Source organism: Variovorax sp. YR750 (genome assembly GCF_900109805.1).
GTDB lineage: Bacteria > Pseudomonadota > Gammaproteobacteria > Burkholderiales > Burkholderiaceae_C > Variovorax > Variovorax gossypii.
Genome location: NZ_FOBJ01000014.1, coordinates 1 through 56796, shown reverse-complemented (window position 1 = coordinate 56796; position 56796 = coordinate 1). Strand labels below are relative to the sequence as shown.

Genomic DNA, 56796 nt, shown 5'->3' with positions numbered 1-56796 from the left:
GCCGCCGTTGGCCTCGGCCACGCGCAGGCCCAGTGCCTGCGCCGGCTGCGACGGGTCTTCGAGCGTGGCGACGCCGTGCACGCGCAGCAGCTGCGACAGCGGAAGCTCCTCGGTCGAATGCACCCAGCGCGCCAGCTCCAGCGCGTACGAGCGGCCGCCCACGGCTTCGAGCGCGGCGGCGATGTCGTCCTCGGAGATCGGCCCGCCCTCGCTCTTCGTCCACAGCAGGCGCATCACGTCGTCGAGCGAGCCCTTGCCTTCGTGGCGCAGCGTGAGGTCGAGGCACAGCGCCACCAGCGCGCCCTTGGTGTAGTAGCTCACCGTGCTGTTGGGCGTCTGTTCGTCCTGCCGGTAGTACTTGACCCAGGCGTCGAAGCTCGCGTCGGCCACCGGCTGCACAAGCCGGCCCGGCGTCTGCATGACCTGGTTGATGGTCTTGTTCAGCAGGCGCAGGTAGGCCGTGTCGTCGATGCGCCCGGCGCGCCGCAGCAGCAGGTCGTCGTAGTAGCTCGTGAAGCCCTCGAAGAACCACAGCAGCTGCGTGTAGTTCTCCTGGCTGTAGTCGTAGCGCGCGAACTCGGCCGGCCGCATGCGCTTGACGTTCCAGGTGTGGAAGTACTCGTGGCTGATGAGTCCCATCAGCGTGGTGTAGCCGTCGGGCTGCTTCTTCTTGTCGCCGCGCTGAGGCAGGTCGCGGCGGTTGCAGATCAGCGCGGTGGAGTGGCGGTGCTCGAGCCCGCCGTAGCCGTCGTCGACCGCGTTGAGCATGAACACGTAGCGGTCGATCGGCGGCTTCGGGCCGCCGCGCTTGCCGACCTTGTCGCCGTGCCAGAAGCGCATCTCGGCTTCGCAGATGGCCTTGGTGTCGGCGATGAGCCTCTCGCCGTCGAACGATGCCGCGGCGCCCGCGACCACGAAGCGGTGCGGCACGCCGCAGGCTTCGAACTCGGCGCTCCAGAAGGCGCCCATCTCGACGGGGCTGTCGGCCAGTTCGTCGTAGCCCGAGGCCTTGTAGCTGCCGAAGCCGTGCTTGTCGGCCTTCAGCGGCACGAGGGCGGTGGCGCACGACCAGCGCGCGGCGTCGTCGGCCAGCGCGGGTGCGACGATCTCCAGCGCATGCGGCGCCTCGGTCTGGCCCTCGACGCGCAGGCACACGCTGGTGCCGTTGAAGAAGCCGCGCTCGGCATCGAGCCAGGCGGTGCGCACCGAGTTGTCGTAGGCGCAGACCTGGTAGTTCAGCACCAGCGGCTGGCCGGGCGTGCATTCGACCAGCCAGCTGCACTTGTCGAGCTGCGTCAGCACCGGCTTGCGGCGGCCCTGCGCGGCGCGCAGGCCCTGCAGGTTCTTGGCGAATTCGCGCACCAGGTAGCTGCCGGGAATCCACACCGGCAGCGACACGCGCTGCTGCGCGGCCGGCGCGTCGATGGTGAGCGTGACTGCGAACAGGTGCGCGTGCGGATCGGCGCATTCGACGCGATAGCGCACGCCCGCCGCGTGCTGCGCTTGAGCCTTAGTCGCCATCAGCTGGACGAAGCCGCGAGTTGCTTCTCGACCTGCTCCGCGGGAATGGCACCCGGCGTGCGCGTGCCGTCGCTGAAGATCAGCGTGGGCGTGCCGGTGATGTTGTACTTGCGGCCGAACTCGACGTTGCGCTGCAGCGCGGTCACGTCGCAGCTCGCGGGCGCGGAAGCCGGGCGGGTGCTCGACTCCATCCAGTCGCTCCAGGCCTTGCCCTTGTCCTTGCTGCACCAGATGTCGCGCGACTTGACGTTCGAATCGGGTCCGAGCACCGGGTACAGGAACAGGTACACGGTGACGTTGTCGACCGTCTTCATGTCCTTCTCGAAGCGCTTGCAGTAGCCGCAGTTCGGGTCCTCGAACACCGCGAGCTTGCGTTTGCCGTTGCCGCGCACGATCTTGATCGAGTCCTTCAGCGGCAGCTGGTCGAAGGCGACGGCGCTGAGCTTCTCGACGCGCTCCTCGGTCAGGTTCTTGCGCGCCTTCACGTCGATCAGGTTGCCCTGGATGAGGTAGTTGCCCTGCTCGTCGGTATAGAAGATCTGCGAGCCGTTCACGCGCACTTCGTACACGCCCGGGATCGGCGACTTCGACACCTCGTCGATGGCCGGGAACTGCGGAATGCGCGCAGGCAGGTTCTTGCGGATCTCGGCTTCGCCTGCGGTGGCGGCCACGACCGCGCCGAGGGTGCAGGCGGCGAGAAGAAGGTTGCGTACGAATGTCATCGGGAGTCCGTTTGTTCGGTCGGTATTCGGTCGAAGGGTGGGGCGTCAGGCCTTCAGGCCCATCGCCTGCGCGGTGATCCAGTGCTTGACGAGGCGCGTGCGGTCGAAGCCGCGCATGCCCCAGTTGCGCAGTGCCTGCAGCGGGCCCAGGTCGTGCGCGAAGAGCTGCTGCAGCCCGTCGGTCGCGAGGCTCATCTGCAGCACGTCGGCGCGGCGGGCGCGTTCGTAGCGGCGCAGCAGGCGAGCGTCGCCCACGCTGCGCCAGTAGTCGCGGTTCTTGATCACGTCGGCCAGCTCGGCCGCGTCGGCCAGGCCCAGGTTCAGGCCCTGGCCGGCGAGCGGGTGCACCGTGTGGGCAGCATCGCCCGCCAGCGCCCAGGAGCGGCCCGGCTGCCCGGGCATGGCGCCGGTCCAGCGGTCGGCGATGGCGCGGGCCAGCGGCCAGGCGGCGCGCTCGCTCGTGAGCCTGAGCGCGCCGAGCGAGTTGTGGCTGGCCTCGGTGACGGCGGCGGCGAATTCGTCATTGCCCTGCGCGAGCAGTTCGGGCGCGCGCAGCTGGTCGGCCGACCACACCAGCGCGACGGTCTTGCCGTGCGTGCCGTCCAGCGGCAGCAGCGCGAGCACCTCGCCCTTGTCGTTGAACCACTGGCGCGCGATGCCGTCGTGCGACTGCGCCGCTTCCAGCCGTGCCGCGATCGCGTGCTGCGGATAGCGCGTGACCTCGTAGCTCACGCCGAGCGCCTCGCGCGTGGCGCTGGTCTTGCCTTCGCACACCACGGTGAGCGGCGCGGCCACGGGCTCGTTCACCACTTCGATCAGCGGCTGGAAGCGCACCGCGTCGGCCAGCTGCCGCTCGAGCGCGGGAACGTCGACGATCCAGGCCAGCGCATCGACCTTCTGGCGCGCGGCGCTGAACTGCACCCGGCCGCCTTCGTCGCCGTGCACCAGCATTTCGCGCACGGCCGTGGCGTGCGCCGCGTCGGGCCAGGCGCGCAGTGATTCGAGGAGCGCGCGGGAGGCGGTGTTGAGCGCGTAGGCGCGGATGTCTTCCTTGCCCTGCGCGGCCGGCGGCACGACCAGCGCGACGCGCACGCGCTCGCGTGCGAGCAGCAGGGCCAGCGTACGGCCGACGATGCCGGCGCCGCGAATGCAAACTTCGGGGGGGAGAGCCATCGAGGGATTGTATGGACTGCGGCCGCCCCCAGGCTGCGCGCACTTCGTGTCGCTTCGCCAACCCCCTCACGGGGGCGATACCAGCGGCCCGGCGAAGCCGGTTCCGCGGTATCCCTGGGAGGAACCAGGAATTTTCGAAAGCTGCAGGACAATCTCGGCCGAATTCCAAGGAAACCCCCACCGTGTCCCAGCCCGCCTTCGATCTCCAGGCAACCATCTCGCGCCTGTTCGTCTACCCCGTCAAGTCCTGCGCCGGCGTGGAGCTCCCCGAAATGCTGCTGACCGAGGCGGGGCTCGAGTTCGACCGCGCCTGGATGGTGGTCGACGAGCAGGGCGAGTTCGTCACCCAGCGGCAGCTGCCGCGCATGGCGCTCATCAAGCCGCAGATGAAGCACACGGAAGTGGTGCTGCGCGCGCCCGGCATGCTGGCGCTGCACCTGGCCTTCGACCGGGTCGAGAAGCCGGTGCGGGTGCGCGTGTGGAAGGACGAAGTCGCCGCCTACGACATGGGCGACATCGCCGCGCAGTGGTTCAGCGATTTCCTCTCCGAGCCCGGCAAGCCGCAGACCCTGCGCCTCGTGCGCTTCGACCCCGAGCACAGGCGCCTGTCGAGCATGAAGTGGACCGACGGCGTGGAGGCCCAGACCCAGTTCGCCGACGGCTACGCGCTGCTGGTGGCCAGCGAAGGCTCGCTGGCCGAGCTCAACGACCGCCTCGCGGCCCAGGGCCACGGCGCCGTGGGCATCGAGCGCTTCCGCCCGAACATCGTGCTGGCCGGCATCGAGTCGCACGACGAGGACCGCGTCGACGCGCTGCACATCACGACCGGCGAAGGCGAGGCCGAGCTGCGCCCCGTCAAGCCCTGCACGCGCTGCCCGATCCCCGACATCGACCCGGCCACGGCCCTGAGCAGCCCCGAGGTCGGCAACACGCTGCGCACCTACCGCGCCGACGCGCGGGTGGACGGCGGCATCACCTTCGGCATGAACTGCATCGTGATCCAGGGCGTGGAGCACACGCTCAAGGTTGGGCAGCCGGTGGGCGCGAACTACAGGTTCGAATAGCCGGGCAGGTTCCGTCTGTTCCAGGAATACCGCGGAACCGGCTTTGCCGGGCCGCTGGTATTGCCCCCTGCAAGGGGGTTGGCGGCCACACGAAGTGGGCAAGCCTGGGGGTTAGTCAGAATGCGACCCCGGCTATCAGGATGATGTTCGCGTAGGGCGTGCATTCGCCTGTGCGCACCATGGCGCGCGCTTTCGCGGTGCGGCGCTTGAATTCCTCGTGCGACACCGTCTGCGGCTCGATGCCCAGCGATTGCGGATACCAGCCCGGCAGCTTCTTCGCATCGCCCAGCGCCTCGTCGGCCACGACGATGCCTTCCACCTGCATTTCCGAAAGCACCGCCTGCAGCACGTCATCGAGCAGCGGCACGCCGCGCGCCACGGCGAGGTCGATGCGCCGCGGCCCGTCGGGAATCGGCAGGCCGGCATCGCCGAGCACGAGCATGTCGCCGTGGCCCAGCGAGGCGATCACGTGGGACAGTTCGGCGTGCAGCAGGGGAGAGCGTTTCAAAGCTTGATCCAGTCGGGAGGCATGGGGCTGCGCAGCACGGCGTCGCGCTGCGGAATGGAAGGCTGGGCGCCGGGCTGCTGGATGCACAGCGCCGCGGCGCGGATGCCCAGGCGCACGGCCTCGTCGAAGGACTGGCCCTCGCCCAGTGCAACCGCGAGCGCGCCCAGGAAGGTGTCGCCGGCGGCCGTGGTGTCGACCGCCTGCACCTTCGGCGCGGGATGATGGCGCGCGCCGTCGGCATCGACCGCCACCGCGCCGCGCGCGCCCAGCGTGACCACCACGCGCGCGATGCCCCTGGCACGCAGCGCCTGGCCTGCCTGCGCAGCCTCCTGCGGGCTGTCGGCGGATTGGCCGCACAGCGTCTGCGCCTCGATCTCGTTGACGACCAGCGTGTCGATCAGCGGCCAAAGCGGCTCGGCGATCGCCTGCACCGGCGACGGATTCAGCAGCACCTTGCAGCCCGCGCCGTGCGCCACGGCGATGCCACGCGCGACCTGTTCCATCGGCGTCTCGAACTGCGCCACGAGAAAGGCGGCGCCCTGCACCTGCTGCTTCAGCGCGGCTTCGTCGACTTCCACCCGCGCGTTGGCGCCGGGAATCATCACGATGCGGTTCTGCCCGCCGTCTTCCACGAGGATCAGCGCCGTGCCGGTGGGCTCGCCCGACACAGTGCGCAGCGCGGCGGTGTCGATGCCGTCGCGCTGGAGCGAATCGCGCAGGGCGGCGCCGTGCGCGTCGTCGCCGACGCAGCCGATCATCTGCACATGGCCGCCTTCGCGCGCGCAGCTCACGGCCTGGTTGGCGCCCTTGCCGCCGGGAATGGTGGCGATCGAGTGGCCCAGCAGGGTTTCGCCCGCGGCTGGCGCATGCGGCACGCGCAGCACCAGGTCCATGTTGAGGCTGCCGAGCACCACGATGCGCGGCGCCAGGGCTGGGCTGCTGGATGAAGGCTTCAGGCTCACGGGGTGCGGGACTTTCGGGTTGGCGTGGAAGGCGTTTCGGCTGCGGTGGGTGCGGCGGCCCCGGCGGAGGCCGCAGGCGCGGCGGGCTCGCGGAAGCTCGCGTGCCGCGCGGTCGACGCACGCACGCGCAGCTCGGGCTGCAGCACCACCTTGCGCGCATCGCGGCGCTTGCCGCCGACGCGCTCCAGCAGCATGTCGACCGCCATCGCGCCGATGCGCTCCTTGGGCTGCGCCACGGTGGTGAGCGGAGGGCTGGTGTAGGCAGAGAGCTCGATGTCGTCGAAGCCGACGATCGAGAGCTCGTCGGGCACGCGCACACCGCTTTCGTGCGCCGCGCGCAATGCGCCGATGGCCATCAGGTCGTTGCAGACGAAGACGGCCGAGGGCTTCTGCTCGGTGCGCAGGATGGCGTGCATCGCCTCGTAGCCGCCCTGGCTGGTGAAGCCGCCGCGCCACAGCAGCGGATCGCCGTTGGCGATGCCGGGCGTGGCGCCGGCCTCGGCCAGTGCAATGCGCCAGCCTTCGATGCGCTGCTCGCTCGGCATCACGCCCACCGGACCGCCGATGCAGGCGATGCGCCTGTGGCCCAGCGACAGCAGGTGCCGCACCGCGAGCAGTCCGCCCTGCATGTGGGCGGTTTCCACCAGGTCGCAGGCGGGGTCGGCGATCTCGCGGTCGACCAGCACGGTCGGCATGCGCAGGCCGTGCAGCTGCTTGGCCAGCGCGTCGTGGTCGCCCTCGCCGGTCGACACCACGATCAGGCCGTCGATGCGGCGCTCGGCCAGCACCTGCAGGTACACGCTCTGGCGGTGGGGCTCGTCGTCGGTGTTGCACAGCACCAGCGTGTAGCCGGCGCCGAAGCAGCGGTCTTCCACGGTGCGCACGATCTCGGCGAAGTAGGGGTTCGAGCTGTTGGGAATCAGCATTCCCAGCGTCGAGGTGGTGTTGCTCTTCAGGCTGCGCGCCATCGCGTTGGGCACGTAGCCCAGCTCGCGGATGGCGAGCTCCACGCGCTCGCGCACCTTGGCGCTCACGTGGCGGGTGTCGTTGACCACGTGCGAGACGGTGGTGACCGACACCTCCGCCTTCAGCGCGACGTCCTTGATGGTGGCCATGTCTTTTCTTCCTGTTCCTGGATGGGCTGCGTCGTCAGGCCAGGCGGCGTTCCGCGCGGCGCTGGCGCAGCGTGTCGATGATGACCGCCACGACGATCACCGCGCCGGTGATGATCCGCTTGCTCGGCTCGCTGGCGCCCACCTGCGCGAGGCCGGCTTCCAGCACCGCGATGATCAGCACGCCGAAGAAGGTGTTGATGACCGAGCCGCGCCCGCCCATCAGGCTGGTGCCGCCGATGACCACTGCCGCGATCACCTGCAGCTCGATGCCGACGCCGGCGTTCGGGTCGGCCGCCTCGAGGCGCGCCGACTGCATGAGGCCCGCGAGCCCGGCCAGCAGACCGGTGACCGCGAACACGATGATGCGGGTCGGGCGCGGATCGACGCCCGCCAGGCGCATCGCTTCTTCGTTGGTGCCGATGCCCACCACGTGGCGGCCGAACACGGTGCGCGTGAGCACCATCTGGCCGACGACCACCAGCACCACCGCCAGCACGAAGGCGGCCGAGATGCCGCCGATCCACGGCGCCGCGAGGCCCGAGATGGCGTCGCCCACGTACTGCGTGCGCGAATCGGTCACGAGGTAGGCGCCGCCGCGCACCGCCTCGAGCATGCCCAGCGACACGATGAAGCTCGGCAGCCGCCAGGCCACCGACACCGCGCCGGTGACCGTGCCGCAGACCAGCCCGGTAGCCAGGCCGAGCGCGGCGGCCAGCGGCACCGAGAGCTTCCATTCGAGGATGGCGGCCGCCGTGACGGCCGCGCTCAGCGCCAGCACCGAGCCCACCGAGAGATCGATGCCCGCGATGATCAGCACGAAGGTCATGCCGACCGCCATCACGGCCAGCGCGGGGATCTCGTTCGCGATGGAGACGAAGGTCTCGCGCGTCAGGAAGTATTCGCTGAGCGATCCGAAGAGCGCGATCATGCCCACGAGCACGACCGTCAGGCCCAGGTAGGTGCCGAGCTGGCCCTTGAGCGCGGAAGGCGCGGGCTTCGGGGTGGAGGTCGGGGAGGCGGCAGCGTTCATGGTGTGTCGGCGGTGACCGGGGTCGGAACGGAAACGGGAGATACCGTCGGCGGGTTGGCGGCGCGTCCTGTCGCGTCGCTGAATGCTGCGGCCAGCAGCGATTGTTCGGTCCACTCGCCGCGCTCGAACACGGCGACGAGGCGCCCGGCGCTCATCACGCCGATGCGGTCGCACATGGCCATCAGCTCGCGCAGGTCGCTCGACACCATCAGCAGGGCCTTGCCGGCGTCGGTCATGCGGTCGAGTTCGGCATACAGGTCGGCGCGCGCGCCCACGTCCACGCCGCGCGTGGGCTCGTCGAGCAGCAGCACCTTGCATTCGCGGTGCAGCCAGCGCGCGAAGACCACCTTCTGCTGGTTGCCGCCGCTGAGCGTGGAAACCGGCTGCTCGATGCTGCGCGAGCGGATGCGCAGCAGCTCCACCAGCTTCTGCGCGATGCCGCGTTCCCTGGCGCGCTGCAGCCAGCCGGCGTGCGAGATCGCGCCCAGGTCGCTCAGCGTGGCGTTGACGCGGATCGACTGCGGCAGCAACAGGCCCTGCGACTTGCGGTCTTCGGTGACCAGGCCGATGCCGGCGCGGATGGCCTGCATCGGCGAGCGCCAGCCCTTGCGCGCGTGCTGCACGGGCTGGTTGTTTTCATGGAGCGTGATCTCGCCGCGGTCGGCGCGGTCGGCGCCGAACAGCAGCCGCACCAGTTCGGTCCGGCCCGAGCCGACCAGGCCGGCCAGGCCCATGACTTCGCCCGCGCGCAGGTCGATGTCGACGTCGCGCACGACCTGCGCCCGGCCGATGCCGCGCGCGCTCAGCAGCACGGGGCCGGCCACCCGGCGGTCGCGGCCTTCGTGCTCGTGCACCGCGCGGCCGACCATGCGCTGCACGAGTTCGGATTCGCGCACGCCGGCCATGGCGCGCACGTCCACCAGCCGGCCGTCGCGCAGCACCGCCACGCGGTCGGCGATGCGCTGCAGTTCTTCCAGGCGGTGCGACACGTAGACGACGGCCACGCCGCGCGCCTTCAGCAGGTCGATCTGCTCGAACAGGTGCGAGGTTTCGCGCGGGGTGAGCATGGCGGTGGGCTCGTCGAGCACCAGCACGCGCGTGTCGTCCTGCAGGTTGCGCGCGATCTCCACCATCTGCTGCTGGCCGATGCCCAGCCGCGCCACGGGCGTGGCCGGGTCGATGTTTTCCATGCCGATCTTGGCGAGCTGGCGCGCGGCCAGCTCGTGCAGCTTGGCGCGGCGGATCCAGCCGGTCTTGTTGGGCAGGCGGTCGAGCAGCAGGTTCTCGGCCACCGACAGCGTGGTGACGAGGCCGAGTTCCTGCATGACCATGCGCACGCCCAGGCGCTCCGCGTCGCGGCGCGAGGCGGGCGCGAAGGGCTTGCCGTCGAGCAGCATCTGGCCGCGCGTGGGCTGCACCAGGCCGCAGACGATCTTCGACAGCGTGCTCTTGCCGGCGCCGTTCTCGCCCGTGAGGGCCAGCACTTCGCCGGGGTTGAGCACGAGCGAGACGTCGTCCAGCACCGGTGCCGCGTAGTCCTTGCCCATGGCGCCCAGGGAGAGCACGGGCAGGGCCGTTGATGGGGTCATGGCGGCGGATGCTGTCAACGTCTGCGCTTTCTCTCTTGTGTATTGCTTATTTCGAGTCCTTGGTGACCAGCACCACGTCGGTCTTCACCTCGGCAGGCATGTCCGCCTGCTTCTTCTTGTCGGCGATGGCCTTCAGCGCGGTCTCGATGCCGAACACGGCCTGCTTGGCGGCGAACTGGTCGGCCGTGGCGAGCACGCGGCCGTCCTTCAGCATCGGCTTGATGGCGCCGATGTTGTCGTAGCCCACCACCAGCACCTTGCCGGTCTTGCCCGCGGCCTTGACGGCAGCCACCGCGCCCAGCGCCATGCTGTCGTTGCCGGCGAGCAGCGCCTTCAGGTCGGGATGCTCGCGCATCATGCCGGCGGCCACGGTGTTGCCCTTGTCGATTTCCCACTGGCCGGACTGCACGCCCACCACCGTCACGCCGGCGGCCTTCATCGCGTCTTGATAACCCAGCGTGCGCTGCTGCGCATTGAAGGTGGTCGACACGCCTTCGATGATGCCGACCTTGTCGCCCGACTTCAGCTCCTTGGCGAGAGCGTCGCCCACCAGCTTGGCGCCGGCGCGGTTGTCGGGGCCCACGAACGGAACCTGGATGCCCTTTTCCTTCAGCGCGGCGGCGTCGAACTGGTTGTCGATGTTGACCACCAGGATGCCCTTGTCGATGGCGGCCTTGATGGCGGGCACCAGCGCCTTCGAATCGGCCGGCGCGATGACCAGCGCATTGATCTTCTGCGCCACCATCTGCTCGACCATCTTGATCTGGGCGGCGGTGTCGGTCTCGTCCTTGATGCCGTTGGCCACCAGCGTGTACTTCGAGGCGTTGGCCTTCTGGTGCGCCTTGGCGCCGTCTTCCATGGTGCGGAAGAATTCGTTGGCCAGCGACTTCATGACCAGCGCGACCTTGGGTTTTTCCTGCGCGAAGGCGGGCGTTCCGGCCAAGGCGCCCAGCAGCGTCAGTGCGGCAGCGCTTTGCAGGGTACGGCGGGTGAACTTCATGTTGGATGTCTCCTGGGATTGGTTGATCGGAACAACGGTGCGCCGGTCTTGGCCGGGGCGCCGATGTTAACTGAGGGAAACGTTTGCGCAAACGTTTGCGAATCGGTGCTAACCCTGATCGCAAAAGACGGCGCGCGGCGGCTCGAAGACCTGTCGGATGGGCATCCGGACATGCTCGCCTAAAATTGCGGGTTACCCAAGAGGACCTCCCATGAGTTTGCAATGCGGCATCGTCGGCCTGCCCAACGTCGGTAAATCCACCCTTTTCAATGCGCTGACCAAGGCCGGCATCGCGGCGGAAAACTATCCCTTCTGCACCATCGAGCCCAACGTGGGCGTGGTGGAAGTGCCCGACCCCCGCCTCGACCAGCTCGCCGAGATCGTCAAGCCCGAGCGCGTGGTGCCCGCCATCGTCGAGTTCGTCGACATCGCGGGCCTGGTGGCCGGCGCGAGCACCGGCGAAGGCCTGGGCAACAAGTTCCTGGCCCACATCCGCGAGACCGACGCCACCGTCAACGTGGTGCGCTGCTTCGACGACGAGAACGTGGTGCACGTGGCCGGCAAGGTCGACCCGATCTCCGACATCGAGGTGATCCAGACCGAACTCTGCCTGGCCGACCTCGCCACGGTCGAGAAGGCGCTGCACCGCCACACCAAGGTGGCGCGCTCCGGCGACAAGGACGCGCAGAAGCTCGTCGGCCTGCTCGAACGCTGCCAAGCCGCGCTGAACGAGAACACGCCGGTGCGCGCGCTCGAGTTCACCAAGGAAGAGCAGCCGCTGGTCAAGAGCTTCACGCTGATCACCGCCAAGCCCGCGATGTTCGTCGGCAACGTGGCGGAAGACGGCTTCGAGAACAACCCCTACCTCGACCGCCTGCGCGAATACGCCGCCAAGCAGAACGCGCCCGTGGTCGCCATCTGCGCCAAGATCGAAGCCGACCTGGCCGAGATGGACGACGAGGACAAGAAGATGTTCCTCGCCGAAATCGGCCAGGAAGAGCCGGGCCTGAACCGCCTGATCCGCGCGGCCTTCAAGCTGCTGGGCCTGCAGACCTACTTCACCGCCGGCGTGAAGGAAGTGCGCGCCTGGACCATCCACATCGGCGACACCGGCCCGCAGGCGGCAGGCGTGATCCACGGCGACTTCGAGAAGGGCTACATCCGCGCCCAGACCATCGCGTTCGAGGACTACATCGCCTTCAAGGGCGAGCAGGGCGCGAAAGACGCGGGGAAGATGCGTTCGGAAGGCAAGGAATACGTCGTCAAGGATGGCGACGTGATGAACTTCCTGTTCAGCTCATGACCTGACTCGCCCCCAGGCTTCGCGACACTGCGTGTCGCTGCGCCAACCCCCTACCGGGGGCAACACCTGCGGCCCGGCAAAGCCGGTTCCGCGGTGTTTTGCGAAAAGAGCTTCGTGGGTTTTCGAGGGGCTTGTTGGATAGACTCCGCGCGCCTCGACTTTCCTTCCCAGGCCCACACCCATGCTCACCGTCCATCACCTCAACAACTCGCGCTCGCAGCGTGTTCTCTGGCTGCTCGAGGAGCTCGAGCTGCCCTACGAGATCGTCCACTATCAGCGCGATCCGCAGACCATGTTGGCGCCCGCTTCGCTGCGGGCCATTCATCCGCTGGGAAAGTCACCGGTTGTCACGACGGATGACGGACTGACGCTCGCGGAGTCGGGCGCGATCATCGAGGCCATCATCGAGCGCTACGGCAGTGGCCGCCTCGCGCCGGCGGCGGGTTCGCCGGAGGCCTTGCGCTATCGCTACTGGCTGCACTTCGCCGAAGGCACCGCGATGTCGCCGCTGCTGCTGAAGCTGGTGTTCGACCGCATCGAGACGGCGAAGATGCCTTTCTTCGCGAAGCCGATCGCCAAGGCCATCGCGGCGAAGACGAAGTCGGCGTTCATCAATCCGAACATCGCGAGCCATTTGAACTACATGGAAGCCGAGCTCGGCAAGAGCGAGTGGTTCGCTGGTGACGCGTTCACCGGCGCGGACATCCAGATGAGCTTCGTGGTCGAGGCCGCGCAGGCGCGCGGCGGGCTCGATGCGAAGAGGCCGAAGCTGATGGCGTACCTGGATCGGATCCATTCGCGTCCCGCGTACAAGCGCGCACTCGAGCGCGGCGGGCCCTACGAACTGCTGAACTGAGGAGTCGGAGCCCGGGCCTCAGGAAGGGAACACGTAGAGCAGCGCGACCGTCATCGTGACGTAGCGCAGGAATTTCCCGATCGCCATGTAGGCCACGCACGGCCAGAAGGGCAGCTTGAGCCAGCCCGCCACCGCGCACAGCGGATCGCCCACCAGCGGCAGCCAGCTCAGCAGGCAGGCCTTCGGGCCGAGCTTCTCGAGCCAGCCCAGAACGCGCACATGGTGTTTCGAGTGCGAGTATTTGTCGGCCACCTTGTGCGCGCCGTAGCCCATCCACCAGTCGACCGCGCCCCCCAGCGTGTTGCCCAGGGTAGCCACAGCGATGGCGGGCCAGAACATCTCGGGGTTGAGCTTGAGCAGCCCGAAGAGGAATGGCTCGGAGCCCACCGGCAGAAGCGTCGCGGAGACGAACGCCGCGACGAACAGGGTCGAGAGGCCGTACTGCGGCAGCGCCAGCAGCGCCAGGAGGGAATCGAGCCAGGCTTGCATAAGGTCGGCGCAGTATAGGCAGCGACGGTGCCGCAACTGCGTGGGAGAAAGCCCCGGCGCGCACCGGTATTTGTACGGGTGCCGGAGGCGCAAATCGTTTCAGTCGCTGAAATGCGGCGTGGCTACAATCGTGCCTCATTTTTCAGCAGCCGAACGCGCACGCTCCCCCTTCAAAATGACCTTGCAGATCGGCAACCACACGCTGGAAAACCGCCTGTTCGTCGCGCCCATGGCAGGCGTGACGGACCGGCCCTTCCGCATGCTGTGCCGCCAGCTCGGCGCCGGCTACGCGGTCAGCGAGATGGTCACCTCGCGCAAGGAGCTCTGGGGTTCGCTCAAGACCTCGCGCCGCGCGAACCATGACGGCGAACCGGGCCCCATTGCGGTGCAGATCGCCGGCACCGATGCGGCCATGATGGCCGAGGCCACGGTCTACAACATCGAGCGCGGCGCGCAGATCATCGACATCAACATGGGCTGCCCGGCCAAGAAGGTCTGCAACAAGTGGGCGGGTTCGGCGCTCATGCGCGACGAGCCGCTGGCGCTCGAGATCGCGCGGGCGGTGGTCGATGCCGCGCAGCCCTTCGGCGTGCCGGTCACGCTCAAGATGCGCACCGGCTGGAGCCAGGAACACCGCAACGCGGTGAAGCTCGCGCGCGACTTCGAATCGGCCGGCGTGCGGATGCTCACCGTGCACGGACGCACGCGCGAGCAGGGCTACAAGGGCTTCGCCGAGTACGACACCATCGCCGCCGTGAAGGCCGCGGTGCGCATTCCGGTGGTGGCCAACGGCGACATCCGCTCGCCCGAGAAGGCGCGCGACGTGCTCGCGGCCACCGGCGCCGACGCCGTGATGATCGGCCGCGCCGCGCAGGGCCGGCCGTGGATCTTCCGCGAGATCGCGCACTTCCTGGAAACCGGCACGCACCGCGCGCCGCCGCTGGTGGCGGAAGTGCGCCGCTTGCTGCTCGACCATCTCGTGGAGCACTATGCGCTCTACGGCGACTACAGCGGTGTGCGCACGGCGCGCAAGCACATCGGCTGGTACGTGCGCACGCTGCCGGACGGCGAAGCGTTCCGCGCACGCATGAATCTCATCGAGGACTGTGCCGAGCAGCTGCGCGCGGTCGGCGACTATTTCGACGGGCTTGCGGACCGTATGGACCGCATGCCCGCGCAGCACCTGGTGGACGAAGAGGCGTTGCCAGGTGAAGAGGAGACGGCCTGCGCCGTCGATTGAAAAAAAGAGAAGAAGCAATGAGCAAGAAACACATCGAGGACTGCGTGCGCACCAGTCTGGACAGCTACTTTCGCGATCTGCGCGGCACCGAACCCGACGGCATGTACGACATGCTCGTGCGCGTGGTCGAGAAACCCCTGCTCGATGTCGTGATGACGCGCGCCGAGGGCAACCAGTCGAAGGCCGCGCAGTGGTTGGGCCTGAATCGCAACACGCTCCGCAAGAAATTGGTCGAGCACAAACTTTTGAAATAACTCCACGGCATATCCAATGGCCCAGACTGCACTCATCTCCGTTTCCGACAAGACCGGCATCCTCGAATTCGCCCAGGCGCTGCATGCGCTGGGCATCAAGCTGCTGTCCACTGGCGGCACCGCCAAGCTGCTGGCCGACGCCGGCCTGCCCGTCACCGAGGTGGCCGACCACACCGGCTTTCCCGAAATGCTCGACGGCCGCGTGAAGACGCTGCATCCGAAGATCCACGGCGGCCTGCTCGCGCGCCGCGACCTGCCCGCGCACGTTGCCGCCATCAAGGAGCACGGCATCGACACCATCGACCTGCTGGTGGTCAACCTGTATCCGTTCGAGGCCACCGTGGCCAAGCCCGGCTGCACGCTGGAAGACGCGATCGAGAACATCGACATCGGCGGTCCGGCCATGGTGCGCAGCGCGGCCAAGAACTGGAAGGACGTGGGCGTGCTGACCGATTCGTCGCAGTACGCCGTGGCCCTGGCTGAACTCAAGGCGAACGGCAAGCTCAGCGACAAGACCAAGTTCGCTTTCTCGGTGGCCGCCTTCAACCGCATCGCCGACTACGACGGCGCGATCAGCGACTACCTCTCGGCAATCGACTTCGACGCCAGCATCGGCCAGCCCGCGCCCAAGCGCTCGCTGTTCCCGGCGCAGAGCAACGGCCGCTTCGTGAAGGTGCAGGACCTGCGCTACGGCGAGAACCCGCACCAGCAGGCCGCGTTCTACCGCGACCTGTATCCGGCGCCCGGCTCGCTCGTGTCGGCGAAGCAGCTGCAGGGCAAGGAGCTGAGCTACAACAACATCGCCGACGCCGATGCCGCGTGGGAATGCGTGAAGAGCTTCGACGTGCCGGCCTGCGTGATCGTGAAGCACGCCAACCCCTGCGGCGTTGCCATCGGCAAGGATGCGGCCGAGGCCTACGGCAAGGCCTTCAAGACCGATCCGACCTCGGCCTTCGGCGGCATCATCGCCTTCAACCGTCCGGTGGACGGCGCCACCGCGCAGGAAATCGCCAAGCAGTTCGTCGAAGTGCTGATGGCGCCCGGCTACACGCCCGAGGCGCTCGAGGTGTTCCAGGCCACCAAGGCCAAGCTCAACGTGCGCGTGCTCGAGATCGCACTGCCCAAGGGCGGCACCACCGACTGGGACAACGGCCGCAACGCCATGGACGTCAAGCGCGTCGGCTCGGGCCTGCTGATCCAGACGGCCGACAACCACGAGCTCGCCGTCAGCGACCTCAAGGTCGTCAGCAAGAAGCAGCCCACGCCGCAGCAGCTGCAGGACCTGCTGTTCGCATGGAAGGTCGCGAAGTACGTGAAGAGCAATGCGATCGTGTTCTGCGCCAACGGCATGACCATGGGCGTGGGCGCGGGCCAGATGAGCCGCCTCGACTCCGCGCGCATCGCCAGCATCAAGGCCGAGCACGCCGGCCTGTCGCTGAAGGACACGGCCGTGGCCAGCGACGCCTTCTTCCCGTTCCGCGACGGCCTCGACGTGGTGGTCGATGCGGGCGCGAGCTGCGTCATTCAGCCGGGCGGCTCGATGCGCGACCAGGAAGTCATCGACGCGGCCGACGAGCGCGGCGTGGTGATGGTGCTGTCGGGCGTGCGCCACTTCAGGCACTGAAAGTGCAGCCGTCCTGCCAAGGGGCGGCACGGCATTTCCAAGAAAAAGGCCGGCAGCACTGCCGGCCTTTTTCTTTGGCGACGACGACGGCTACTCGTGGTTGCCGAAGCGGTATTTCAGCTGGAAGGTGACCGCGCCGTACAGCCGGTTCTTGATGGTCGGCACGTAGGCGATGTTGAGGCCCCAGTTCTTGCCCTCGATGGCTGCCACCGGAAGGATGGCCGGGAACCAGTTGCCGTTGCGGTAGTTCGGGTAGCCGTCGAAGCCGCCCACCACCGCGCCGAACTTCACGCCGTAGAACTCGAAGGGCAGCGCGTACAGGCCCACGTAGTTCGACTGCCGGCGGTCGCTGTTGCGGAAGGTGCCCGCCGTGACCCGGAAGGTGTCGTTCAGCGGGTACTCGAAGCCCAGTCCCTGGTTGACGTTCTCCAGGCCCTTGCCGCTGTCGAAGTGTGCGGAATAGAAGCCCGGGTTGATCCAGATGTTCTTCGGATCGAAGGACGACTCCTGCGCTGCCGCGAAGCCGGGAAGGAGAAGAGCGATGCTCAGGACCGGCAACGTGCGCAGGGAGTTCATGGGCTAGGGTGTCCTGAAGATTTGTCGTGCTGCTTCGATGGTGGCGGCGATGTCCTCGTCGCTGTGGGCCGCGCTCACGAAGCCTGCTTCGTAAAGCGCGGGCGCAATATACACGCCGCGATCCAGCAAACCGTGAAACAACGCATTGAATTTCGCGTTGTCGGTTGTCATCACGGTGGCATAGTTTTGCGGCAGGTCTTTCATCAGGAAGAAGCCGAACATGCCGCCTTCGCTGTCGGCGTTGAAGGGCTGGCCTTCGGCCGCCGCGGCCGCCTTCAGGCCGTCGACCAGCGAGCGCGTCTTCTTGCCGAGCGCTTCGTAGAAACCGGGCTTCGCGATCTCCTTCAGCGTGGCGAGGCCGCAGGCCGTGGCTACCGGGTTGCCCGACAGCGTGCCCGCCTGGTAGACCGGCCCCAGCGGCGCGAGCTGCTCCATGATCGCGCGCGGCCCGCCGAAGGCCGCGAGAGGCATGCCGCCGCCGATGACCTTGCCGAGCACCGTGAGGTCGGGCTTGATGCCCAGCACGCCTTGCGCGCCGTGCAGTCCCACGCGAAAGCCCGTCATCACTTCGTCGAACACCAGCAGGGCGCCGTGCTGCGTGCAGAGCTCGCGGCAGCGGCGGGCGAACTCTGGCGTGGCACGCACGAAGTTCATGTTGCCGGCGATCGCCTCGATCATCAGGCAGGCGATGTCCTTGCCGTGCAGAGCGAAGGCTTCCTCGAGCTGCTGCAGGTTGTTGTACTCGAGCACGATGGTGTGCTGCACCACCTCGGGCGGCACGCCGGCGGAGGTCGGGTTGCCGAAGGTGGCGAGGCCGGAGCCGGCCTTCACGAGCAGCGCGTCGGCATGGCCGTGGTAGCAGCCCTCGAACTTGACGATGCTCTTGCGGCCGGTGGCGCCGCGCGCCAGGCGCAGCGCGCTCATGGCGGCCTCGGTGCCCGAGCTCACGAGGCGCACCATCTCCATCGACGGCACCAGCGCGAGGATCGCCTCGGCCAGTTCGATCTCGCGCTCGGTCGGCGCGCCGTAGGAGAAGCCCTCGAGCACTGCCTTCTGCACGGCCTCGACCACGGCGGGATGGCCGTGGCCCAGGATCATCGGGCCCCATGAGCCGATGTAGTCGATGTAGCGCTTGTCGTTGGCGTCCCAGAAGTAGGCGCCCTGGGCGCGCTGGATGAAGCGGGGCGTGCCGCCCACGGCCTTGAAGGCACGCACGGGCGAGTTCACGCCCCCGGGGATCACGGCGCGGGCGCGCTCGAAAAGAATGTCGTTGCGGTCGGTCATCAGTGTCGGGTGTCGTGTGGGGGAAGGGCGAAGTCGGGCGGTGTGTCAGGGTCTTCGCCGCCGTCTTCGTCCTCGGGTTCGGCCCAGAACAGGCGGTCGGGCAGCACGTGGCCCATGCCGGGGCGGAAACCGGCGTCGAGGCAGCGGTCCATGTAGGCCAGCGCTTCGGTGGTCGCGGCCACGAGGTCGGTGCCGCTGGCGAGCAGGGCGGCCAGCGCGGCCGACAGGGTGTCGCCCGCGCCGGCGAAGACGGCCTCGAGCCGCTCGTACTTCTCGCTGGCGAGCACCGACTGCGGCGAGGCCAGCACGTTGTCGATGAACTGGTCCGGCAGCATCAGGCCGGTGACCAGCGTGTAGGGCACGCCGAACTCGCCGGCGGCCTTGGCGATGTCCCGCGCGCCGGGCGGACGATCGCCGTTCCAGTCCGGAAGCAGCCAGCGCCACAGGGTGCTGTGGTTTCCAACCAACACCGTCGTCTGGGGCAGGACCAGCTCCCGAAAAGCGTCCAGATAGGGCTCGATCAGGTTCTCGTCCCACCACGAAAGGTTGGGCATGTAGGCCACCACGGGCACCTCCGGATAGTCGGCGGCGGTTTCCGCGATGGTGCTCAGCGCCTCGGTGGTGCCGGCAAAGCCCACCTTGATCAGCTGGACTTCCACGTCCTCCAGGATGGAGCGCGCCTGCTCGGCGATGGCTTCCTCATCGAAGGGGAAGTGATCGAAAATCTCTGCCGTGTCGCGGGCATAGGCGCCCGTGACGACCGGCAGGATGTGTGCGCCTACCGACCCCATTGCCAGGGCGTCGGCCCCCAGGCCGCCCGCCCCGCTGGGATCGCTGGCGTTGAAGACCAGCACGCAGGGGGGATTCAGGTCGCGTTCGGCCAGTTCGCCGTCGTCCTGCGAGGGGTCGTTAAGATCGCCCGGTTTGCGGGCGTTGTCTGCTGGAAGTAAGTAGATGGTCATACGCCGTGCGGAATCCCCTGGATGGTGGCATAGGCGCGACGTTTACCGTCTGCCAGTGAGATACGCATAGATACACTCGTTGCATTTAATGAACAAGGACTTTAAGCTCCGATGAATACGAAAACTTGGATGTGCCTGATTTGTGGGTGGATCTATGACGAAGCGGTTGGTGTACCGGAAGATGGCATCGCGGCAGGCACGGCCTGGGCCGATGTTCCGATGAACTGGACCTGTCCTGAGTGCGGTGCGCGCAAGGAAGACTTCGAAATGGTTGAAATCTGAAAGCATGGCATAGATAGAGCTACGCGGTCTGCGTCGATGTTCGGCGCGGCGGGCTTCCAAGTCTCATGAGCAGGAGCGTTTGCAATGGGCCCGAATGGATCTGGTTACAAGGTGCTGGTCATCGACGACAGCAACACCATCCGGCGCAGTGCCGAGATTTTTCTGAAGCAGGGTGGGCACGAGGTTCTTCTCGCGGAAGACGGCTTCGACGCGCTCTCCAAGGTTAACGACCACAAGCCGCATCTGATTTTCTGCGACATCCTGATGCCGCGCCTCGACGGCTATCAGACTTGCGCCATCATCAAGCGCAACGCCCACTTTTCCAACGTCCCGGTCGTCATGCTGTCGTCGAAAGACGGTGTATTCGACAAGGCACGCGGCCGCATGGTCGGTTCCCAGGACTACCTGACCAAGCCTTTCACCAAAGACCAGCTGCTGCAGGCCGTGCAGCAGTTTGGCACCGTTCAACAGGAAGTGCAGTAATGCCTATTCGCAAAATCCTCGTCGTCGACGACTCCAAGACGGAACTGGTGTTCCTCACCGACCTCCTCCAGAAGAACGGCTTTGCCGTCAAGACGGCCGAAAACGCCGACGACGCCATGCGCCGCCTCGAGGAAGAGCATCCCGACCTGATCCTCATGGACGTGGTCATGCCCGGCCAGAACGGCTTCCAGCTCACGCGCGCCATCGCCCGCGACCCGAAGTACGCGGCCATCCCGATCATCCTGTGCACCAGCAAGAACCAGGAGACCGACCGCGTGTGGGGCATGCGCCAGGGCGCGCGCGACTACATCGTGAAGCCGGTCAACGCCGCCGACCTGATGTCCAAGATCAGCGCGCTGAACTGAGCGAAAGCCTGCCGAGTCCATGGCGAATCGCGATGCTCTGAGAGCCTTCCAGTCCCGGCTGGCGAGCCGCCTGCAGGCCGCTCGCACGACGGGCGTGGCCGCCACGTGGCTGGCGGTCGAGGCGGGCGAGGGCAAATACCTCTTTCCGCTGGGACACGCCGGCGAGATCTTTCCCTGGACGCCGCCGCAGCCCGTGCCCTACACGGAGCCGTGGTTCCTCGGCGTCGCCAACCTGCGCGGCGGCCTCTACGGCGTCGTGCAGCTTTCGGCGTTCGCCACCGGCGTCCCGGGCGCGCTGGCCGCTACCGAGGCGGCGCGCATCCAGTCGCGGCTCGTTGCTTTCAACGAGCTGCTCGAAGTCAACTGCGCATTGCTGGTCGATCGACTGGCGGGGTTGCGGGGGGCGGAGGCCTTCACGGCGTCCGAGCCTCCTGGCGCAGAAGCACCTGCCTGGCACGGGCATCTGTTTACCGATGCAGCGGGGGAGCGCTGGCAGGAAGTCAACCTGCAGGCGCTTTCGCAGCAACCCCAGTTTTTGAGTATTGGTGCGTAGTCGTACCGGAAACCACCTGAAGGACCGACCGTGAGCTCGATCGCCGACAAGTTCAAGAAATTACTGCCCGTGAACAACGGGAACGACAAGGCCCGCGTCGATGGCTCCGGTTCGATATCGATCGACGATGTCGACACCGTCCAGGTTCCGGACGAGAAAACCGTGCGCCTCGCCAAGAAGGGCGCCGCGCCCGCCGACACCAGCTTCGGCGACGTCGACCTGCCCGGCGGCGGCGATGCCGCCAACGAGCCCGGCGCGGCGGCCGTCGAGGCGCTGCCCGACGCCACCGGCGGCCGTGCGGGTTCCAGCCCGGCGAAGCAGCAGCGGATCCTGGCCATCATGCTGGCGATCGTGGTGCTGTTGCTGCTGCTGGTCGCCGGCTCCTCCATTCTTCGCGCCGAGCGCCTCGCGCAGCAGGTGGCGGCCACCGGCCAGTCGCTGATGCAGTCGCAGCGCCTGGCCAAGTCGATCTCCCAGGCCCTCGTCGGCAGCCCCTCGGCGTTCGTCGAAGTGAAGGACAGCGCCGACGACCTCACGCGTCGCGTGCACGGCCTGACCAACGGCGACGACTCCCTGCGCCTGGAAGCCGTCGGCAACCAGTACGACGAGGAGATGGGCAAGATCAACCCCCTCGTCACCCGCGCCGAGGCCAGCGCCAAGGCCGTGCTGGCCCAGCGCCAGATCCTGACGCAGGTGGGTGCCGCTCTGCGCGACATCAACCAGCAGTCGTCCACGCTGCTCGAGATGACGGAAACCGTCGCCTCGCTGAAGATGCAGCAGAACGCCACGCTGCCCGAGATCTCGGCCGCCGGCCAGCTCGTGATGCTGACGCAGCGCATCGGCAAGTCGACCAACGAGTTCTTCACGGTCGAGGGCGTGAACCCCGACGCCGTGTTCCTGCTGGGCAAGGACCTGAACACCTTCCAGGAAACCACCCGCGGCCTGCTCGACGGCAATGCGCAGCAGCGCTTCCCCGGCTCGAAGGACCCGCAGACGCGCCAGCAGCTCGAGGCCATCCTGAAGACCTACGAGCAGATGCGCACGCAGGCTTCGGCCATTCTGGGCAACCTGCAGGGCCTGGTGGCAGCGCGCGAAGCGCAGGCATCCATCCTGACCGACAGCGAGCCGCTGCGTAAGTCGCTCGGCGACCTGCAGGAAAAGCTCTCCGCCCGCACCGGCCTGGGCGCCGGCACCATCGTGCTGCTGTTCGTGCTGTCGCTGGCCGCCCTGGCACTCGCCGGCGCCATCGGTTTCGTGCAGGTGCGCGAAGGCCGCGAACGCGCCGCCGTCGCCGAACGCGAGCGTCTGGCCGCCGAACAGGCTTCCGACGAAGCCAGCCGCGTGAACAACGCCAACCAGGCTGCCATTCTTCGGCTGATGAACGAACTGCAGACAGTGGCCGAAGGCGACCTGACGCAGGAAGCGACCGTGACCGAGGACATCACCGGCGCCATCGCCGACTCGGTGAACTACACGGTGGAGGAACTGCGACTGCTGGTGGGCAACGTGCAGAACACGGCTACCCGCGTGGCGCAGACGACGTCGCAGGTGGAAAGCACCTCGACCGAACTGCTGGCGGCTTCCACCGAACAGCTGCGCGAGATTCGCGAAACCGGCCAGTCGGTGCTGACCATGGCCGAGCGAATCAACGGCGTGTCCACGCAAGCGCAAGAGTCCGCCACGGTGGCGCGCCAGTCGCTGCAGGCCGCATCCTCGGGTCTGCAGGCCGTGCAGAACGCCATCGGCGGTATGAACTCCATCCGCGACCAGATCCAGGAAACCTCCAAGCGGATCAAGCGCCTGGGCGAATCCTCGCAGGAGATCGGTGAAATCACGGAGCTGATCTCGGACATTACCGAACAGACGAACGTGCTGGCTCTGAACGCCGCCATTCAGGCAGCGTCCGCCGGTGAAGCAGGCCGAGGCTTCTCGGTGGTGGCGGAAGAAGTTCAGCGACTGGCCGAACGCTCCGCGGACGCCACGCGCCAGATCTCGGCGCTGGTGAAGGCGATTCAGACCGACACGCAGGACGCGGTGGGCGCCATGGAGCGTTCCACGCAGGGTGTGGTCGAAGGGGCCAAGCTGTCCGACAACGCGGGTACCGCACTGTCCGAGATCGACCGCGTGTCGCGCCGACTCGCCGACCTGATCGAGCAGATTTCGCAATCCGCCTCCCGCGAAGCCGACTCGGCCAACGTGGTGGCTGCGAACATCCAGCACATTTTCGCGGTGACGGAACAGACCGGAGAAGGTACGCGTACCACGGCCCAGCAGGTGCGCGAACTCTCGCAGATGGCCGAAGAACTGCGCCGCTCGGTCGCCCGTTTCAAGATTGCGTGATGACGATCTCCCCCAGCCTTCGCGCACTTCGTGTCGCTTCGGCAACCCCCTTCCGGGGGCAACACCTGCGGCCCGGCAAAGCCGGTTCCGCGGTGTTCCTTGAAGTGGCCGCGACGGCCTTGCGCATTCGGGGCGCTCTGCGTCCATTGGAAAACTGACAGTCTAAGAACGGCGAGCACCCAACGTGTCGACTCAAACCCCTGCCACGGCCCCTCACGCCGGCAACACGCCGGTCACCGAAGACCTCGGGCCGCTGGCCTGGGTGCTGGGAGAAATCCAGAAATCCCTCGACGGTGTAGGCAAGTCGTTGCGGCGCTTCGTGCGCGAGGTGGATGCCGCGAGCGAGCCCGAGAGCGGGCCGCTGCAGATGGCCCGCCAGCAACTTCACCAGGCCGTCGGCGCGCTCCAGATGGTGGGGCACTCCTCGCCCGCGCTGGTGCTGGGCGCCATCGAGTTCGCGGTGCAGGGCTTCATCGCCGAGCCGCAGCGCTGCAACGAAGCGGCAGTGAACAAGATCGAGCGTGCCGGCTTCGCCGTCACCGACTTCCTCGGCGCGCTGCTGGCCGGCAAGCCGGTCTCCTCGGTGGCGCTCTTTCCCCAGTACCGCGATGTGCTGGAGCTGGTCGGCAACGAGCGCGTGCACCCGGCCGACCTCTGGAGCACCGCCTGGCGCTGGGTCGAGATCAAGCCGGCGCTGACGCAGGCGGCCGTTGCCTACGACCCCGCCGTGCGCTCGCGGCTCGACCGCGAGGTGCTGCAGCTGATCAAGAGCGGCGACACGCAGGCCGCGCGCCGGCTGCATGCGCTGTGCCTGGGCCTCGGCCGCGGCGCGCTGCTGCCCCGCGTCGCGAGCTTCTGGACGCTGGCCGCGGGCTTCTTCGAGGCCCTGGCCACCGGGCTGATCACGCCCGACGCCTACGTCAAGCGCGCCGCCTCGCGCGTGCTGCTGCAATACGCCACGCTCGCGCGCGGCGACAGCCTCGTGTCCGACCGCCTTGGACAAGACCTGCTGTTCTTCTGCGCGCAGGCAGTGCCCACAGCCGGCGACGACGCCGCCACGCTGCGCACCGTGCGCCTCGCCTGGGGCATTGCCGGCGAGCAGCACGTCGACTACAACGTCGAGCAGTTCGGCCGCTTCGATCCGCTGGTGCTGCAACAGGCTCGCAAGCGCATCGAGACCGCCAAGGAAATGTGGTCGGCGCTCTCGGGCGGCGACATCACCCGCACGCGCCAGGTGGCCGACACCTTCGCGCAGCTCGGCGAATCGCTGCAGAAGCTGCATCCGCCGAGCCTGCCGATGGTGCAGGCCCTCACCCATGCGGTCGAAGCCTCCGTGCGTTCCGGCCAGGCTCCGGGCACCGAACTCGCGATGGAAGTCGCCACCTCGGTGCTCTACCTGGAAGCCGCCCTCGAAGACCTGGACCCGAGCGATCCGCAGCTCACCGCCCGCACGCTGCAGCTGGCGGGCCGCATCGAGCGCGTGCGCGCCGGCGGCCATTCCGAGCCGCTCGAGCCGTGGATGGAGGATCTCTATCGCCGCGTGAGCGACCGCCAGACCATGGGCACCGTGGTCGACGAGCTGCGCAGCCACCTGAGCGAACTCGAGAAGTCGCTCGACCAGTATTTCCGCCGCCCCGCCGAAAAGGGCCTGCTGCGCACCGTGCCGACGCAACTCATGCAGATGCGCGGCGTGTTCTCCGTGCTCGGCCTCGACCAGGCCGCGCTCACCGTGCAGCGCATGCGCGAAGATGTCGAGGCGATGCTCGTCAGCACTTCGCCGGCCGAGGAAATGGCCGGCTTCGACGCGCTGGGCAACAACCTCGGCGCGCTCGGCTTCCTGATCGACATGCTGGGCTACCAGCCCGCGCTGGCCAAGCGCCTGTTCGTGTTCGACGCCGACGCCGGCGAACTCAAGCCGCTGATGGGCCGCCAGGCCGCCGACGCCACGGCCGGCGAGGGCGCCGCGCCCAGCCAGGCTCCGGCCGCCCCGGTGCTCAGCATCGAGGAAGTCGACGCCCAGATCGCCTCGAAGCTCGCGGCGCTCGCCGCGCCCAAGGCCAAGCCCTCGCCGATCGAGGAATTCAGCAGCAAGGCCGACAGCTGGACCAACAAGATCTCCGGCCCGACCGCGCTGCCCGACACCGAAGTCACCGAGCTCGAAGAAGACGACCTGCAGAACATCTTCCTCGACGAAGCCCGCGAGGTGGTGCAGAACGGCCTGGCCGCCATCGCCGAGCTCGCCAGCTACCCGGACGACACCGAAGAACTCACGATCCTGCGCCGCGCCTTCCACACGCTCAAGGGCAGCTCGCGCATGGTCGGCCTCACCGAGTTCGGCGATGCCGCCTGGTCGCTCGAGCAGGTGCTCAACACCTGGCTGGCCGACCAGCGCGCCGCCACGCCGGAACTGCTGGCAGGCACCGAACGCACGATGAAGGAATTCGGCGAGTGGGTCGAAGCCATCGCCGCCGGCTCCGCACAGGGCTGGAAGTCCGCGCCGTTCAGCCGCGTGGCCAACGCGCTGCTGGCGGGCGAACCCGTGCCTCCGCCGGTGCGCGTGGCCGATGCCGAAGCCCTTGCTGTGGCCGCGCGCCACATCGCGGCCGAGCCGCCCGTTTCCGCGCCAGAACCCGCGCCCATCGAGGTCGTGGCCCCGGTGGCGGCGGAGCTGCCTCCGCTGCAGTTGCCTGACCTGCCGGACCTGTCCCTGACGGCGGAAGCACCCGCGCCGGCGCCTGTCGCCGCAGCCCCGGAAGCTCCCGCAGTTCCCGAAGCCCCGCTCGAAACCCTGGCCTGGCAGGAGCCGGAGCCCGCGAAGGCCGCCGCCACGCCCGAGGCCGACGACGATTTCGCCTCGACCGATTTCATCGACTTCGAAGCCAAGCAGACCGACGAGCCTCCGCCGCCGCTGGTGCTGCCGAGCGGCGAGATGTTCGACTTCCTGGCGCCGCCAGCCAGGACGCCTGCCGTCGTGGAACTGAAGTCGGAACCCGTCGAGCCGCCGGCTCCCGCTGCCGAACCCATCGTCACCTCCGTGCCCACCACGGCCGGCCTGCCCGACCTGCAATGGGAACCCGAGCCGTTGCCCGTGCAGGCCGCCGCCGAGCCCGTCGTCGAACCCGAAGTGGTCGAGGCCGCGCCCGCGCCCGAACCGCTGCATGCCGTGCATGTGGAAGAGCCGGTCGCCGAGTCCGCGCCGCAACCGGTGGCCGAAGCTGAACCCGAGCCTGCCCTGGTAGCCGCCGAGGAAGTGGTCGTGCCCATCTTCGAGGCGCCCGCCGTGCCCGAGGAAGCGCAGATCCTCGTCGCCGACGCTGCTCCCGAGCCCGTGGCGCCCGTCGAGCCCGAGCCGGTCGTGGCCGCCGCTCCGGCCGCGTCGCAGGAAAGCGCCGAAGACCAGGTCAAGGTGATCGGCCCGCTGCGCATCGGCATCCAGCTCTACAACGTCTACCTCAACGAGGCCGACGAATGGTCCCGCCAACTCGCCACCGACGTGGGCGAGTGGGCGCTCGAGTCGCATGAGCGCCTGTCCGACTCGACCGTCGCGCTGGCCCACTCGCTGGCCGGCAGCTCCGCCACCGTCGGCTTCCACAGCCTCTCGGGCATGGCCCGCCTGTTCGAAGCCGCGCTGCAGCACCTGCAGATGCAGGGCAGCGGCACGCGCGAGCAGGGCATGGTGCTGGTGACCGCCGCCGACGAGCTGCGCCGCCTGCTGCACCAGTTCGCGGTCGGCCTCCTGCGCGATCCCGCCGAAGGCACGCTGCAGGCGCTGCGCGACATCGCCAATTCGCCGATGCCCACCGAAGTCGCCATGCGCGCCGAAGCCCGGCCGCTGCAGCAGGTGGTGGTCAGCGAGCCCGTCGCCGACGTGGCTCTGGACGATTCCGAAGACGCCATCGACCTGGCCGACGCGGTCGACGTCGACCTGTTCCCGATCTTCGAGGAAGAGGCGGCCGAACTGCTGCCCCAGCTCGGCGAGGCGCTGCGCCAGTGGGCGCACCACCCCGACGACAGCGCGCCGCGCGCCTCGGTGCTTCGCACGCTGCACACGCTCAAGGGCAGCGCGCGGCTGGCCGGCGCCATGCGCCTGGGCGAGCGCGCGCACCGCATGGAGTCCGAGATCGAAGTCCTGGGCTCCCAGGGCGCCGAGCGGGCCGACATCGAGAAGCTGCTTGCCCGCCTCGACGCCCTCCAGGCCACCTTCGACGCGCTGCGCGCGGCCGACGACGCCACGCAGGTCGAGCTGGCCCAGATCGTGGCCGCCGCCACGTCGACGGCGCCAGTCACTGTCGCTTCGCAGGCGCCCGAAGCCGGCGTGCCGGCGAACGACGAGACCGTCGCTCCCGCGGCGAGCCTCGACGACGAGCCCGCCGCCGAAACGGCGCCGGCAGCAACGGCACCCGCCACGCTGCAGCCGCGCCCCGCGCCGGCCGCCCTGGTGGCACCGCTTCGCGCCGCGACCGGCCAGGCCGTGCGCATCCGCACCCAGCTGCTCGACCGCCTGGTCGCGCAGACCGGCGAGGTCATCATCACGCGTTCGCGCCTGGAAGCCGAGCTTGGCCAGCTGCGCGGCTCGCTGTCCGACCTGACGGGCAACCTGGACCGCCTGCGCCAGCAGCTGCGCGACATCGAGGTGCAGGCCGAAAGCCAGATGCAGTCTCGCCTCGCTCAGGCCAAGGACTCGCAGCAGAGCTTCGACCCGCTGGAGTTCGACCGATTCACCCGCGTGCAGGAGCTCACGCGCATGATGGCCGAGTCGGTGAACGACGTGGCCACCGTGCAGCGCACCCTGCAGAAGACGGTGCAGGCGACGGAAGACGACCTCAGTGTGCAGGCGCGCCAGACGCGCGAACTGCAGCGCGGCCTGCTGCGCACGCGAATGGTGGAGTTCGAGGGCATCTCCGACCGCCTCTACCGCGTGGTGCGCCAGGCCTCGAAGGACACCGGCAAGCAGGTGCGCCTGGACATCGTCGGCGGCTCCATCGAAATGGACCGCGGCGTGCTGGACCGCATGACGCCCGCCTTCGAGCACCTGCTGCGCAACTGCGTGGCTCACGGCATCGAGGATGCGGCCGTGCGCGAGAAGGCCGGCAAGGACGCCAGCGGCCTGATCGTCATCGACCTGCACCACGAAGGCAACGACGTGTCGGTGAGCTTCCGCGACGATGGTGCCGGCCTCGACCACAAGCGCATCGCCGAGCGTGCCCGCACGCTGGGCCTGCTGGGCGCCGACCAGGAACTCACGGCCGAGGAGGCCACCGAGCTGATCTTCAAGCCCGGCTTCTCGACGGCGGGGCAGGTTTCCGAACTGGCCGGCCGCGGCATCGGCATGGACGTGGTGCGCGCGCAGATCGCGGCGCTCGGCGGCCGCATCGAGACGCACAGCACCCAGGGCCAGGGCACCACCTTCAAGCTGGTGCTGCCGCTGACCACCGCCGTGACGCACGTGGTGATGCTGCGCGCGGGCGAAGTGTCCATCGGCGTTCCGTCGAACCTGGTGGAGCTTGTGCAGCGCGTGGGCGGCACGGATCTCGAAGCGGCCTACCTGAACAACAGCCATCCCTTCGGCAGCGAACATGTGCCGTTCTACTGGACCGGCGCGCTGCTGCAGGCCTCGACCCGCAGCGAGCACGGCCCGGCCCGGAACAACACCATCGTGGTCGTGCGAAGCGCGGCGCAGCGCGTCGCCCTGCACGTGGACGAAGTGCTGGGCAACCAGGAAGTCGTGGTGAAGAACCTCGGCCCGCAGCTCGCGCGGCTGCCCGGCCTGGCCGGCATCTCGGTGCTGGCCTCGGGCGCGGTGGCGCTGATCTACAACCCCGTGGCGCTGGCCGCGGTGCACGGCGAGCAGGCGCGCGAGCGCCAGGCTGCCGCGCTGACGGCAGCTCCGGCGGCGACCGCCCCGGTCGACCAGGGTGCGCCGCAGGAACCGTTGCAGGCGCTGGCGCCGGTGGCGCCGCAGATTCCGCTGGTGCTGGTGGTGGACGACTCCATCACGGTGCGTCGCGTCACGCAGCGTCTGCTGCAGCGCGAAGGCTATCGCGTGTCGCTCGCGGCCGACGGCCTGCAGGCACTCGAGCGCCTGCAGCAGGAGCGCCCGGCGGTGGTGCTGTCGGACATCGAGATGCCGCGCATGGACGGCTTCGACCTGGCCCGCAACATCCGCGCCGACGCCGCGCTGGCCGAGCTGCCGATCATCATGATCACCTCGCGCATCGCCGAGAAGCACCGCGACTACGCGCGCACGCTGGGCGTGAACCACTACCTCGGCAAGCCGTACTCGGAAGAGGAACTGCTGCGCCTGGTGCGTGCGTACACGACCGAGGCGGCGCTGGCTGCTGCCGCCTGACGCTGGCTGATGCGTTCGCCGCCTGCGGGCGGTGATCGAGAAAAAGGGGCCTGCGGGCCCCTTTTCATTTCTGCAGGCTCTTCGCCCGTGCCACCCCGTAGCGCTGCAGCGTCTTCTCCCGCGCCTCGGCGTGATCGACCACCGGCTTCGGGTAGGTCTCGCCGAGCTTGACGCCGGCGGCTTCCAGTTCCACCGGCGAGGCCAGCCACGGTGCGTGGATCGCCGCGTTCGACAGCCCCGCCAGCTGCGGCAGGTAGCGGCGGATGAACTTGCCCTCGGGGTCGAAGCGCTCGCTCTGCGTCACCGGGTTGAAGATGCGGAAGTAGGGCTGGGCGTCGCAGCCGCTGGAGCTGGCCCACTGCCATCCGCCGTTGTTCGAGGCCAGCTCGAAGTCGTTCAGGTGCAGCGCGAAGTAGGCTTCGCCGCGCCGCCAGTCCAGCCCCAGGTCCTTGCACAGGAAGCTTGCGGCCACCATGCGCAGGCGGTTGTGCATGTAGCCGCTCTGGTTGATCTGCAGCATGGCCGCGTCCACCAGCGGGTAGCCGGTGCGGCCCTGGCACCAGGCGTCGAAGAGCTGGTCGGCGTGCTTGCCGTGGTGCCACTGGATCTTGTCGTACTCTGGGCGGAAGCTCTTCGACTCGCCGCCTTTGTGCACGTGCGGGAAGTGCGCCAGGATCTGGAAATAGAACTCGCGCCAGATCAGCTCGCTCAGCCAGGTCGCCGCGCCCGTGTTGCCCTGCAGCGAGAGCTGGTGCGACAGGCTCGCCATCTGCCGGATCGACACCGTGCCGAAGCGCAGGTGGATGCCCATGTAGCTGGGGCCGCGCACGGCGGGGAAGTCGCGCGCCTGGTCGTAGCGGTCGATGCGCTCGAAGAAATCCTCGAAGAGCTGGCCGGCGCCGCGGGTGCCGGTGGGGATCTCCAGCGTCGACAGGTTGCTCTTCTCGAAGCCGATCTCGCGCAGCGCGGGCACCGGCTCGCCCCAGGCCTGCGGGGAGGGCACCAGGGCGTCGACGTGGTTGCGCACCGGGTACGACTTGAGGAAGAAGGAATCGAGCTTCGCCAGCCAGGCCCGCTTGTAGGGCGTGAACACGGTGTAGGGCTGGCCGGTCTTGGTCATGACCTCGTCGCGGTCGAAGACGGTCGAGTCCTTGTAGGTGTGGAAGGTCACGCCGGCATTGGCCAGCGCGCCGAAGACCTTGGCGTCGCGCTCCAGCGCGTCGGGCTCGTCGTCGCGGTTGGCGAACACCGCCTGCACGCCCAGCTCCCGGGCAATCGCCGGAATCTCCTGCGCCGCCACGGCGTGCCGCACGATCAGCCCGCCGCCCAGGGCGCGCAGCTCGGCCTCGAGCTCCACCAGCGACTCGCGGATGAACTCCACCCGCCGGTCGACCGTGGGCAGGGCGTCCAGGATCGCCTTGTCGAACACGAAGACGCACAGCACCTGCCGGCAGGCCCTCAGCGCCCGGTAGAGGGCGGCGTTGTCGTCCACGCGCAGGTCGCGGCGGAACCACATGAGCCCTTTGGGATAGGTCTTGTCGACGGCCAGTAAAATCGGGGGCATATGGCCGCCGATTCTGCCCCGATGAACCTCACGCATCACTTTTTGATAGCGATGCCCGGGATGGAAGACAAAACTTTCAACCGCAGCGTCGTGTACCTCTGCGAGCACAGCGAGCGCGGCGCGCTCGGCCTTGTGATCAACAAGCCCAGCGACATCAACCTCAAGGTGCTGTTCGAGAAGATCGAGCTGCACCTGGCCCGCCCCGAGCTGGGCGAGGCCCCCGTCTTCCAGGGCGGCCCGGTGCAGACCGAGCGCGGCTTCGTGCTGCACGAACCGGTCTTCACCCAGGCCGAGAAGCCCGAGGAATCGGTCTACGCCTCGACCATGACCATCCCCGGCGGGCTGGAGATGACCACTTCCAAGGACGTGCTGGAGGCCCTGGCCACCGGAGCGGGCCCGCGCAAGGTGCTGGTCTCGCTGGGCTATGCGGCCTGGGGGGAAGGGCAGCTCGAATCCGAGCTGGCCGAGAACAGCTGGCTCACCGTGGGCGCCGACCCGGCCGTGATCTTCGACACCCCCATCGAGCAGCGCTACGACAAGGCGCTGATGCTGCTGGGCCTCGAGGCCTGGAAGCTGTCCCCCGACGCCGGACACGCATGATGAACTTGGCTCGCCCCCAGGCTGCGCGCACTTCGTGTCGCTTCGCCAACCCCCTACCGGGGGCGGGCCGGCCGCTTCGGGCGGCCGTGCGCGGCGGCCCCCTGTGAGGGGACCGGCAATGTCCGAGAGCGCTCAGTCCCCGGCATCTGCCGCTGTTCCCGCCCATTTCCAGAGCTTCCTGGCCTTCGACTTCGGCCTGAAGCGCACGGGCGTGGCCAGCGGCAACCGGCTGCTGCGCACCGCCACCCCGCAACCCACCATCAAGGCCGAAGGCGACGCCCGCTTCGCGCAGGTCGGGGCGCGCATCAAGGAATGGCAGCCCGACGCGCTGGTGATCGGCGTGCCCTACCACCCCGACGGCGCCGCGCACGAGAACACCCGCCGCGCGCAGAAGTTCGCGCGCCAGTTGCGCGGCCGTTTCAATCTCCAGGTGTTCGAGGTCGACGAGCGCTACAGCACCACCGAGGCGCTGGCCTCGGGCGCGCGCGACGCCGACGCGGCCTCCGCCTGCATCATCCTGGAGCAATTCTTGAGGAGTCTCCCGTGAGTTCAATTCCCGATGCCGAAGCGCTCTACACGAAGCTGCTGGCCGGCGTGAAGCCGCTGATGCGCCCCGAAACGAAGCTGGTGGGCATCACCTCCGGCGGTGCCTGGCTGGTCGAGCGGCTCCAGAAGGACCTGGGCCTGCCCGGCGCGCCCGGCGTCATCTCGTCGGCCATGCACCGCGACGACTTCTCGCGCCGCGGCCTCTCGGCCAGCGCGCAGACCTCGCTGCCCTTCGACGTGAACGGCGCCGACGTGCTGCTGCTCGACGACGTGCTCTACACCGGCCGCACCATCCGCGCGGTGCTCAACGAGCTGTTCGACTTCGGTCGCCCGGCCAGCGTGCGCCTCGCGGTGCTGGTGGATCGCGGCGGGCGCGAGCTGCCGGTTGCCGCCGACTTCGCGGCCGAGAAGCTCACGCTGCCGAACTCGCAGCTGCTCGCGCTGGCCCGCGCCGCCGACGGCGCATTCAGCCTCAAGGTGGAGGAAAGCAAGTAATGCTCTACAAGCGAAACCCCCAGCTCAACAAGAACGGCGAGCTGATCCACCTGTTGTCGATCGAGGGCCTGCCCAAGGACATCGTCACGCACATCCTCGACACGGCCGCCAACTTCACGAGCGTGAGCGACCGCGAGGTGAAGAAGGTGCCGCTGCTGCGCGGCAAGAGCGTGTTCAACCTGTTCTTCGAGAACAGCACCCGCACGCGCACTACCTTCGAGATCGCGGCCAAGCGCCTGAGCGCCGACGTCATCAACCTCGACATCGCACGCTCCTCGGCCACCAAGGGCGAGTCGCTGCTCGACACCATCGCCAACCTGAGCGCGATGGCCGCCGACCTGTTCGTGGTGCGCCACAGCGAGTCGGGCGCGCCCTACCTGATCGCGCAGCACGTCGCGCCGCACGTGCACGTGGTGAATGCCGGCGACGGCCGCCACGCGCACCCGACGCAGGGGCTGCTCGACATGTACACGATCCGCCACTACAAGAAGGACTTCTCGAATCTCACGGTCGCCATCGTCGGCGACGTGCTGCATTCGCGCGTGGCGCGTTCCGACATCCACGCGCTCACCACGCTGGGCTGCGCCGAGGTGCGCGTGGTCGGCCCCAAGACGCTGGTGCCGAGCGACATGGCCGGCATGGGCGTGCGCGTGTTCCACACGCTGGAGGAGGGCATCAAGGACTGCGACGTGGTCATCATGCTGCGCCTGCAGAACGAACGCATGAGCGGCGCGCTGCTGCCCTCGTCGCAGGAGTTCTTCAAGACCTTCGGCCTCACGCAGGAAAAGCTGCAGCTGGCCAAGCCCGACGCCATCGTGATGCACCCCGGCCCCATCAACCGCGGCGTGGAGATCGACTCCGCCGTGGTCGACGGCAAGCAGAGCGTGATCCTTCCGCAGGTCACTTTCGGCATCGCAGTCCGCATGGCCGTCATGAGCATCGTCGCAGGCAACGAAGCATAGAAATGTTGCTCGCCCCCAGTCTTCGCGCACTTCGTGTCGCTTCGCCAACCCCCTACCGGGGGCAACACCAGTGGCCCGGCGAAGCCGGTTCCACGGTGTTTCCCGAAAAGGCCATGACTGTCACCGGAAGTACAGACGCATGAACATCCACATCACCAACGGCCGCGTCGTCGATCCCGCGTCGGGTACCGACAAGAAAGCCGACATCGCCATCGCCGACGGCAAGATCGCCGGCATCGGCGGCAGCATTCCCGCCGGCTTCAAGGCCGGGCGCACCATCGACGCCACGGGCTGCATCGTCACGCCCGGCCTCGTGGACCTGGCCGCGCGCCTGCGCGAGCCCGGCTACGAGCACGAGGGCATGCTCGAGAGCGAAATGGCCGCTGCCATCGCCGGCGGCGTCACCAGCCTCGTGTGCCCGCCCGACACCGACCCGGTGCTCGACGAGCCCGGCCTGGTCGAGATGCTCAAGTTCCGTGCCGAGAAGCTGCAGGCCGCTCGCCTGTTCCCGCTGGGCGCGCTCACGCGCGGGCTTGCCGGCGGCGTGCTGACCGAGATGGCCGAGCTCACCGAGGCCGGCTGCATCGGCTTCGGCCAGGCCGACGTGCCGCTGGCCGACACGCAGGTGCTTCAGCGCGCGCTGTCGTACGCCAGCACCTTCGGCTACACCGTGTGGCTGCGTCCGCAGGACCGCGACCTCGGCAAGGGCGTCGCCGCCAGCGGCCCGCTCGCCACGCGGCTGGGCCTGGCGGGCGTGCCGGTATCGGCCGAGACGATCGCCATCTTCACCATCGTCGAGCTGATGAAGGCCACCGGCGCGCGCGTGCACCTGTGCCGCATCTCCAGCGCCCGCGGCGTGGAACTGGTGCGCCAGGCCAAGGCCCAGGGCCTGCCGATCACCTGCGACGTCAGCATCAACTCGCTGCACCTGGCCGACACCGACATCGGCTACTTCGACAGCCGCGCCCGCCTGAACCCGCCGCTGCGCCAGCAGGCCGACCGCGACGCGCTTTCGGCCGCGCTGGCCGACGGCACCATCGACGCGCTGGTGTCCGACCACACGCCGGTCGAGGCCGACGCCAAGACGCTGCCCTTCGCCGAAGCCGAGGCCGGCGCGACCGGGCTCGAGCTGCTGCTGCCGCTCGCGCTGCAGTGGGGCGAGCGCAGCGGCGCGGGCCTCGCGCGCGCCATCGAGGTCGTCACCTCCGCGCCCGCGCGCCTGCTGAGCACCGCCGACGCGGGCACCGGCATCGGCCGCCTGCAGGAAGGCGGCGTGGCCGACCTGTGCATCGCCGATCCGGCGCTCGAATGGCAGGTGGAGCCCGGCGCGCTCAGGAGCCAGGGCAAGCACACGCCTTTTGCCGGCTATCCGCTGCAGGGCCGCGCGCGCCACACGCTGGTGGCGGGCCGCATCGTCCACGGCTGAGATGACGCTCACCCCCAGTCTTCGCGCACTTCGTGTCGCTACGCCAACCCCCTTGCAGGGGGCAACACCGGCGGCCCGGCAGAGCCGGTTCCGCGGTGTTCCGCGATCGCGCATTGACGTAGCGGGGAAGGGGCCCGTTCGATGATTCATTCGCTGAAAGCCTGCTGGCGCCTGTCGCGCGCGGTGGCGCACGCGGCTTCGGGCTGGTGGACGATCCGCTTCACCTTTCCGAAGCTGTCGCAGCTCGAGCGCAACGCGCGCGTGCAGGCCTGGTCGCGGCGCATGCTGGAGCTCATGGGCATCACGCTGGTGGTGCAGGGCACGCCGCCGCCCAAGGGGCCGGTGCTGCTGATCTGCAACCACCTCTCGTGGCTGGACATCACCACCATCCACGCGGCGCGGCACGTGCGCTTCGTGTCGAAGTCGGACGTGAAGGGCTGGCCGCTGATCGGCACGCTCTCCAACGGCTCGGGCACGCTCTACATCGAGCGCGAACGCCGCCGCGACGCGCTGCGCGTGGTGCATCACATGACCGACGCGCTGCGCAACGGCGACCTGATCGGCGTGTTCCCCGAGGGCACGACCAGCGACGGCCACGGCCTGCTGCCCTTCCACGCCAACCTGCTGCAGGCTTCCATTTCCTCGGGCGCGCCGGTGCTGCCCGCCGCGCTGCGCTTCGCCGACGCCGCCACCGGCGAGACCAGCCAGGCGCCGCGCTACATCGACGACGACAACCTCGTCGTCTCGCTGTGGAACACGCTGCGCGCGCCGCCGCTGCTGGCCATCGTGCGCTTCGGCGAGCCGCAGGATCCGGAAGGCCGCGACCGGCGCGCCTGGGCGCAGTCGCTGCATGAAGACGTGCAGCAGCTGCGCCGCGAGACGCACTGACCGGTTCTTCGGGGCCATGAAAAAAGGCGCTTCACGAAGCGCCTTTTTTCTTGTTGAAGGGGCGGTGGCGCCCCGTGTTCAGGGCTGCTCGCCCGTGGGCACGAAGCCCAGGCGGCGCGAGATCTCCAGCGCGCAGGCCCTCAGCGGCGCCGCCACGCGGCCGTCCCATTCGCGGTCGAAGGTGGCTTCGGGGCCCATGGCGGTGATGCCCAGCACTAGGTTGTTGGTCGAGTCGAACACCGGCGCGCAGAAGGCGTCGATGCCCGGGATCGGCTGGCCCAGCGTGCGCGACATGCCGTGCAGCCGCGTCTCGACCAGCAGCGCCTCGATCTCCGCGCGCGACAGCTCCACGGTGGAGCCGCGGCCGTCCGCCGGACGTGCGCGCGCGAGGTCCTCCAGCATCATCTTCTCGACCACCTTGGGCGGCAGGTAGGCCGCGAAGAGCCGGCCCGTCGCGGTGTAGGCCAGCGACATGACGGTGCCGGTGCGCAGGTTCACGTGCAGCGGATGGATCGGCTCCTCCAGCCGCACCACGGTCGGCCCGAAGTTGCCCCACACGGCCACCGCGATGCTCTGCTCGGTCTCGGAGGCGAGCTGCTCGATGAGGGGCGACGCCTCCTTGATCGGGTCGAGCCGCTGCAGCTTGGCCAGCCCCAGCTGCAGCGCCAGCGGGCCCAGTTCGTAGCGGCCCGCGCTGTCCTGCACGACGAAGCCGACCTTCAGAAAGCTGACGAGATAGGGGTGTGCCTTGCCGACGGGCACGCCCGCGGCCTTGCCCAGGTCGCGCAGCGCCATCGGCGCCACGTGGCGCCCGAGCGCCACCAGCAGTTGCGTTCCGATTTCGACGGACTGAATGCCACGTCTTGGCTTTTCCATGGGGCGCCCGGCGTGGGGAGTGAGAGTGGGGGCGAGTATAGCCATCGGGGTTTCTACTGATATGGTCGTGTTCAATCGATGATGATTGATCATCTGATAGTAACGAAGACACTTGACCATATCAATCTCGCTGCCTAAACTGCGGCGCAACTTTGGTCTTACACAAACAAGCGAACAGACAGAGACATGGAACAGAACACTTTTGAATGCGACGTGCTCGTCGTCGGCAGCGGCGCATCGGGCATGGCCACCGCGGTCACCGCGGCATCGCAGGGGCTGAAGGTGCTGGTGGTCGAGAAGGAGCCGCGCTTCGGCGGCACCACCGCGCGCTCGGGAGGCTGGCTGTGGATTCCGGGCACGCGCCTGGCCACGGAGCAGGGCATCCACGAGCCCGAGGGCGCCGCGCTCGAATACATGAAGCACGAGACCACGACGCACTTCGACGCCGCGCGCGTCGGCGCCTTCCTCGACATGGGCCCCAAGGCCATCGACTTCTTCACGCGCAACACCTGCGTGCAGTTCGACATGCCGGCCGTCTTCCCCGACTACCACGCCGAGGCGCCCGGCGGCCAGCAGGGCGGCCGCTCGATGGTCACGCGCCCGTTCGACGGCCGCGAACTCGGCAAGCGCATCAAGCAGCTGGCGCCGCCGCTGCCCGAGCTCACCGTGTTCGGGATGATGTTGGGCTCGGGCCCCGAGATCAAACACTTCATGCGGGCCTTCAAGTCGCCGACCTCGTTCTGGTACGTGACCAAGCGCCTGAGCCGTCACTTCCTCGACGTGCTGCGCCACGGCCGCGGCATGACGCTGACCAACGGCAACGCGCTGGCCGGCCGCCTGGCCAAGGCCGCGATGGACAAGAACATCCCCGTGTGGCTTTCCTCGCCCGTGAAGAAGCTGGTGGTCGAGTACGACGGCGTCTCCGGCGCGGTGGTGCAGCACGAAGGCCAGAACGTGCGCGTGGTCGCCAAGCGCGGCGTGGTGCTGGCCTGCGGCGGTTTTCCCTACGACGTGGAGCGCCGCAAGCAGCTCTTCCCGCACGCACCCACCGGCCGCGAGCACTACTCGCCATCGCCGTCCACCAACACCGGCGACGGCCTGCGACTGGCCGAGGCCGTGGGCGGCCGCGTCGACGGCACCATTCCGCATGCCGCGGCCTGGGTCCCGGCGTCGGTCACCACGCGTCCCGACGGCAGCAAGGGCGTGATGCCGCACTTCATCGACCGCGCCAAGCCCGGCGTGATCGCGGTCACCCCCAAGGGCCGCCGCTTCACCAACGAAGGCAACTCGTACCACGACTTCGTGCAGGCGATGGTCAAGGCCTGCGAGGGCGAGCCCGAGGTCACGGCCTGGCTGCTGTGCGACCACAAGGCGCTGCGCGACTACGGCCTGGGCTGCGTCGCACCCGCGCCGCTGCCCATCGGCCGGCATCTCAAGAGCGGCTATCTCAAGCGCGGCGCCAGCGTCGGCGAACTGGCCAAGGAGCTCGGCATCGCACCGGCCACGCTCGAAGCCACCGTGCAGGAGTTCAACAAGAGCGCGCGCAGCGGCGACGACCCCGCCTTCGGCAAGGGCAGCAAGGCCTACAACCGCTACCAGGGCGACGCCAACATCACGCCGAACCCGTGCGTGGCGCCGCTGGAGAACGGTCCGTACTACGCCATCAAGCTGGTGATCGGCGACATCGGCACCTTCGCCGGCCTCGTCACCGACGAGAAGACACGCGTGCTCGACGCCAACCGCCAGCCGATCAAGGGCCTCTACGCGGTGGGCAACGACGCGGCCAGCGTCATGGGCGGCAACTACCCCGGCGCCGGCATCACGCTCGGCCCGGCCCTGACCTTCGGCTACGTCGCCGGACTGCAGGTCGCGCAGGCCGAAGCCAAGGCTGCGGCGCAGCTGAAGGTGGAGCAGCGCGAGGCCGTGCCGGTCAGCCGCGCCGCCTGAGCTTCATACACACATAGATAGATAGAAAGAAGGAGACACCGATGGCCTTTCCATCCAACGTCGCACCCCGCCTGCTCGAAGGCCGCCTCGCCTTCATCACCGGCGCGGGGCAGGGCAATGGCCGCGCGCTCGCGCTGGGCCTGGCGCAGGCCGGCGCCCGCATCGTCGTCACCGACATGAACGACGCCACCGTGCGCGAAACCGCGCAACTGGTGCGCGACGCGGGCGGCGAAGCCTGGTCCTTCGTGCTCGACGTCACCGCGCCCGAGGCCTGCCAGGCGCTGGCCGAGCGCGTCGGCAAGGAGATCGGCAACGTCGACCTGCTGGTCAACAACGCCGGCATCATCATCCGCGAGAACACCAGCAGCCCGAACGCCGCGGCCAACTGGAAGAAGACCATCGACGTGAACGTGCACGGCACCTTCAACACCACGCTGGCCTTCATCCCTGTGCTCAAGCAGACCAAGGGCTCCATCATCAACATCGCCTCCATCGCCGCCTACGCGGGGCAGGGCGCGAGCCTGGGCTACTCGCCGTCGAAGGGCGCGATCAAGATGCTCACGCAGTCGCTCGCGCAGGAGCTTGCGCCCGCCGGCGTGCGCGTCAACGCGCTGGCCCCCGGCGTGATCGAGACGCCCATGACCGCCGCCACCCGCGAGAACCCGCAGCGCCTGGAGTCGTTCATGACGCGCATCCCCATGGGCCGCGTCGGCCAGACCGAAGACCTGGTCGGGCCGGTGATCTTCCTGGCCAGCGACATGTCGCGCTACGTCACCGGCATCGTGCTGCCGGTGGACGGCGGCTTCCTCGCCGTCTGAGCCGCGCTTTTCTTCCCTCTTTCCTTTCCGCTTCCTCGTCCGTCAACCTCAGGAGACAAAAAATGAAAACCATCCGTCTGTACAAGACGCTGCTCGCCACGGCCGCGTTCGCCGCCTTCGCGGCAGGCACCACTGGTGCCATGGCGCAGGACATCAAGGTCGGCTACAACGGCGACCTTTCCGCGTCGCCCTCGGCGCAGAGCGGCCAGGCCGCGGTGCTGGGCATGGAAGCGGCCATCGCCGACATCAACGCCGCCGGCGGCGTGCTGGGCAAGAAGCTCGCGCTGGTGACGCGCGACGACGTGTCGGCACCGCCGAAGTCGATCCAGAACATGAGCGACCTGATCGACAACGAGAAGGTGGTCGCGGTGTTCGGCCCCACCAACTCGGGCAACGCGATGGCGTGGAAGCACATCGCCAACCAGAAGAAGATTCCCGTGCTGGGCAACGTGGGCTCGGGCACCGACATCACCAAGCCCATGAGCCCCGGCGCCGACAACTACATGTTCCGCGTTTCGATGGTCGACCGCGAGCAGGTCGCGGCGCTCATGGCCTACGTCAAGAAGAACACCGCCGGCTCCAAGGTGGTGGGCCTGATGGCCGAGACCACCGGCTACGGCCAGGGCGGCCTGAAGGACATGGAAGAGATCGCCAAACTGCAGGACATCAAGATCGCGGCCACCGAGCGCTTCGGCGTCGGCGACACCGACATGACTTCGCAGCTCAGCAAGATGAAGGCCGCCAACGTCGACACCGTGGTGGTGTGGGCGCAGGGCACGCCGATCGCGCAGCTGGTGCGCAGCATGGAGAAGATCAACTACTTCCCGCTGACGCTCACCTCCTGGGCCGCCGACAACATCACCTTCTACGACGCGGCCGGCAAGGCACTGGCAGAGAAGCCGATCTTCATGCGCACCGTGAGCGAGACCCGCACGCCCGCGCAGCAGAAGCTGTTCGACCGCATCGGCGCCAAGCTGAAGGCACCGGGCTCGTTCTCGTTCGCGCTGCACGGCTACGACTCGATGCAGCTGCTGGCGCAGGCCATGAAGCAGGCCAACAGCACCGACGGCGCGGCGGTGCGCACGGCGCTCGAAGACCTGAAGACTCCCGTGCAGGGCGTGCTGAAGACCTACGACAAGCCCTTCAGCAAGACCAACCACGAGGCGCTGACCGCCAAGGACCTGGTCTGGATCCGCTGGAAGGACGGCAAGCTGCTGCCCTACGGCGATGCACTGATCCAGGGCCTGAAGCCGGCCGACTTCAAGCAGTAAGCAAGACAAGAAAGATGCGTGGCCGCCGCGCCCAGGCGCCGGCCGGCCCGCTTCGCAACGGAGATACACACCATGGTTGAAGCGCTCCTGCAGGCGCTCATCAGCGGGCTCGCCGTCGGCGGTGCCTATGCGCTGGTGGCGCTGGGATTCAGCATCACGTTCACGACCACCAAGACGCTGAACTTCTCGCACGGCGAGTTCGTCTCGGCCGGTGCGTTCATCGGCATGAGCGCCCTGTTCCTGGTACTGGGCAAGCCGCTGAGCTCCACCACCTTCGGCGACGCCGTGCCCGGCGCGGGCGCGCAACTCTTCGCGCTGCTGGCGGCGCTCGGCGTGATGGGGCTGCTCGGCTGGCTGCTCTACGTGCTGGGCGTGCGCCCGTTCGCAGGCCGCCCCGGCATGGCGTGGGTGATGAGCACGCTGGGCTTTGGCGTGATCCTGCAGAGCGTGGGGCTCGCCATCTGGGGGCCGAAGCCCGTGGTAGTGCCCGCTCCTGTGGGCGACACCGTGATCCGCATGTTCGGGGTGGGCGTGCGCCCGCAGGAGCTACTGACGCTGGGCGTGGCGGTGGTCGTCATGCTCGGCTTCGACCGCGTGATGAACAACACCATGATCGGCAAGGCGATGCGCGCCGTGGCGCAGAACGGCAACGTCGCGAGCCTCATGGGCATCAACACCAACGCGATGATGATCGGCGCCTTCGTCGTCAGCTCGGCGCTGGCGGGGCTCTCGGGCTTCCTGCTCGCGCCCATCGCGCAGGCCTCGCTCTTCATGGGCCTCACCGTGGGGCTCAAGGGCTTCTCGGGCGCCATGATCGGCGGCCTGAGCAACCCGCGCGGCTGCGTGATCGGCGGCTTCCTGCTCGGCGTGCTCGAGTCGATGGTCAATCTCTGGCAGGCGCAGTGGCGCGAGGTGGCGGTGTTCGCGCTCGTCATCCTGGTGCTGGCCTTCCGCCCAACGGGCCTGTTCGGCCGCACGACGGTGGAGAAGGTATGAAGCGCCTGGCCCATCCCCTGGCCGTGGTGCTGGTCGCCGCGGTGCTCTGCGGCATCGTCTCGATGTCGGGCAACGACTACTACCTGCGCATCGCCTTCATGATGTGCGTCTACTACCTCTGCGCCGCCGGCATGAACGTGCTGGTGGGCTACGCGGGGCAGAAATCGCTGGGCCAGGCCGGGCTGTTCGCGGCGGGCGCCTACGGCGTCGCGCTGCTGACCTCGCGCACCGACATGGACCCGTGGCTCGCGCTCGCGCTGGCCGCCGTCATCTCGGGCCTGTGCGGCGTGCTCATCGCGCTGCCCTCGCTGCGCGTGAAGGGGCCGTACCTCGCCATGGTCACGCTGGCCTTCGGCATCGTGGTCGAGAAGCTCGTGGGCGAATGGACCGACGTGTTCGGCGGCGCACAGGGCATCTACGGCATCCGCCCGCTCACATGGAAGGGCGCGCCGCTGGACACCACGCAGTGGGTCATCCTCGGCATCGTGCTGTGCGCGGCGATGCACCTGCTGCTGCGCAACCTGCTGAACGGTCGCTTCGGCCGCGCGCTGCTGTCGCTGCAGGCGGACGAGATCGCCTCGTCTTCCGTGGGCGTGCGCGTGTACCGCGCAAAGGTCATGGCTTTCGTGGTCGCGGCCGTCACCTGCGGCATCGCGGGCGCGCTGGTGGCCCAGCAGAACCAGTACATCAACTCCGACTTCATCACCTTCCACCTGTCGATCTTCATCCTGCTGCTGGTGCTGTTCGGCGGCGCGGGCTCGATGTACGGGCCGCTGGTGGGCGCGGTGCTGCTCACGCTGACCGACGCGCTGCTGGCGCGCTGGCCCTCGGCGCAGCATTTCCTGTACGGCTTCCTGCTGCTGTTCGCGCTGTACGTGATGCCTGGCGGCGTGGTGGGCCTGTTCAACAAGTGGTTCATGAAGTCGCGCCATCGCGGCGAAGGCGCGGGCGGCAACGGCGTGCCCGGCCAGATCGGCCCCGGCGGCGAAGGCGAGCTGCTGGTGGTGCAGGGCGTGACCAAGTCGTACGGCGGCGTGAAGCCGGCGCAGGACGTGTCGTTCCGCCTGCAGCGTGGCCACATCCATGCGCTCATCGGGCCGAACGGCGCGGGCAAGAGCACGATGATCAACATGCTCACCGGCGTGATCGAACCCGACGCGGGCTCCATCCGCTTCCTGGGCCGCAACATCGTGGGCCAGCCGGCGCACACCATCTGCTGCCTGGGCATGGGCCGCACCTTCCAGAACCTGCGCCTGTTCGCGGACCTCTCGGTGCTCGACAACGTCATGCTCGGCCGCCACAGCCGCATGAGCAACGGCTTCCTCTCGTCGCTCGTTGCATGGCCAACGGCGAGCCGGCAGGAGAAGGCGACGCGCGATCGTGCGCTGCAGCTGCTCGACCTCGTCGACCTCGGCCACCTCGCGCACTGGCCCGCCGGCAGCCTGCCCTACGGCCTGCAGCGCCGCGTGGAACTTGCGCGCGCGCTGGCCACCGAGCCGCAGCTGCTGCTGCTCGACGAACCGGCCGCCGGCCTGAACCCGCAGGAAACCGCCGAACTCGGCGAGCTGCTGCTGCGCATCGGCAAGTGCGGCGTGTCGATCCTGATGGTGGAGCACCACATGGACCTGGTGATGTCGATCTCCGACCACGTGATCGTGCTCGACTACGGCATCAAGATCGCCGAGGGCAAGCCCGCCGAGGTGCAGGCCAATCCGCGCGTGGTCGAGGCCTACCTGGGCGTCGACGACGAGCAAGAAGAACCGCAGGCACATGCCGTGGCCGCCTGAGCAGAAAGACCGGAACACCATGTTGAAGATTGAATCGGTGAAGGTCTCGTACGGCGCCATCGAGGCCGTCAAGGGCGTGAGCCTGGAAGTGCGCGCGGGCGAGGTCGTCACCATCATCGGCGCCAACGGCGCCGGCAAGAGCACGCTGCTGAAAAGCATCGTCGGCCTGGAGCCCGTGGCCGAGGGCCGTGTGCTGATCGACGGCAACGACAGCACGAACGTGCCTTCGCACAAGCGCGTGGGCCTGGGCGTGGCGCTGTCGCCCGAGGGGCGCGGCGTGTTCCCCGACCAGACGGTGCGCGAGAACCTCATGCTCGGCGCCTATTCGCGGCGCAACGACAAGGCCTTCGTGGCGCGTGGCATCGAGCGCGAGTTCGCGCGCTTCCCGCGCCTGAAGGAGCGCCAGAACCAGCACGCGGGCACGCTGTCGGGCGGCGAGCAGCAGATGCTGGCCATCGCCCGCGCGCTCATGAGCGAGCCGCGCCTGCTGCTGCTGGACGAGCCTTCGCTGGGGTTCGCGCCGCTCATCATCAAGGACATCTTCGATGCCATCCGCCAGCTGCGCAGCTCGGGCCTGACCATCCTGCTGGTGGAACAGATGGCCAAGCAGGCGCTGGGCGTGGCCGACCGCGCCTACGTGCTCGAGACCGGCTGCATCACGCTCGAAGGCTCCGGCCGCGAGCTGCTCGACAACCCCAAGGTGAAGTCCGCGTACCTCGGCACGCATTGACTTCCATCGCTCATTTCAAAGGAACTCCCATGACCGCCAAGAAATTCGCCAGCCACGCCGACCTCGAGGAAAAGAAGGTCTCGTTCACCCGCCTCTCGGAGAACGCGTATGCCTACACCGCCGAGGGTGACCCGAACACCGGCATCTTCATCGGCGACGAGGCCGTGATGGTGGTCGACACCCAGGCCACGCCCGCGATGGCGCAGGACGTGATCCGCCGCATCCGCGAAGTGACGCCGCTGCCGATCAAGTACGTGCTGCTCTCGCACTACCACGCGGTGCGCGTGCTGGGCGCGTCGGCCTACTTCAAGGAGGGCGCCGAGCAGATCATCGCCAGCCGCGACACCTACGACCTGATCGTCGAGCGCGGCGAGCAGGACAAGGCCAGCGAGATCGGCCGCTTCCCGCGCCTGTTCCGCAACGTCGAGTCGGTGCCGCCGGGCCTGACCTGGCCCACCATGACCTTCGACGGCACCATGAGCGTGTGGCTGGGCAAGAAGCTCGAAGTGAAGATCGCGCAGGTCGGCCGGGGCCACACCAAGGGCGACACCATCGCCTACCTCGAAGACCAGAAGATCTGCTTCGCGGGCGACCTCGTCGAATATCAGAGCACGGCTTACGCAGGCGACTGCTACTTCCGAGACTGGCCCGCCACGCTCGACCGTCTCGCGGGCTTCGGCTTCGAGAAGCTGGTGCCCGGCCGCGGCGCCGCGCTGGAGAACGCAGCCGACGTGCGCAAGGCCATCGCCTCCACGCGCGCCTTCATCTCCGACGTGTACACGCTGGTCAACAACGGCGTGGCGCAGGGCAAGACGCTGAACACGATCTACAAGGAAACCGTGGCGGCGCTGCGCCCCACGTATGGCCACTGGGTGATCTTCGATCACTGCATGCCTTTCGACGTGACCCGCGCATACGACGAAGCGACGGGCTATGTGCACCCGCGCATCTGGACGGCAGAGCGCGACATCGAGATGTGGAACGAACTCGAAGGCTGAGGTGAATCCCGCCCCCGCCGCGCGCGCACCGGACGCGACACCCGCCGCCGTGCAGGCCTGGCTGCTGCTGGCGATGCTGGTGTGGGGCGTGAACGTGTCGGCCGTGAAGGTGCTGACGGGTTTCTTCGACACGCTGCCGCTGGCGGCGCTGCGCATGGCGGTGGCCTGCCTGGCGCTGAGCGCGATCGTGCTGTGGCGGCGCGGCGGGGTGCCGGTGTTCGGCATGCGCCGTCTCGCGGCGCTGGCCGGCTGCGGCTTCCTGATGGTGTACGCCAACCAGATCCTGTTCGCGCTGGGCCTGCAGCGTTCCACGGCCACCAACGGCGCGCTGATCATGGCGCTGAGTCCGCTGGTGTCGGCGCTGATGGCCGCGCTGGTGTTCCGCGAGGCGCTCACGGCGCGGCGCCTCTTCGGCGTGGCGCTCGGCTTCGCGGGCGTCGCGGCTGTAGTGCTTAGCCATCCGGGCGCGAGCCTGTCGAGCGCGGGCCTAGGCGACCTGATGCTCGCGCTCTCGGTGGTGAGCTTCGCCGTCGGCGGCGTGGGCGTGCAGCGCCTGGCGCGGCAGATCGATCCGCTGTCGATGAGCTGGGGCATCTACGTGATGGGCACCGCGATGCTGGTGCTGCACGCGCTGCTCGGGCCCTCGCCGCTGGGCGCGGCGCAGATCTTTCCGGGCGCGTGGCCATGGGCGCTGGTGCTGTTCTCGGGCGTGGCCGCCACTGCCGCCGGCAACCTGATCTGGAACCGCGCCATCTCCGTCATCGGCGTGGCGCGCACCGCCGTCTTTCTTTACTGGGTGCCGGTGTTCGGCGTCGGGGTCGCGGCGCTGCTGCTCGGCGAGGTGCTGACCTGGTGGCACCTGCTCGGCTTCGCGGCCGTGATGAGCGGCACCTGGCTGGGCACGCGGTCTCCCGCGGCCACCGTGCCCTGATTCCTTCGATTCATGTCTTCCGACTCTCTTCCCCTGCTGTTCCAGCCCCTGCAACTGCGCGGCCTCACGCTGTCCAACCGCGTCGTCATCTCGCCGATGTGCCAGCACGCCGCCGACCATGGCCATGCCACGCCGTGGCACATGGTGCATCTCGGCAAGTTCGCGCTTGGCGGCGCGGGGCTGATCCTCACCGAGAGCACCGCGGTCGATCCGCGCGGGCGCATCGGCACGGCCGACCTCGGCTTGTGGAAGGACAGCCAGATCGCGCCGCTGAAGGCCGTGGTCGATTTCGTGCATGCGCAGGGCAGCGCCATCGGCGTGCAGCTCGCGCATGCGGGGCGCAAGGCCGGCAGCGAGCCGCTGTGGGAAGGCGGCGCGGCGCTGGGCGATGCGCGCATGGCCGCCGACGAGGAACCGTGGGAGCGCCTGGGGCCTAGCGCGTTGGCGGCAGGACCGGGCTGGTCGGCGCCGCGCGCGCTCGATGCCGACGGCATCGCGGCGGTGGTGCAGCGTTTTGTCGATGCGACGGTGCGCGCGGACAAGGCGGGCTTCGACGTGGTCGAGCTGCACTTCGGGCATGGCTACCTGGTCGCGAGCTTCCTGTCGCCCAACGCCAACCATCGCGACGACGCGCTCGGCGGCAGCCGCGACAACCGCATGTGGCTCGCGCTGGAAATCGCGCAGCGCGTGCGCTCCGCATGGCCGGCGCACAAGCCATTGTTCTGCCGGCTCTCGGCGGTCGACGGCACGCTCGACGGCTGGAGCCTCGACGACTCGGTGGTGCTCGCGCGCGAACTCAAGCGCTGCGGCGTCGACGTGATCGACTGCTCCTCGGGCGGGCTCACCGAGGAGACGCGCGCGCTGCCGGTGCCGCGCGGGCTGGGCTTCCAGGTGCCGTTCTCGGCGCGCATCCGGCGCGAGGCGCAGGTGCCTACGCAGGCCGTGGGAATGATCGTCGATGCGCAACAGGCCGAGGCCGTGCTCGCCGCCGGCGACGCCGACCTGATCGCGCTGGGCCGCGAGGCCTTGTTCGACCCCTACTGGCCGCACCACGCGGCCGCCGCGCTCGGCGCGGACCCCGGCTTCGAGCGTTGGCCGGTGCGCCATGGCGTGTGGCTGGCCAAGCGTGCGCCCGGCCTTGCGCGTGCGCGCGCCGAAGCCCGCGAACAACAGCAACCCGACAACGAGGAGACAAGCAGATGACCGAACCGACGACCCTGCGCATGGGCCTGATCCGCAGGAAACCCGAATGGACCGACGAGGCCTTCCGCGACCACTGGCGCGACAGGCACGGCCCGCTGGTGGCGCAGCTGCCCACGCTGCGCGGCTACCGGCAGAACCTCGTGCTCGACCGGCTGCAGCGCGGCATCGACTTCGCACGCGGGCCGTGGGACTTCGACGGCTTCTCGCAACTGCGCTTCGACGAGAGCGCGCAGGCCGACGCGGCCTTCAACCGCGGCGAGCTCGCCGCCGCCATCCGCGCCGACGAGGAACGCTTTCTCGGCGGGCTGCACATCGTGACCGTCGCGCAGACCGAGGTGATCGCGCTGCCGCCGAAGCCCGAGGGCCTGCTCAAGCGCATCTCGCTGCTGCGACGGCCGATCGAGCAGTCGGAGGACGACTTCCGCCGCGAATGGAAGGTGCACGCCGATCATGTGCGCCGCATGCCCGGCGTGAGCGGCTACCGCCAGAACGTGGTGACGGCGCGCGAGCTCGTGAAGGGCACGCCCTGCGGCTATGCGGAACTGCCGATAGACGGCATCGTCGAGCTGTGGTTCGAGAACACGGAGACGCTGAACGCCGCCTTCGCCTCGCCGCAGGGGCAGGTGACGATGGCGCATGCGCTCACCTTCCTGGCGGAGATCACGGCCTTCGTGGTGCAGGAGCACCGCGTGGTGTGAGTGCCGCGGGGCACCCGCACCCTGCTGCTCAGAAGTTCTTCAGCGTGTCGAGCTGCAGCTGCGTCAGGCCGCGCTGGTAGAGCACATTGGTGCGGAAGTCCGCGGCGATGGCGGCGGCCTGCGCGTCCACATCGGTGGCGCGGGTCGCGATGCCCGCGGCGCCGATCCAGGTGTTCGTGCCCGTCAGGATCAGGAAATTCGCCAGCGTGACCGTGCCGCCGGCCGGCACGGTGATGTCGAAATCCATCGTCACCACGTTGCTGCCGTCCGAACTGTTGAGCGCCGAGGCCGAGGCGTAGTCCACGTGGTCCGCCGCGCCGAAGACGAAGCCCGCGTCGCGGCCCTTGCCCAGGCCGTCCCACACCGCCAGCGCCTTCTGCGGCGCGCCCGCCGGTGGGTAGATCACGCCCGCGCCGTAGGAGCCCAGGAAGCTGGTGTACGTCACCTTTGCCGTAGTGGGCGATGCCGAGGGGTTGTGGAAGGTGTCCGTCATGCGCCCCCACGACTGGTCGGGTTGCGCGTAGAAGGTGCGCTGCACGTCGAGGCCGCGCAGTGTCCTCACGCCGGATCGGATGTTCTGCGCGCCGCGCGTGGGCGACACGGTCCAGCCTGTCAGCCCCCTGCTGAAGTCGCCGTTGACGATGAAGCTGCGCGCGGCGTCGTCGTCCACCGACACCATCTCGATCGACGTGCCCTGGCCGCGGTTGCACTGTTCGAACGACAGCACCACCACCTGGCCGGAAAAGGACGTGAGCCAGGCGAACCCCCACGTGCCCGACTGGCCATTGCTGTCGACCCTGAAGAGCGTGGAGAGCAGTCCGCCGCTGGTGTCGCGCAGCACCACCTGCATGAAAGCCGACTCGTCGTGGAAGTTGCCGCGCTCCACGCCCCACTTGCCGGTCCACCCGAGGCTCACGCGGCCGGTGGTCTGCCGCAGGTCCAGGGTCTGCTGCAGCCGTGCATCGGGCACCGCGTGCAGGAACGCCGCGACGCCGTTCGACTGGAACTGCGGGTCGGTCGTGATCGACACCACTTTCAGGCCGTCGGCCGCTGTCATCTCGGGGCCCAGCGGCGTCAGTTCGGCGAAGGTCTGGTTGATCTTGAAGCCCGCGAAGCCGCCACCCACGGTCACACCCAAGGTCAATGCGCCCGAACCTGCGCCTGAACCCGAGCCGGCGAACTGGCCGTTCCAGCCGTTTCCGATGGAGAAGTCGGGCGTCAGGTCCCAGAAGTTCGCCTGGCCGGGGCCGACGGCGGCGTTGATGTCGTCGTCGTGGATGGCGAGGCTCTGCGAAAGGACCGTCGATGCGGGCAGCGAGGTCGGCGTTGCAAGCTCGGGAACGGGAGCCGGTGCCGGTGGGTTGGGCGCGGGCGGGGCCGGCGGCTGCGGCGCGGGAGGTGCCGGAGGTTCGCCCGGCGCGGGGGCGGGCGGCGCGCCGACCGGCGGGAAGGCGAATCCGCCACTGCCTCCGCTGCCGCCACCACCGCAACCGCTCAATACCACGACGCCCACCGCGGTGAGTGCAAACCTTCTCCGATCCATGCCCGAGCTCCTCGTCGATTCTTCTGAAGACAGTTCCAGCGCGGCACGCCGATCGCGGCCGCAAGGCGCCGATTGGAGCGACTCGGACGTCTTCGATCCATAACCGAAATTGGGGAGGGAATGAGGGCAGGGGGCATGCGCCGCGATGCCGGAAGGGGCGCAAAAGTAACATCGACCTTCGGCAACACCGGAGCAGCACGCATGGGGCACAGCATCTTCTTACTGGGCATCGTCATGGCCGCGGCCGCATGCGCGGCGTCCGCCCAGACGCGCAAGCCGCTTCCGCCCGGCGTGGTCGGCGTGATGCGCATCGACGCCGGCACCGACTACGTGTTTCTGGACCGGCCCACCACTGTGGGCGGCGCGTGCAAGGGGTGGAAGGCGGTGTCGATACAGGCACCGGGCCCGGCGGGCTCGGGCATCACCAACCTCATGTGCTGGAAGGAATCGAACGGCCAGCTGCTGACGGCGACCGAGGCGAAGGTGACGCCGCAGGTCGCGCCGATGAGCCTGATCCGCTGAGGCGGACAGGGTGACAGTGCTCAGGCCGGCAGCAGGCGGCCCTTCCGTGCCGTCGCCAGTCGCACTGCGCGGGCCGGGGCGTCCGAGCGTGCGGGCAGCCACTGCGCATCTTCCGCCGCGGCCCTGCCGTCATCGCCCGGCAGCACGAACTGGCTGATCAGCGCGTCGAGGCTGCGCGCCTGATCGCGCAGGCCTTCCGAGGCGGCGGCCGACTGCTCGACCAGCGCCGAGTTCTGCTGCGTCATCCGGTCCAGGTGCGCGACGGCGGCGTTGATCTGCGCGACGTCGTGCGTCTGTGAACGGGTCGCCGCCGTGATGGCGCCCACGGTGTCGGCGACCTCCCCGATCGACGCCACGATGCGCCCCATGGTCTGGCCCGCGCCGTCGGCCAGCACGGTGCCGGCTTCGATGCGCTGCACGGAGTCGTCGATCAGGCTCCTGATCTCGCGCGCCGCCGAGGCCGAGCGCGTGGCCAGCTGCCGCACTTCCGACGCGACCACCGCGAAGCCGCGCCCCGCCTCGCCCGCACGCGCCGCCTCGACGGCGGCGTTGAGCGCGAGGATGTTGGTCTGGAACGCGATGCCGTCGATCACCCCGGTGATGTCGGCCACCTTGCGCGACGCGCGATGGATGTCCTGCATGGTGCCGACCACCTGCGACACCACCTCGCCGCCCCGCGCCGCCACGGATGCCGCGGCGCCGGCCATCTGCTCGACGCGGCCCGCGGCCTGGCTCGATTGCTCGACCTTGCGCATCACCTGCTCGAGCGCCGCGGCGGTCTGCTGCAGGCTGGACGCGGCTTCCTCCGTGCGCGCCGACAGGTCCGAATTGCCGTGCGCGATTTCGTTCGCCGCCACGCGCACGCCCTGCACCGACTCGCGCACGCGCAGGACCAGTTCGCGCAAGGAGCCCTGCATCGCACCGAGCGCCAGCAGCATCCGGCCGGCTTCGTCGCGCGAATGGCCCTCGATGTCCTGGCGCAGGTCGAGGCTCGCGACCCGGCCGGCTGTTTCGCCGGCCGCGCGGATCGGCCGGCTGATGCTGCGCACCAGCCACTGCGCCAGCACCGCGCCGAGCAGCAGGGCCGCCGCGCCGAACACCACCAGTGCCAGGCGGCCGGAGGCGCTCAGCGCCTCGACGTTGCTGCCGGCCTCGTCGATGGCTTCGCGCTGCGCGAGCGCCAGTCGCGACAGGGCTTCCAGCAGAGCGGCCGAGCCCGGCTGGAAGCGCTGGGCGTAGACCGTGCGGATGCGTTCGGTGAGGCCGGAGTCGCGCGCGGCGACGAGCTCCTTGACGGCGATTCCGAAGTCCTTGCCCGCGGCCTGTGCCCGCTCGAGCAGCTCGCGGTCGGAGGCTCTCCGCAGGCGCTGCGACACCTGCTGAATCAGCCCGGCGTACTTCGCCTCGGTCGCCTGGATGTCCGCGGCCAGGATCTCGCCGACTTCGGGCTCGGAGCTCAGCGCCATCGCCTTGTAGCGCTCGGCGTTGATGGACTGCAGGCGGTAGGCGTCCACCACCATGCGCTCCGAGACGCCGTGCTGCCGGATGGCCTCGCGCGTCGCCTCGTCCACCTTGGAGAGCGCGCGGATGCCGATGCCGGAGCCGGCGAGCGTCAGCAGCAGGACGATGCCGAAGGTGGCGAGCAGGCGGCGGCCGAGGACGTTGGTGGAGCGGGGAGTGCGGAGATCGGAGGTCACTGGAGATCGATTTCTCCCGCCGTGTCGGGCGGGGAGGATGAGGGCGTGAGGAGGTTTACAAATCTGATTACATCGATGCCTTGTTACGTGGCATTGACTGCGCGTCGGCTGTGTCCGGCCCAGCGCGAGGTGGGGGCGCGGGCAAAAAAAAGCGCTCCTCGACGGAGCGCTTAACGACGCGATGAAGCGCCGTGAGGAGGAACCGAAGTCCGTTCGCGGAATGGAATTTCTTCCGTCTTCCGCCGAAGACCTTCAGGCCTCCAGATTGGCCGCGCGGGCGGCCCGTGACTGCGGGACAGGACAGGCCGGGCGCGTGGGCGCTTGCCTACATCGCCTGCGGCAAGCGATGCGCGGGTCCGCCCGTCCGCCGGCCTGGTCAGCCCAGCAGGCCGTGAAGGATGTTGGTGACCGGGCTCACGACGTGGCTCACCGTCTGCTCGACCTGGCTGGTGATCGGAGCCACCGCGTCGCCCAGCCCGGTGCTCACGGCATGGCCTGCGCCTTCGACGACGCCGGCCACCGTATCGACAACCGGTGCGACGGCGCTCGCGGCACCGGCCAGGATGTCCGTCGCCGGGGCAGTGGTGCTGCCGGCCGTGCTGCCGGCGGCGGCGACCGTCGTGGCGGCCGTGTCTCCCGCCGGCTGCAGCACGTTGGCCACCGGACCGTCGCCACCCAGCGCGCCGAGCAGGCCGCCGACCAGACCGTCGTTGCCCAGGATCTTGCCGACGAGGCCGTCGTCGCCGAGCACGCCTCCGAGCAGGCCGCCTGCGCCGCCGCCGTCGCCGCCGAGCACACCGCCCAGCAGGCCGTTCTCGCCGAGGACGCTGCCGAGGAGGCCGCCTTCGCTGTTGCCGCCGCCGACCACGCCGCCGAGGAGGCCATCGCTGCCGAGGAGGTTGCCCACGAGGCCGTCTTCGCCGAGGACGCCACCGAGCAGGCCGCCTCCGCTGTCGCCGCCGCCGAGCACTCCGCCCAGCAAGCCGTCGTCGCCGAGTACACCGCCGAGGAGGCCACCGTCACCGCCGAGCACGCCGCCCAGGAGGCCGTCGTCGCCCAGAACGCCACCCAGCAGGCCGCCGTCGCCGCCGAGCACGCCACCCAGGAGACCGTCGTCGCCCAGAACGCCGCCGAGCAAGCCTCCATCACCGCCCAGCAGGCCGCCGAGAAGGCCACCGTCGCCGCCAAGCAGGCCACCCAGCAGGCCGTCGTCGCCGAGCGCGCCGCCCAGCAGACCGCCGAGCGGACCCTCGGCGCCGAGGAGACCGTCGTCGGCCAGTACACCGCCGAGCAGTCCGTCGCCGCCAAGCAGGCCACCGACCAGGCCGTCATCGCCCAGCACGCCGCCGAGCAGGCCACCTTCGCCGCCCAGCAGGCCGGCCAGCGGAGTCGCGCTCAGCAGCTGACCGACCGTGCCGTCGGGCCCGAGCAGGCTGTCGACCAGTCCGCTCTCGCCGAGCAGTCCGCCCGTGAGACCTTCGCTGCCCAGCAGGCCGGAGAGCGAGCCCTCTCCGCCGAGCACGCCGCCCAGCGGGCCGTCGTCGCCGAGCAGGCCACCCAGCAGACCGTCGTCGCCCAGGACGCCGCCGAGGAGGCCGCCGTCGCCGCCGAGCAGGCCACCCAGCAGACCGTCGTCGCCCAGGACGCCGCCGAGGAGGCCGCCGTCGCCGCCGAGCAGGCCACCCAGCAGACCGTCGTCGCCCAGGACGCCGCCGAGGAGGCCGCCGTCGCCGCCGAGCAGGCCACCCAGCAGACCGTCGTCGCCCAGGACGCCGCCGAGGAGGCCGCCGTCGCCGCCGAGCAGGCCACCCAGCAGACCGTCGTCGCCCAGGACGCCGCCGAGGAGGCCGCCGTCGCCGCCGAGCACACCGCCCAGCAGGCCGTCGTCACCCAGCACGCCGCCGAGGAGGCCGCCGTCACCGCCAAGCAAGCCACCCAGCAGACCGTCGTCGCCCAGCACGCCGCCGAGGAGGCCGCCGTCACCGCCGAGCAAGCCACCCAGCAAGCCGTCGTCACCCAGCACGCCACCGAGGAGGCCGCCATCTCCTCCGAGCAGGCCGCCCAGCAGGCCGTCATCACCCAGCACGCCACCGAGCAATCCACCGTCGCCGCCGAGCAGACCGCCCAGCAAGCCACCATCGCCCAGCAACTGCCCGACCAGTCCGTCCTCGCCGAGCACGCTGCCAATCAGGCTGCCGTCGCCCAGCAGGCCTTCGAGCACCTGGCTGACCACGCCGTCGTCGCCGATCAGGCCGTCCACGAGGCCGTCGATGCCCAGGCCGGTGGTCACGCCGCCGAGCAGGCCGTCGCTGCCGAGCACGTTCTCGAGGATGTTGTTCAGCGCATCGGTCAGGTAGTCGACCTGGCCGTTCAGCGACCCGATGAGCGCGTCGGTCAATCCGTTGCCCAGCAGGCCGTCCACCACGGGAGTGAGCACGCCGCCGAGGTTGACGGTGATGTTGTCGACGGCGTTGTCCAGCGGGTCGAACCCGTTCGGATCGTTGGGCCTGAACTCGTCGCCGGCGATGGGCGAGAGCACGTCGTCCACCAGGTCGGTGAGGCCGTCGACCGTGGGCAGCAGCGAGCCCAGCGTGCCCGCGGAATTGGTGACCGCGGCGCTGCGCGCGGCGGCTGCCGTACCGCCGCTTCCGCCCAGGCCGAGCAGGTTGTCGAGGGCGCCGACCAGATGGCCGGCGACGCCGTCGCCCGGGTCGAGCAGGTGGTCGGCGTCTGCGTCCGCGTCTGCGTCCGAATCCGAGTCGGAATCCGAGTCCGAATCGGAATCGGAATCTGCATCGGAATCCGAGTCGGCATCCGCATCCGCATCCGCATCAGCGTCGGCATCTGCGTCCGCGTCCGCATCGGAGTCCGCATCGGCGTCTCCTTCGCCGATGCCTGGAATGAAGAAGGGAACGGCGCTGTCGCTGCCGCCGCCACCGCCCAGTGCCGCGGCGAGCCCAACGGCGCCCAGCGCGCCGAGCGCGAACTCGCCCAATCCGATGCCGCTGCCGGCAGCGGTTTTCTTGCTCACCGCGAGCGCGGCGGCTTCGGCGTCGCTGTCGGGCGCGGTCACTTCGAGGTCGCCCTTGGCCACATCCACGTTCACCTGTTCGAGCCCGGTGGCCAGCTTGGTCGAGCTGATGGTGGCGTCGGTTCCGCCGGTGAACACGCCGGCGAGCGGGGCCTTGTTGGTGGCCGATCCGGGAAAGAGCACATTGGCGTGACCGTCCTGCGGAACGATCACGCGGTCACCGGCCATCAGCGTCTGGTTGCCCGAGACGGGAATCGCCACCCCGTCGCGCATGACGACCGTGCCGGGCGTGGCGTTGGACAGCGACCCGACACCTGCCGGCGCGGCCGGCGGCACCGTGGCGGCCGCCGCGCCCATGGGAGCGACCGGCCTCACTGTCGATTGCGCGAGGATCACCGGCGCGGCACCGCCGTCGGCGCCTCCGGCGGTCGAAGAAATCGTTGTGTTGGCATCCGTCATGGCAGCCTCCTCGGTGATGGGACTGGCTGACGGGGCAACTTGTGTGCCGCTTTTTTGCGCAGCTGCCGGAACGGCGCCGGTTCATATGCAAGTCGTTGATCTGCATATGGATTTTTGGCAGGCACGGTGTGAAGGAAGCCCGTCGGGAGGCCTCCTGGCGGGCGCGCTTCGGCGCTTGTTACGTAGCGTTGTTACATGCCCGGGCCGTAACAGTCACGGCCCTGGCGCGTGTTGCTGGACTCGGCAAGAGAACCTGCGAATTTGTAAGCGCTTTACATCGCGGGCCTTCGAGCAGGGTGTAGGCCTAAGGCAGTCGTTCAGCGTTGCCTTCCCTCTGTGTCAACCCAGGGAAAAGTGGGAAGCTTTCAGTGCATTCGATGCAAAACGTCACGAATGCTGCCGTTCCTGGTGCCGGCTCCGGGGTCTTTCCCGGAAGAATGGCTGGTCATGAGAGTTTCAGAAGTAAACGGGGCGGAACTTGACTACTGGGTGGCGCGTGCCCTCGGCATGATGCCGACCATCCTTCGGCCCCAGGGAAGGCCGTCATGCTTCGTGATTCCCGCAAAGCGCGAAGCGTTTTCATTCGCTCCGTCTTCGATGTGGTCCGATGGCGGACCGATCATCGACAGGGAGCGGATCAGCTTCAGGTGGGACGGATTCGGGGCGACCAGATGGTGCATCGCCGTCAAGCAGGGCTTCAGGACAGTCGAGGCCAATGGCGAGACTCTTCTTGTCGCGGCAATGAGAGCCGTCGTGATCGACCAGTTCGGCGATCTGGAGCTTCATCCGGTCAAGCTCCCGCGGGAAGGCTCCTATTGAGCATGTCGCGGACGACCCGGCTCCCGGGATAGCTCTCTACCAAACAAGAAAGCCGTTGATGAACTCAACGGCTTTTTTCTTTCTGGTGTTCGACAGAAATCAAGAACGAACTGACAGGCCTATCCCATCCGCTGCCAGTCGTTGCGCGCCACCATGGCAGAAGTGCTCCGAGACCAGCGTGAAGCTCATCGCTCAGTACAGCACCACGCCGCGGATCGACTCGCCGCGCTTCATCAGGTCGAAGCCCTCGTTGATCTTCTCCAGCGGCATGGTGTGCGTGATCAGGCTGTCGATGTCGATCTTGCCTTCCATGTACCAGTCCACGATCTTCGGCACGTCCGTGCG

General features: G+C 68.7%; 48 protein-coding genes and 1 pseudogene (1 of these 49 only partly in view). 30 read left to right on the top strand and 19 right to left on the bottom strand.

The annotated features are described in order from the left end of the window. The 3 genes in view from BMY35_RS25985 to BMY35_RS25975 are tightly spaced (at most 45 nt apart) and all read right to left on the bottom strand, a layout consistent with a single transcriptional unit that may run on beyond the window. Positions 1–1521, bottom strand: partial view of a M61 family metallopeptidase gene (locus BMY35_RS25985; RefSeq protein WP_093205679.1) — the 5' portion only. Its footprint begins 306 nt before the window's first position; 1521 of the gene's 1827 nt are visible here — the first part of the coding sequence; it begins with the start codon at positions 1519–1521; its stop codon lies beyond the left edge, outside the window. Further along, positions 1521–2243 carry a DsbC family protein gene (locus BMY35_RS25980; protein WP_093205676.1) on the bottom strand — a complete coding sequence of 241 codons (723 nt, stop codon included), beginning with the start codon at positions 2241–2243 and terminating at the stop codon, positions 1521–1523. The genes BMY35_RS25985 and BMY35_RS25980 overlap by 1 nt, the downstream gene beginning before the upstream one ends. 45 nt (positions 2244–2288) lie before the next feature. Further along, positions 2289–3416, bottom strand: coding sequence for an FAD-dependent monooxygenase (locus BMY35_RS25975; protein WP_093205673.1), 1128 nt, complete (start codon positions 3414–3416; stop codon positions 2289–2291). A 182-nt stretch (positions 3417–3598) separates the two neighbouring features. Between BMY35_RS25975 and BMY35_RS25970 the strand changes: the two genes are divergently transcribed. Next, positions 3599–4480 carry an MOSC domain-containing protein gene (locus BMY35_RS25970; RefSeq protein ID WP_093205671.1) on the top strand — a complete coding sequence of 294 codons (882 nt, stop codon included), beginning with the start codon at positions 3599–3601 and terminating at the stop codon, positions 4478–4480. A gap of 115 nt (positions 4481–4595) precedes the next feature. On the opposite strand, the gene rbsD is transcribed toward BMY35_RS25970, so the two are convergent. From rbsD to BMY35_RS25940, 6 genes are read right to left on the bottom strand one after another with little or no spacing between them, the layout of a single operon-like run. After that, a complete protein-coding gene (gene rbsD / locus BMY35_RS25965; RefSeq protein WP_093205668.1) occupies positions 4596–4988 on the bottom strand; it encodes a D-ribose pyranase in 393 nt (130 codons plus the stop codon). After that, a complete protein-coding gene (rbsK, locus tag BMY35_RS25960) occupies positions 4985–5950 on the bottom strand; it encodes a ribokinase (protein WP_093205666.1) in 966 nt (321 codons plus the stop codon). The genes rbsD and rbsK overlap by 4 nt, the downstream gene beginning before the upstream one ends. Next, entirely contained in the window at positions 5947–7065 is a 1119-nt protein-coding gene (locus BMY35_RS25955; RefSeq protein WP_093205664.1) for a LacI family DNA-binding transcriptional regulator, read from the bottom strand. The genes rbsK and BMY35_RS25955 overlap by 4 nt, the downstream gene beginning before the upstream one ends. A 34-nt stretch (positions 7066–7099) precedes the next feature. Continuing rightward, on the bottom strand, positions 7100–8095 hold the full coding sequence (locus BMY35_RS25950) for an ABC transporter permease (protein WP_093205662.1): 996 nt from the start codon (positions 8093–8095) through the stop codon (positions 7100–7102). Then, complete coding sequence (locus BMY35_RS25945; protein ID WP_093205659.1) at positions 8092–9684, bottom strand: sugar ABC transporter ATP-binding protein; 1593 nt, start codon at positions 9682–9684, stop codon at positions 8092–8094. Before BMY35_RS25945 ends, BMY35_RS25950 begins: the two co-directional genes overlap by 4 nt. Positions 9685–9730: 46 nt before the next feature. Continuing rightward, on the bottom strand, positions 9731–10684 hold the full coding sequence (locus BMY35_RS25940) for a sugar ABC transporter substrate-binding protein (RefSeq protein WP_093205656.1): 954 nt from the start codon (positions 10682–10684) through the stop codon (positions 9731–9733). Positions 10685–10895: 211 nt separating this feature from the next. Between BMY35_RS25940 and ychF the strand changes: the two genes are divergently transcribed. Together ychF and BMY35_RS25930 are read left to right on the top strand one after the other, a co-directional pair. Further along, positions 10896–11987, top strand: coding sequence for a redox-regulated ATPase YchF (ychF, locus tag BMY35_RS25935; protein WP_093205654.1), 1092 nt, complete (start codon positions 10896–10898; stop codon positions 11985–11987). Positions 11988–12168: 181 nt separating this feature from the next. Next, a complete protein-coding gene (locus tag BMY35_RS25930) occupies positions 12169–12843 on the top strand; it encodes a glutathione S-transferase (protein ID WP_093205651.1) in 675 nt (224 codons plus the stop codon). Between the two features lie 18 nt (positions 12844–12861). Here BMY35_RS25930 and BMY35_RS25925 read toward each other — a convergent pair whose 3' ends face one another. Beyond that, positions 12862–13332 carry a YqaA family protein gene (locus BMY35_RS25925; RefSeq protein WP_093205649.1) on the bottom strand — a complete coding sequence of 157 codons (471 nt, stop codon included), beginning with the start codon at positions 13330–13332 and terminating at the stop codon, positions 12862–12864. A gap of 175 nt (positions 13333–13507) precedes the next feature. On the opposite strand from BMY35_RS25925, the gene dusB reads away from it, so the two are divergent. Genes dusB through purH form a run of 3 tightly spaced genes read left to right on the top strand, consistent with a single transcriptional unit; the run spans position 13508 to position 16450 of the window. After that, on the top strand, positions 13508–14572 hold the full coding sequence (dusB, locus tag BMY35_RS25920; protein WP_093205646.1) for a tRNA dihydrouridine synthase DusB: 1065 nt from the start codon (positions 13508–13510) through the stop codon (positions 14570–14572). A gap of 17 nt (positions 14573–14589) precedes the next feature. Beyond that, on the top strand, positions 14590–14826 hold the full coding sequence (locus tag BMY35_RS25915) for a Fis family transcriptional regulator (protein ID WP_093205644.1): 237 nt from the start codon (positions 14590–14592) through the stop codon (positions 14824–14826). Between the two features lie 16 nt (positions 14827–14842). After that, positions 14843–16450 (top strand): bifunctional phosphoribosylaminoimidazolecarboxamide formyltransferase/IMP cyclohydrolase, encoded by a 1608-nt coding sequence (gene purH, locus BMY35_RS25910; RefSeq protein ID WP_093205641.1) that lies wholly within the window; start codon positions 14843–14845, stop codon positions 16448–16450. Positions 16451–16540: 90 nt separating this feature from the next. Here purH and BMY35_RS25905 read toward each other — a convergent pair whose 3' ends face one another. From BMY35_RS25905 to BMY35_RS25895, 3 genes are read right to left on the bottom strand one after another with little or no spacing between them, the layout of a single operon-like run. Then, positions 16541–17026, bottom strand: coding sequence for a hypothetical protein (locus BMY35_RS25905; protein ID WP_093205639.1), 486 nt, complete (start codon positions 17024–17026; stop codon positions 16541–16543). Between the two features lie 3 nt (positions 17027–17029). Then, the gene (gene hemL / locus BMY35_RS25900) at positions 17030–18310 is read right to left on the bottom strand and encodes a glutamate-1-semialdehyde 2,1-aminomutase (RefSeq protein ID WP_093205636.1); all 1281 of its coding nucleotides are present in this window, start codon (positions 18308–18310) and stop codon (positions 17030–17032) included. Next, entirely contained in the window at positions 18310–19272 is a 963-nt protein-coding gene (locus tag BMY35_RS25895) for a bifunctional hydroxymethylpyrimidine kinase/phosphomethylpyrimidine kinase (RefSeq protein WP_093205634.1), read from the bottom strand. Before BMY35_RS25895 ends, hemL begins: the two co-directional genes overlap by 1 nt. A 111-nt stretch (positions 19273–19383) precedes the next feature. Between BMY35_RS25895 and BMY35_RS25890 the strand changes: the two genes are divergently transcribed. The 6 genes from BMY35_RS25890 to BMY35_RS25865 all read left to right on the top strand — a co-directional run bounded on the left by BMY35_RS25890 (position 19384) and on the right by BMY35_RS25865 (position 29644). Next, a complete protein-coding gene (locus tag BMY35_RS25890) occupies positions 19384–19554 on the top strand; it encodes a rubredoxin (RefSeq protein WP_007838397.1) in 171 nt (56 codons plus the stop codon). Positions 19555–19638: 84 nt separating this feature from the next. Further along, the gene (locus BMY35_RS25885; protein WP_093205631.1) at positions 19639–20037 is read left to right on the top strand and encodes a response regulator; all 399 of its coding nucleotides are present in this window, start codon (positions 19639–19641) and stop codon (positions 20035–20037) included. Further along, positions 20037–20402, top strand: coding sequence for a response regulator transcription factor (locus tag BMY35_RS25880; protein WP_081271090.1), 366 nt, complete (start codon positions 20037–20039; stop codon positions 20400–20402). Before BMY35_RS25885 ends, BMY35_RS25880 begins: the two co-directional genes overlap by 1 nt. Before the next feature lie 19 nt (positions 20403–20421). Continuing rightward, positions 20422–20955 (top strand): chemotaxis protein CheW, encoded by a 534-nt coding sequence (locus BMY35_RS25875; RefSeq protein ID WP_056595423.1) that lies wholly within the window; start codon positions 20422–20424, stop codon positions 20953–20955. Between the two features lie 30 nt (positions 20956–20985). Further along, complete coding sequence (locus tag BMY35_RS25870; RefSeq protein WP_093205629.1) at positions 20986–23295, top strand: methyl-accepting chemotaxis protein; 2310 nt, start codon at positions 20986–20988, stop codon at positions 23293–23295. A 184-nt stretch (positions 23296–23479) separates the two neighbouring features. Beyond that, positions 23480–29644 (top strand): Hpt domain-containing protein, encoded by a 6165-nt coding sequence (locus BMY35_RS25865; RefSeq protein ID WP_093205626.1) that lies wholly within the window; start codon positions 23480–23482, stop codon positions 29642–29644. A 64-nt stretch (positions 29645–29708) separates the two neighbouring features. On the opposite strand, the gene BMY35_RS25860 is transcribed toward BMY35_RS25865, so the two are convergent. Beyond that, positions 29709–31208, bottom strand: coding sequence for a cryptochrome/photolyase family protein (locus tag BMY35_RS25860; protein WP_093205624.1), 1500 nt, complete (start codon positions 31206–31208; stop codon positions 29709–29711). Between BMY35_RS25860 and BMY35_RS25855 the strand changes: the two genes are divergently transcribed. The 6 genes from BMY35_RS25855 (at position 31209) to BMY35_RS25830 (ending at position 36125) form a co-directional block, all read left to right on the top strand. Then, on the top strand, positions 31209–31808 hold the full coding sequence (locus tag BMY35_RS25855) for a YqgE/AlgH family protein (RefSeq protein ID WP_093205621.1): 600 nt from the start codon (positions 31209–31211) through the stop codon (positions 31806–31808). A gap of 118 nt (positions 31809–31926) precedes the next feature. Next, positions 31927–32355, top strand: a complete 429-nt coding sequence (gene ruvX / locus BMY35_RS25850; protein ID WP_093205619.1) for a Holliday junction resolvase RuvX — start codon at positions 31927–31929, stop codon at positions 32353–32355. Next, positions 32352–32849 carry a bifunctional pyr operon transcriptional regulator/uracil phosphoribosyltransferase PyrR gene (gene pyrR / locus BMY35_RS25845; protein WP_093205616.1) on the top strand — a complete coding sequence of 166 codons (498 nt, stop codon included), beginning with the start codon at positions 32352–32354 and terminating at the stop codon, positions 32847–32849. Before ruvX ends, pyrR begins: the two co-directional genes overlap by 4 nt. Further along, positions 32849–33811 (top strand): aspartate carbamoyltransferase catalytic subunit, encoded by a 963-nt coding sequence (locus BMY35_RS25840; protein ID WP_093205614.1) that lies wholly within the window; start codon positions 32849–32851, stop codon positions 33809–33811. The genes pyrR and BMY35_RS25840 overlap by 1 nt, the downstream gene beginning before the upstream one ends. A gap of 139 nt (positions 33812–33950) precedes the next feature. After that, a complete protein-coding gene (locus BMY35_RS25835; RefSeq protein WP_093205611.1) occupies positions 33951–35237 on the top strand; it encodes a dihydroorotase in 1287 nt (428 codons plus the stop codon). 141 nt (positions 35238–35378) lie between these two features. Beyond that, a complete protein-coding gene (locus BMY35_RS25830; protein ID WP_093205609.1) occupies positions 35379–36125 on the top strand; it encodes a lysophospholipid acyltransferase family protein in 747 nt (248 codons plus the stop codon). A 78-nt stretch (positions 36126–36203) separates the two neighbouring features. Here BMY35_RS25830 and BMY35_RS25825 read toward each other — a convergent pair whose 3' ends face one another. Then, positions 36204–37001, bottom strand: coding sequence for an IclR family transcriptional regulator (locus tag BMY35_RS25825; RefSeq protein ID WP_093205606.1), 798 nt, complete (start codon positions 36999–37001; stop codon positions 36204–36206). A 186-nt stretch (positions 37002–37187) separates the two neighbouring features. On the opposite strand from BMY35_RS25825, the gene BMY35_RS25820 reads away from it, so the two are divergent. The 10 genes from BMY35_RS25820 (at position 37188) to BMY35_RS25775 (ending at position 48380) form a co-directional block, all read left to right on the top strand. Beyond that, on the top strand, positions 37188–38948 hold the full coding sequence (locus tag BMY35_RS25820) for an FAD-dependent oxidoreductase (protein WP_093205603.1): 1761 nt from the start codon (positions 37188–37190) through the stop codon (positions 38946–38948). Positions 38949–38989: 41 nt separating this feature from the next. After that, positions 38990–39766 (top strand): SDR family NAD(P)-dependent oxidoreductase, encoded by a 777-nt coding sequence (locus tag BMY35_RS25815; RefSeq protein ID WP_093205600.1) that lies wholly within the window; start codon positions 38990–38992, stop codon positions 39764–39766. 62 nt (positions 39767–39828) lie between these two features. Beyond that, positions 39829–41037, top strand: coding sequence for an ABC transporter substrate-binding protein (locus BMY35_RS25810; protein ID WP_093205587.1), 1209 nt, complete (start codon positions 39829–39831; stop codon positions 41035–41037). A gap of 72 nt (positions 41038–41109) precedes the next feature. Beyond that, on the top strand, positions 41110–42033 hold the full coding sequence (locus tag BMY35_RS25805) for a branched-chain amino acid ABC transporter permease (RefSeq protein ID WP_093205585.1): 924 nt from the start codon (positions 41110–41112) through the stop codon (positions 42031–42033). After that, positions 42030–43820 (top strand): branched-chain amino acid ABC transporter ATP-binding protein/permease, encoded by a 1791-nt coding sequence (locus BMY35_RS25800; protein WP_093205582.1) that lies wholly within the window; start codon positions 42030–42032, stop codon positions 43818–43820. Before BMY35_RS25805 ends, BMY35_RS25800 begins: the two co-directional genes overlap by 4 nt. A gap of 19 nt (positions 43821–43839) precedes the next feature. Beyond that, positions 43840–44550, top strand: a complete 711-nt coding sequence (locus BMY35_RS25795; RefSeq protein WP_093206029.1) for an ABC transporter ATP-binding protein — start codon at positions 43840–43842, stop codon at positions 44548–44550. A 29-nt stretch (positions 44551–44579) separates the two neighbouring features. Then, positions 44580–45548: an MBL fold metallo-hydrolase gene (locus BMY35_RS25790; RefSeq protein ID WP_093205579.1), complete on the top strand. Its 969-nt coding sequence runs from the start codon at positions 44580–44582 to the stop codon at positions 45546–45548. 1 nt (position 45549) lies between these two features. Then, complete coding sequence (locus BMY35_RS25785) at positions 45550–46479, top strand: DMT family transporter (RefSeq protein ID WP_256229578.1); 930 nt, start codon at positions 45550–45552, stop codon at positions 46477–46479. Positions 46480–46491: 12 nt separating this feature from the next. Then, positions 46492–47682 carry an NADH:flavin oxidoreductase/NADH oxidase gene (locus tag BMY35_RS25780; RefSeq protein WP_093205577.1) on the top strand — a complete coding sequence of 397 codons (1191 nt, stop codon included), beginning with the start codon at positions 46492–46494 and terminating at the stop codon, positions 47680–47682. Continuing rightward, on the top strand, positions 47679–48380 hold the full coding sequence (locus tag BMY35_RS25775) for an EthD domain-containing protein (RefSeq protein WP_093205574.1): 702 nt from the start codon (positions 47679–47681) through the stop codon (positions 48378–48380). The genes BMY35_RS25780 and BMY35_RS25775 overlap by 4 nt, the downstream gene beginning before the upstream one ends. A gap of 28 nt (positions 48381–48408) precedes the next feature. Here BMY35_RS25775 and BMY35_RS25770 read toward each other — a convergent pair whose 3' ends face one another. After that, entirely contained in the window at positions 48409–49923 is a 1515-nt protein-coding gene (locus BMY35_RS25770; RefSeq protein ID WP_177213700.1) for a hypothetical protein, read from the bottom strand. Positions 49924–50124: 201 nt separating this feature from the next. On the opposite strand from BMY35_RS25770, the gene BMY35_RS25765 reads away from it, so the two are divergent. Next, positions 50125–50445, top strand: a complete 321-nt coding sequence (locus BMY35_RS25765) for a hypothetical protein (RefSeq protein ID WP_093205569.1) — start codon at positions 50125–50127, stop codon at positions 50443–50445. Between the two features lie 20 nt (positions 50446–50465). Here the strand turns inward: BMY35_RS25765 and BMY35_RS25760 are convergent, their stop codons facing one another. Together BMY35_RS25760 and BMY35_RS25755 are read right to left on the bottom strand one after the other, a co-directional pair. Continuing rightward, entirely contained in the window at positions 50466–52142 is a 1677-nt protein-coding gene (locus tag BMY35_RS25760; protein ID WP_093205566.1) for a methyl-accepting chemotaxis protein, read from the bottom strand. Between the two features lie 376 nt (positions 52143–52518). Then, positions 52519–55632, bottom strand: a complete 3114-nt coding sequence (locus BMY35_RS25755; protein ID WP_093205563.1) for a hypothetical protein — start codon at positions 55630–55632, stop codon at positions 52519–52521. Between the two features lie 393 nt (positions 55633–56025). Between BMY35_RS25755 and BMY35_RS25750 the strand changes: the two genes are divergently transcribed. After that, positions 56026–56451: a phage protein NinX family protein gene (locus BMY35_RS25750; protein WP_256229574.1), complete on the top strand. Its 426-nt coding sequence runs from the start codon at positions 56026–56028 to the stop codon at positions 56449–56451. Between the two features lie 192 nt (positions 56452–56643). Here the strand turns inward: BMY35_RS25750 and BMY35_RS37850 are convergent. Then, positions 56644–56796, bottom strand: a pseudogene (locus BMY35_RS37850) (S-(hydroxymethyl)glutathione dehydrogenase); the annotation flags it as partial.

What these genes read in the sequence shown, in the direction of transcription:
- BMY35_RS25980 (WP_093205676.1), bottom strand. Translation starts at nt 2,243, where the DNA reads ATGACATTCGTACGCAACCTTCTTCTCGCCGCCTGCACCCTCGGCGCG.
- BMY35_RS25975 (WP_093205673.1), bottom strand. Translation starts at nt 3,416, where the DNA reads ATGGCTCTCCCCCCCGAAGTTTGCATTCGCGGCGCCGGCATCGTCGGC.
- BMY35_RS25955 (WP_093205664.1), bottom strand. Translation starts at nt 7,065, where the DNA reads ATGGCCACCATCAAGGACGTCGCGCTGAAGGCGGAGGTGTCGGTCACC.
- BMY35_RS25950 (WP_093205662.1), bottom strand. Translation starts at nt 8,095, where the DNA reads ATGAACGCTGCCGCCTCCCCGACCTCCACCCCGAAGCCCGCGCCTTCC.
- BMY35_RS25945 (WP_093205659.1), bottom strand. Translation starts at nt 9,684, where the DNA reads ATGACCCCATCAACGGCCCTGCCCGTGCTCTCCCTGGGCGCCATGGGC.
- BMY35_RS25940 (WP_093205656.1), bottom strand. Translation starts at nt 10,684, where the DNA reads ATGAAGTTCACCCGCCGTACCCTGCAAAGCGCTGCCGCACTGACGCTG.
- ychF (WP_093205654.1), top strand. Translation starts at nt 10,896, where the DNA reads ATGAGTTTGCAATGCGGCATCGTCGGCCTGCCCAACGTCGGTAAATCC.
- BMY35_RS25930 (WP_093205651.1), top strand. Translation starts at nt 12,169, where the DNA reads ATGCTCACCGTCCATCACCTCAACAACTCGCGCTCGCAGCGTGTTCTC.
- BMY35_RS25925 (WP_093205649.1), bottom strand. Translation starts at nt 13,332, where the DNA reads ATGCAAGCCTGGCTCGATTCCCTCCTGGCGCTGCTGGCGCTGCCGCAG.
- dusB (WP_093205646.1), top strand. Translation starts at nt 13,508, where the DNA reads ATGACCTTGCAGATCGGCAACCACACGCTGGAAAACCGCCTGTTCGTC.
- BMY35_RS25915 (WP_093205644.1), top strand. Translation starts at nt 14,590, where the DNA reads ATGAGCAAGAAACACATCGAGGACTGCGTGCGCACCAGTCTGGACAGC.
- purH (WP_093205641.1), top strand. Translation starts at nt 14,843, where the DNA reads ATGGCCCAGACTGCACTCATCTCCGTTTCCGACAAGACCGGCATCCTC.
- BMY35_RS25905 (WP_093205639.1), bottom strand. Translation starts at nt 17,026, where the DNA reads ATGAACTCCCTGCGCACGTTGCCGGTCCTGAGCATCGCTCTTCTCCTT.
- hemL (WP_093205636.1), bottom strand. Translation starts at nt 18,310, where the DNA reads ATGACCGACCGCAACGACATTCTTTTCGAGCGCGCCCGCGCCGTGATC.
- BMY35_RS25895 (WP_093205634.1), bottom strand. Translation starts at nt 19,272, where the DNA reads ATGACCATCTACTTACTTCCAGCAGACAACGCCCGCAAACCGGGCGAT.
- BMY35_RS25890 (WP_007838397.1), top strand. Translation starts at nt 19,384, where the DNA reads ATGAATACGAAAACTTGGATGTGCCTGATTTGTGGGTGGATCTATGAC.
- BMY35_RS25885 (WP_093205631.1), top strand. Translation starts at nt 19,639, where the DNA reads ATGGGCCCGAATGGATCTGGTTACAAGGTGCTGGTCATCGACGACAGC.
- BMY35_RS25880 (WP_081271090.1), top strand. Translation starts at nt 20,037, where the DNA reads ATGCCTATTCGCAAAATCCTCGTCGTCGACGACTCCAAGACGGAACTG.
- BMY35_RS25875 (WP_056595423.1), top strand. Translation starts at nt 20,422, where the DNA reads ATGGCGAATCGCGATGCTCTGAGAGCCTTCCAGTCCCGGCTGGCGAGC.
- BMY35_RS25860 (WP_093205624.1), bottom strand. Translation starts at nt 31,208, where the DNA reads ATGCCCCCGATTTTACTGGCCGTCGACAAGACCTATCCCAAAGGGCTC.
- BMY35_RS25855 (WP_093205621.1), top strand. Translation starts at nt 31,209, where the DNA reads ATGGCCGCCGATTCTGCCCCGATGAACCTCACGCATCACTTTTTGATA.
- ruvX (WP_093205619.1), top strand. Translation starts at nt 31,927, where the DNA reads ATGTCCGAGAGCGCTCAGTCCCCGGCATCTGCCGCTGTTCCCGCCCAT.
- BMY35_RS25840 (WP_093205614.1), top strand. Translation starts at nt 32,849, where the DNA reads ATGCTCTACAAGCGAAACCCCCAGCTCAACAAGAACGGCGAGCTGATC.
- BMY35_RS25835 (WP_093205611.1), top strand. Translation starts at nt 33,951, where the DNA reads ATGAACATCCACATCACCAACGGCCGCGTCGTCGATCCCGCGTCGGGT.
- BMY35_RS25830 (WP_093205609.1), top strand. Translation starts at nt 35,379, where the DNA reads ATGATTCATTCGCTGAAAGCCTGCTGGCGCCTGTCGCGCGCGGTGGCG.
- BMY35_RS25825 (WP_093205606.1), bottom strand. Translation starts at nt 37,001, where the DNA reads ATGGAAAAGCCAAGACGTGGCATTCAGTCCGTCGAAATCGGAACGCAA.
- BMY35_RS25820 (WP_093205603.1), top strand. Translation starts at nt 37,188, where the DNA reads ATGGAACAGAACACTTTTGAATGCGACGTGCTCGTCGTCGGCAGCGGC.
- BMY35_RS25815 (WP_093205600.1), top strand. Translation starts at nt 38,990, where the DNA reads ATGGCCTTTCCATCCAACGTCGCACCCCGCCTGCTCGAAGGCCGCCTC.
- BMY35_RS25810 (WP_093205587.1), top strand. Translation starts at nt 39,829, where the DNA reads ATGAAAACCATCCGTCTGTACAAGACGCTGCTCGCCACGGCCGCGTTC.
- BMY35_RS25805 (WP_093205585.1), top strand. Translation starts at nt 41,110, where the DNA reads ATGGTTGAAGCGCTCCTGCAGGCGCTCATCAGCGGGCTCGCCGTCGGC.
- BMY35_RS25800 (WP_093205582.1), top strand. Translation starts at nt 42,030, where the DNA reads ATGAAGCGCCTGGCCCATCCCCTGGCCGTGGTGCTGGTCGCCGCGGTG.
- BMY35_RS25795 (WP_093206029.1), top strand. Translation starts at nt 43,840, where the DNA reads ATGTTGAAGATTGAATCGGTGAAGGTCTCGTACGGCGCCATCGAGGCC.
- BMY35_RS25790 (WP_093205579.1), top strand. Translation starts at nt 44,580, where the DNA reads ATGACCGCCAAGAAATTCGCCAGCCACGCCGACCTCGAGGAAAAGAAG.
- BMY35_RS25780 (WP_093205577.1), top strand. Translation starts at nt 46,492, where the DNA reads ATGTCTTCCGACTCTCTTCCCCTGCTGTTCCAGCCCCTGCAACTGCGC.
- BMY35_RS25775 (WP_093205574.1), top strand. Translation starts at nt 47,679, where the DNA reads ATGACCGAACCGACGACCCTGCGCATGGGCCTGATCCGCAGGAAACCC.
- BMY35_RS25770 (WP_177213700.1), bottom strand. Translation starts at nt 49,923, where the DNA reads ATGGATCGGAGAAGGTTTGCACTCACCGCGGTGGGCGTCGTGGTATTG.
- BMY35_RS25765 (WP_093205569.1), top strand. Translation starts at nt 50,125, where the DNA reads ATGGGGCACAGCATCTTCTTACTGGGCATCGTCATGGCCGCGGCCGCA.
- BMY35_RS25755 (WP_093205563.1), bottom strand. Translation starts at nt 55,632, where the DNA reads ATGACGGATGCCAACACAACGATTTCTTCGACCGCCGGAGGCGCCGAC.
- BMY35_RS25750 (WP_256229574.1), top strand. Translation starts at nt 56,026, where the DNA reads ATGCTGCCGTTCCTGGTGCCGGCTCCGGGGTCTTTCCCGGAAGAATGG.